This window comes from bacterium (genome assembly GCA_024226335.1).
Lineage (GTDB): Bacteria > Myxococcota_A > UBA9160 > SZUA-336 > SZUA-336 > JAAELY01.
The window spans coordinates 1-41,471 of the sequence record JAAELY010000183.1 but is presented as its reverse complement, the minus strand read 5'-3'; the positions used below and the strand labels follow the sequence as shown (position 1 = coordinate 41,471).

Genomic DNA, 41,471 nt, shown 5'->3' with positions numbered 1-41,471 from the left:
CGTCAGTAGGAGTGCAGCAAGAACGAACGTATTGGGTGGCCAGAACGTTGCGATGTGATCGGGCGGTAGACTCAGAGCCCATCCAAGCTTCGCCCCGCTATAGAAGGCGACCCCAATCAAGATGGCGATCGCCGCCGACTTGGATTTCACGGTCCTCGCCTCCAGCACTCCGGCATCCTCTCTTTGTTCGGCTCTTTCGAGAGGCTCACCGGTAGACACTGACACTCCGGTAGTTCAGCGACGCTCGGGCGGGGGGGGCGTCCCGGAGGTGGAAGCCGCCAGCTCGTGGCTGACCCCCGACGATCGCCTCGCGAAGGCGGGTCGAGCGCCCCGGCGTGAACGACTTGGCGACCACCGGCGTGTCGGACAAACAAGGAAGGGGGTTCTGGGAGCAGGGAAAAGTAAACTGCGTTCTGGCGCACGTCAGAAGATGGGCATCGCCAGAGAGAAAGGTGCCGCGCGCATCTCGAACAATTGGTGTGCCCGTCGCAATCCTGCTTCCAGTACTTGTTCTATCGAGGAGTGGGGGAGATTGCAGATTTCCGTCTCGCGCGTTTTGCCTACCTTAGACCCTTCAGACTCTCGGCTCCTTGAATTGGAGTTGAGATTCTTCTTAGGTAGGGCCCAGTTTCTGGCTGGCAGACGCGTTGGTGCATGAATACCTGTCCCTGGGGGTGTTTAGCCCCAGAGGCTCGCGAAAGGTGCGGGTAGTCGGCGATCCGGCGGAGGTTGCACTTGAAGTGGCCCACGTAGACCGCGTCGAATCGAACCAAGGTCGTAAAGAGCCGCCAATCCGCTTCGGTAATTCGGTCCCCGACGAGATATCGAGGGGTCGACGCTCGCGTTTCCGATCGCATCGAACTCACTGTTGGACATCCGGATGATCTCGCTCGACTCGTTGTTCACGATGGTCTCGTTCTTGCGGTCCCACAAAATGGGAACCGTGACCCGACCCGTATAGGTGGATAGGAAGAATCGCCCCCCTATCTACTTAGTAGGACCGCCCATTATCGGCCGGCACAGATTCGGCAGTCGGAGAATCCGGCGGCTCTCGAACGGGCGCGGGCGGCCGGGCACCTACAAAGGGCCTTCGGAGCGGCGGAAGGACAGCCCGCGAAATTTGTCGAAACACCCGCCTGGCCGTCTTGCGCGCTCTCCGAGTTGCCCGTTTGTCGGGTCTTCGTGCTGCGTATTCAGCGCGATCAGATGCGTCGGTTCTCGTCGCTCCAGTACTGGTCGCGGAGCTTGCGTTTGAAGATCTTCCCGGAGTCTTCCCGCGGAAGCTCCGTCGAAAACTCGATTCGGCGCGGGATCTTGTAGCGCGCGAGCCTTCCTTCCAACGCCAGCTTTATGGAATCGGCGCTCGGGGAGGTTCCCGGTTCAGGCTCGATGATTGCGATCAGTGATTCGCCAAACTCGTCGTCCGGGATGCCGAAGACCGCACAATCGGCGACGCTTTCCACTCCGATCAGGACGGATTCGATCTCCGCGGGGTAGATGTTGACACCGCCCGAGATGACCATGTCTCGCTTGCGATCGCACAGAAACAGGAAGCCGTCCCCGTCCAGGTACCCCATGTCTCCCAGAGTGATCAGACCGGTGCGTTCGATCGCGCGTCGTTCGTCTTCCCGTCCGTGGTAGGTGAACTCGGAGTTCGCTTCGCTGCGCATGAACACCTCGCCTACCTCACCCGATGGCAATTCCTTTCCATCGTCATCGAGGATGCGAATCGTCGAGCCGGGCAGGGCCTTTCCCACGCTACCCGGATGCGCAAGCCATTCTTCACTTCCGCAACCGGCCGCAGGTCCCGACTCGGTACCGCCGTAGAGTTCCCAGATGACCGGGCCCCACCATTCGATCATGGCGCGCTTGACCTCGGGGGCGCAGGGCGCGGCGTTGTGTACGACATTGGTCAGCGAGCTGAGGTCGTAGCGAGTTCGAACCGAATCGGGAAGTCGAAGCAGGCGGTTGAACATCGTGGGCACGAGATTGAGTGAACTGACCTCGTGCTGTTCGATCAATGCCAGTAGCTCTTCGGGGTCGAAGCGGGGCTGGAGTACGACGCGGTCGCCGAGGGCCGCAGCCACGATGGCAAAGGTGTTCGGTGCGATGTGATACATCGGTCCGGTTACCACTGCGCGCATCTGCGGACCGAAGCCGTACAGCTGGGCGCCGATCTTCCGGCCCAGCGACATCTGCTCCGCGTTTGCGGGCTTCCGGCGCACGCCCTTGGGCTGACCCGTTGTACCCGACGTGTAGATCATGGCACCGGGTGAATCGCGGGGCGGCTCTACCCAGTCGGGGAATCCGTCGATCCAGGCGTCCCAGCTCAGGCGGTCCGCTGGAACCTCCGCTCGTTCGGGATCGATACGGTAGGCCTCGCGGATCTCGGTCGGAGTCGGAACGACGAGTACGGTCACGTTTTCGGGAAGGGAGTCTTCGATCTGCGCAAGCAGATCTGCGTGCACGACCAGGGCCTTCGCCCCGGAATCGCGCAGGATGTGCTCGGTCTCCTCGCCCATGTAGTGCCAGTTGATCGGGACCGCGTGAGCGCCCAGGCGACCCGCTGCGAAAGTCGCTTCGAAGAACGGGAAGTCGTTGCGGAGCATGATGGCCACCGCATCGCCCGCGCCGATTCCCAAAGAGTTGAAACCACTCGACGCCTGGCCCGCGCGCTTGAACAAGCGTTCGCGCGTCAGGATCCTTTCCCCGCTGATGATTGAACCGGGCGTCATGATGTCTCGGAACGGATCTCGACAAGACCCTGAGAAACAACCGGGGCTTTGCGGGGGTCGACTGTTTCGAAGCTGAAGGTTCCCGGCGTGTCCGAAGACCAGATCGAAGTTTCGAGTGTTTCGCCCGGAATCACAGGCTGAGCGAAACGCAACGATAGGCGTGCAAGTCGGGTCGGATCGCCGTCGGCCAACTCGTCAATGAGGGCCCGTGAAACGAAGGCCATCGTGCACAGCCCGTGCCCGATGATGCCGGGAAGCCCGGCTCGTCGGGCCGCCCCTTCGTCCAGATGGATCTTCGTGCGATCTCCCGACGCCTCCGAGTAGCGGAACGTCTGGTCGTCGTCGAGTTGTTGCGCAACTCGCGCGATCGGATCGCTTGCCGGAGCCGGGCGCTCGGCGGCGCTCTTTTCGCGGTCGTTGCTCGGAGCGCCCGACGGTCCTCGTACGAATAGCGTGAAGAGCGTCGACTCCACCAACACGCCGTTCTGATTGTGCGAAACCAGGTCCAGCGTGATGGTCTCGCCCGTTCCCTTTGCGCGAATCGACTCAATGCGAGCTGCCGTGGTGATCTCGTCATCCGGGCGGATCGGCGCGTGAAAGCGCATGTCCTGCTCACCGTGGAGGGCGCGTTTGAAGTCGATGCCAAGCTCGGGGTCGCCGATCGCCTGTCCGAGTGCGCGCGGGTGATAGACGACTGGGAACACAGGGGGTGCGATCAGGTCGGGAGCGCCTTCGAAGAATCGAGGATTGAAATCGTTTGTCGCCAGCGCGTACTTCTGGGTCGCTTCGGTGCTGACTCGATAGCGGGTCTCGGGATACGATCGTCCTACGAGTTCGGTATTCATCGGCATGTCAGGAGACCTCACCTTCCGGGCGAAGCCCGTCCGGCGGCCACGGAGCTACGCCGTCTTCGAGCGGTACTTCCAGACTCTTGAGGATCTGCGAGATCATCCGCCAGGCGCCGATGGCGCAAACCAGTTCGAGTTGCTCGGCATCGCTGTGCAGGTGTTTCGCGCACTCGGTCCAGGTCTCTCCTGAGATGGCTCCGTTTTCGAGGGTCTCATCGGTCGCGCGCAGGATGGCTCGGTCGGCATCGGACCAGTGCGTGTGTTTCTGCCAGTCGCGTAGAGCCAGCAGATCGGATTCTTCCACACCGAGCTGTCGTGCGATTCGCCAGTGTTGGGTCCATTCGTAGACCGACCCGGTGGCCCAGCCGATGCGCATGATGATGAGTTCACGCAGGCGTCCATCGAGTGAGCCTTTGAAGAGCAAGGTCATCAAGAGATCGTTCACTCGTTTCGCCAGTTGGGGCTGGCGAAACAGGATGCGGAAGATGCTCAGGTCGGCGACGGCCTCGTGAACATTCATCTTGGAGGCCGCCTGCTTCGCTTCGTCGATCGGAAGCAGGGGAATTCGCGGTTCGCTCATGATTCTCTCCGTTCGGATAGGGGGTCTGAAATGGCTGCGGGTTATGAATCGAGTCGCGCGAGGAAACGATCGATTGCGTCGAGCACAGCTTCGGGTTCTTCCACGTGCACCCAGTGGCCGCAATCGGCAACCGTCACGAGTTCCGCGTCGGGAAATCGCGCCGCGATGATCGAGGATGCCTTGGGTCCCATCGGGTCCTTGTCGCCCACGATCAGCAGGACGGGACAGGTGATGGCCGAAAGCTTGGGTGTCAGCGGATCTTCGTAGAGGCTCTTGAGCGTTCGCGTCACATCGGCGATCCCCTGGGCGTCGCCCTCGATGACCTTATTGCCCCTTCCCCTGTAGATGGCCTGTGCGAGACCCGCGTTGCCGTCCTTCTCGCCGGCCTGCGCGATTCGCTCGTACCAGCCCGCGGTCTTCTCATTGCACTGGCTCGCCGTGCCGATCAGGACCAGGCCAGCGACCTGCTCGGGGTGGCTGAGGGCCGTGGTCATCGAGATGATCCCGCCCATCGAATGTCCGACCAGTACGACCTTCTCCGCTCCGAGTTCGCGAATCGTGGCGGATACGTCGGACGCGAGGTCCTCCCGTCGATAGGGTCCGGGAGGTGCCTCTGACTCTCCGTGTCCGCGCTGGTCGATACAGGCGACGCGTCCCCGCTCCGAGAGCGGTCCGACCAGGCGCTTCCAGATCTCGATGCGATCGACGAGGCCGTGAAGGCAGAGAAAATCCGGAGGACCATTTCCGGCGACGCTCAGGCGCAGCTTGTGGCCGCCGACGTCGATCTTCCGAGTCTCGCTTTCCAAAGGTTGTCCTCCTTGCCAGGTGATGGCGTCAGATTCCGACGAGCGACGCCAGGTGCTCGCGATGATGAAGTGGATCGCCGAACAGAAGCTGGGAACTTCGCGCTCGTTTCAGATAGAGGTGGCAGGAGTGCTCCCAGGTGAAGCCGATGCCGCCGTGGATCTGCAGGTTCTCCTCCGCCGCGCGGGTGTAGACATCGGAGCAGTACGCCTTTGCCATGCTCGCGGCGACGGCCCGTTCGTCGGGCCGATGAGCCGCACAGGCCGCTGCGTAGCGTGCCGCTGACTTCGCCGCTTCGACGCCGATGAGCAGGTCGGCGCACTTGTGCTTGATGGCCTGAAAGGAACCGATGGGTCGGCCGAATTGAATGCGCTCCTGTGCGTATTCGACGGCCATGTCGAGACAGTGCTGCGCTCCTCCAACCTGCTCACAGGCCATCGCGACGACGATTCGCTCGAGCGTGCTTTCGATCGCCGCGAAATCGGCAGCGATCGGCCTGGCCGGTGTCTTCGAGAAGTGCAGCCGCGCGAGCTTGCGCGTAGGGTCCAGCGTCGGGACCGGAGTGCGCTCGAGTCCTGTGGCCGCGCCATCGACATGGAAGAGACCGAGGCCATCGCGGCCGCGGGCGATGACCAGGATCGAGTCCGCCGTGGCACCGTCGACCACCGAGTCCTTCACGCCATTGAGAAGCACCCCATCCCCATCGTCCAGAGCGTCGCAGGCAAGGGTTTCCGGATCGAAGCCGGGCTGGCCCTGCTCCGCAAAGGCCAGTGTCATGCGCGTCTGCCCGGTTGCGATGTCCGGGAGGAGTTCCGCCTGAGCGGCGGAATCTCCGCTTTCGACCAGCGCGCTCGCGGCCATCACCGCAGTCGAAAGGAAGGGGCCGCAGTAGAGCGTGCGCCCCATCTCTTCCAGTACGATCCCGACTTCGACGGCTGTTAGGCCCGCTCCTCCGAACTGCTCGGGGATCAGGAGACCGGGAAGGCCCAGTTCTTCCGCCATCTGGCTCCAAACCTTCTCGTCGAAGCCTTCCTCCGTTTGCATGAGGGCGCGTACGTCTTCTTCGCTCGAGTTCGCGGCCAGGAAGCTGCGCACGAGCTCGCGAAGCTGTTCCTGTTCATCCGTGAATCCCAGTTCGAGCGGTTCGGAGGCGACGGGTTGCGCAGTGGCGGCCGTCATTCCGCATCCCCCTTGCGCAGCGCGGACCAGGCGCGGTCCTTGTCGACGCGGGGCTCACTCGGAAGTCCGAGGATCCGCTCGCCGAGAATATTCCGCATGATCTGTGAGGTTCCGCCCTCGATCGAGGCTGCGCGGCTGCGCAGATACCAATGCATGGCGGCGTCCTGGGGATCGCGCGAGATTCCGCTGGGGCGCCGTAGTTCGTAGCCGGGTGCGTAGGCGAGGCCGTCGCTTCCCAGTACGTCGAGGCAAGCCTCGTAGATCCGCTGGGTCAGCTCCGCAGATGTGAGCTTTCCAACGGCTCCTTCGGGTCCGGGATTTCCCTGTCGCCGCGCCGTTCGTGCTCGGCTCGATGTTATTTCGAGAAGACGGGATTCGATCCAAAGCTGAGTCACCCGATCGCGCTGCACCGCTGTGCGCGCGGCGGAACCCCGGGCGGCCGTTGGCGATTCAGTCCGCTGTTTCCAGATGTCGAGCAGGTGGTCGATCGGTTTTCGGCGGCCAACGCCTTCACCGCCGCCGATTGCAACACGCTCGTTCATCAAGGTCGTGATCGCGACTCGCCAGCCCTGTCCTTCGTTTCCCAGCATCCAATCGTCGGGAATTCGCACGTCGCTCAGGAAGACCTCGTTGAACTCGGCTTCACCCGTGATCTGATGCAGCGGCCGAACTTCGACGCCGGGAGCTTGCATGTCGAGGATGAAGTAGCTGAGGCCGTCGTGCTTGGGTCGTTCCGGGTCCGTGCGCGCAAGTAGCATTCCGAAGCGGGAGACATGCGCAAGCGTTGTCCAGACCTTCTGTCCGTTGACGAGCCACTCTTCGCCCGCGCGCTCGGCCCGCGTTCCGAGTGCGGCGAGGTCGGATCCCGCGCCGGGCTCGCTGAAAAGCTGACACCAGATCTCTTCACCGGTGAAGATCGGCCGCAAGAAGCGCTTTTGAAGCTCTTCGGATGCGTAGGTCAGCAGAGTGGGGGCCGCCATGCCAATGCCGATCAGATTGACGATGGAGTCCCGGTAACGGGTCTTTGTCCGCAGTCGCAGCTCGTCATTGACGACCTGTTGCTGCTTCGGCTGGAATCCGAGCCCCCCGCGCCCTTCCGGGAAATGCACCATACCCAGGCCGTGGTCGAACTGCGCACCTCGGAAGGTCACGCGATCCACGGCGGGATCGTCCGGATGGACCTCCTCGAGGAGAGCGCGGGTGCGTTCCCGCAGTTCTTCGTCGCGAATCTCAGCCATGGCCGGTGCTAGGCGAACTTCACGACGCCCTGGTCGATGACCACGTCGCCGTCCTGATTCTTTGTCTGAAACTGCGCTTCGTTTCCATTGGCCCAGATCGATACGACGAGGTCGTCACCGGGCATGACCGGCTTGGAGAAGCGCGCGTCCATTGCCTTGAAGCGCGCGGGGTCGCCGTCGCATAACGAGTGCAAGAGTGCACGGCCCGTGAAGCCGTAGCTGCAAAGACCGTGCAGGATGGGTCGCTCGAATCCGCCCAGCTTTGCAAACGAAGGATCTGAGTGGAGCGGGTTGCGATCACCCGACAGCCGGTAGATCAGCGGCTGATCTGCCCGGGTCGAGTAGCGAACCTCGTGGTCCGCCTTCTTGCTCGGCAACTCCCAGGTCGGCGAAGGGCCGCGCTCGCCACCCCAGCCCCCTTCTCCGCGCAGGAAGGCGGTCATCTTCGTGCGGAACAGCGGCTTGCCCGTGGCGACGTTGATCGACTCCGAGAGCATCTCCACCGAGGCGGCCTTGCCCTTGTCCCAGATCGCCCCAATCGATCCCGTGCTTTCGATCTCGCCTTCCGCGGGAATCTCGTCGAGCAACTCGATGCCCTGGGCACCGTGGAGCATCAACGCCGCGTTGAAGGACCCGAGCTTGTCGAACGGAACACCGCCTCCGCCCAGAACGACGGCCATGGTCGGCAACACGCGTTGGGGAGTGTCCTTGGTGTTCTCCGTGGTAAAGGCCAGCTCTTCAGTTCCGGCACCGACACCGAGCGCGTACAGGAGTGCGTCTTTGGACTTCCAGGAGCGTCGGACGGGCTCACCCTTTAGGCCGACTGAATCGGGATTGATAGGCATGGAGGGTCTCCTCGTGAAAAGGGGTCTATTTCCTGCGAGTGGAACGTTTCAGGTCACGATCCGGTAGAGGACGGTGCCGCGAGAAGCGATGCGACCGTCGACCGCGCTCGCCACCTCGACGTCGGTCCAGAAAATCGCACCGTCGCGTTGTGCGCAGCGACCATAGGCGACGAGATCGGCCTTCGGGGCGGGCGCGAGGTTCTGGAGCTGCATGGAAACGGTCGAAGCTTTATAACGGCCGGGACCCGATTCGGCCCACGATCCCATGGCGCCGGTCGTATCCAGGAGCGCCAACACGGCGCCTTCGTGCACTCCGCCGGCGAGGTCCGCGTTGTTCTCCGAATAGGGCATGACCAGTCGGGAAGTTCCGCCGGCCATGTGTTCAACAGCGATGCCGCGGTTGCCGATGAACGGAACCTTGCCGATATGCGGGCCCATCGGGCCGGGATCACTTTCCCCGTGATCGCCGCTGGATGCAGCGGTCTCGACGAGTTCCGCGCCCATGCGCCCGCGCACGGTGGTCGTGATGCTCGCGATCTGTTTCCCTTCCGCAGTCTTGACGCCGATTGAAACGAAGCAGAGTTCCTTGCCGCGTCGCAGCAACTCCGCTTCGGCGATCACGTCCTCGCCGATTGCGGCCGCGAGGTAGCTCACCTGCATCTGGGCCGTGTGCCAGGCGCCGGACTCGGGACCGAGCGCAGCGCGCGCCACGGCCTGGCCGCCGATCGCACCGAGTGAGGCGGCACAGCCACCGTGCAGAGCCTTGCCGGGGTTCGAGTTCTCGTCTTGATACGGCAGGATCAAACGCGCGCTCTTCTCGTCGATATGGTCGAGGCGAACGCCCAGAAACTTGCTGTACGGTGAGTTTTCGACCCAGCTGCGGATTTCTTCCATTTACGTGGTCCTTATGCTTCGGGAATCAAGCAGGAGTGAATCGATTCCTCGCCGGGGATCTCCCGGGCCAGGGTGCGAATGGCGAGCTCGGCCTCTCGCAGGTCGAAGTCGTGGGTGTGCATGCGCTCGACCGGGTACTTGCGCGATTCGAGCAGGCGGATCGCGTTGGCGTAGCCCGTACTCGTGACGCCGATCGCACCTTTGATGGTGATTTCCTTCATGACGACCTTGTCTGAAACAAAGCCCGGGACCTCTTTGAAGCCCTTCACCCCGGCGAGTACGACCGTGCCGCCCATGCGCACGTAGTCGAGGGACTGCGCGACGGGCTCGGTGGCGTAAGAAGAGACGTCGACGACCACATCGGCTCCGCGTCCATCGGTGAGTTCCTTGACGCGAGTGCGGACATTCTCGTTTTGGACGTCGATGGTGGCGTGCGCTCCGAACTCGCGCGCGAGCGCGAGCTTCTGGGCGTCGGCTTCGAGCCCGGTGACGATGATCTTCGCTGCACCGGCCTCGCGGCAGGCGAGCACGCTCGCCAGGCCTCGTTGCCCGGGACCCTGAATCAGAACGGTGTCACCCGGGCCGGTTCCCGGAATCTCGACGGCCCAGCGAAAGCCCGCACCCAAAGGATTGAACATCACGGCCGTCGACGCATCGAGGCTCGAGTCGACCTTGTGAACCACACAGTTCGGGTCGAGGTACATGTACTGGGCGTAGGACCCCCAGAGTCCGGGAGCGTCCGAGAGCGGGATGTAGGAGTAGATGCGTCGCGAGTTGCAGAGATGATAGGAACCACCGAGACAAGGGCCGCAGTGGTGGCACGAGAGCATGGTCTCTACGGCAACTCGATCGCCCACGTCCACACCCCAACGCTGCGCCGCACGATCGCCGATCTTGGCGACCACCCCGAGTGGTTCGTGGCCGGGCACGGCCGGCATGGGTGTGCGAAGGACTCCCTCGAACTGCTCGTAATCGCTGCCGCAGATGCCGCAGGCTTCGATTCGAACCAGACCGGAGTCGTCGTCGATCTCCGGTAGCGGAATATCCATGGGCTCGAGGGTGCGAGCGGCCGTCTGCACCATTGCAAGGCTGGTTTTCGGAAGCGTCATGGGGGCTCCATTTTGTTTTTGCGATCGCCTAGCGACCTTCGTAGTTGCCTTCGCGCTTCTGCATCCACGCGGCCATGGCCTCGCGGAAGTCATGTGTGCCGAGGCATTGAGACTGCGCCTCTACCTCGTACTCGAGAGCGGTTTCAAAGTCCCAGGCTGTGGCGCGATTCAAGCCGTTCTTGATCAGGCCGAGCGCGATCGGTGGTTTGGAGGCGAGAACCCGCGCGTAGTCCGCAACGCGAGCCGCGAGTGCGTGATCGGGAACGACCTCGAGCACCAGTCCCAACTCCAGGGCCTGGCGCGCGTCGATCAGAGCGCCATTGAAAGCCAGGTCCTTGGCTCGCTGCAGACCTACCAGGCGCGGTAGCAACCAGGTGCCCGCGTAGTCGAGTGCGAGTCCGCGATTCACGAAGATCTCGCTGAATCGCGCCGACTCCGCAGCAAAGACGATGTCGCAACCGAGCGCCAGGTTGCAGCCCCCGCCTGCGGCCGTGCCGTTTACCGCGGCGATCGTAGGCTTGCCGATCCGGTGAAGGGAGAGCGCGGCGGAAGTGGTCTGGCGCGTCCACTGGGCGCGAGAAACAGGTCCCCCTGCAAGGCGCTCGGCGGCGTCGCCGCCCCCGCTCAGATCCGCTCCCGTGCAAAAAGCCTCACCGGCTCCGGTCAAAATCAGGACCCGATCTTCGGGGTTGGCGGCCACGGCATCGAACTGGGCCCCCAGTGCCTCGAAAAGGGCCGGCGTCAACGAGTTCCGCTTCTCGGGGCGATCGAGCCTGATCGTCACGACCCCACCCTGGCGGCTGACGCGAATGGATGGATCGGGGGGAGAGGAACTCATCAAGTCCAACATAGAAGTTGGACTTACTAAATGCAACAATGGTGTAGGATTTAGCCCAGGAGGGCACAATGAGCGCCAATACGAACGAGCGACCGTTGCGAAGCGACGCCCGAGCCAGTCGCGCGAGTCTTCTGGCCGCTGCGAAGCAGCTCGTCGCAGAAGATGGACTCGATGCACTGACGGTCGTCGCGGTCGCTCAGAGAGCCGGCCTCAATCGGAGCACCGCCTATCAGCACTTCCGGCAACGCGAAGACCTGGTCCACGCGGTCGGGGCGCAATTCGCGCGCGAACTCCGCGAGACGTTCGGCCAGACCCGGGATCTGGGTGATCAGATCGACTTCTTTGCCCACCACTTCCGAGAGAATCCCGACATCGCGCGGATCTGGATGTTCCATCTCCTGAGAGACGACGAAACCGTGTCCAAGCCCGGCTGGGATGAATACGTGTCCGCTCTCGAACGGCTCGCCGATAGCCCGCGCAGCCAGGACGGCATCGACGCTGAGATGTTGTGCGTGATCGGAATGACGTCGGCCCTGGTATGGTCGTTGATGGTTCGTCAGCGATGCACGAGCGAAGATCAGGCCCGCAGCGAGACGAGCCGATTTGCTCGCGAACTCAAACGGCTGTTTCTCCACGGCGCACTGCGCCCCGAACGCTGGCCCGAACTCGCGAACGAGCTCGCGCAGTAGTATGAGGAACCTCTTGCGGCCATGACTTGCCGCGGACGATCTCATTAGAATCACGGAAGAAGGAGTCAACGATGGATTTCGATCTGATGACAGGCGGTCTGACTTGGAAAGAGAGTGCGGAACTCGCCGTCAATCTGGAGTCGGCCGACTTTTCCGGGATGTTGTTCACCGAGGCGGGCAGCGTTCCGTGGATGATGATCCAGGCCGCGGCGATGGCGGCTCCGAAGCTCTCCTTCAGCACCGGTATTGCGGTCGCGTTTCCCCGCAGCCCGATGATCTCGGCACAAGTGGCCTGGGAAATGGCCCAGAACACGGAGGGCCGTTTTCGTCTCGGACTCGGTAGCCAGGTCCGGGGCCACGTCGTGCGTCGTTATGGGGCGATCTTCGACAAACCCGCACCGCAGATGCGCGACTACGTCGGTGCTTTCAAGGCGTGCATTCGCGCGTTTCGAGGTGAGGAGAAGCTCGCGCACGAAGGGCCCTACTACTCGCTGAACCTGCTTCCAGCGCAATGGGCGCCACCGCGCCACGACTTCGAGGACGTGAAGATCGACATCTCCGCGGTAGGGCCGCTCATGTGCCGTGTGGCTGGCGAGCTGTGCGACGGTGTACACGTCCACCCGATGCACTCCGTGCACTACCTGCAGAACCGTCTGCTCCCGTCGGTGGCCGAAGGCGCCGCACGTGCGGGCCGTGGGGTGAACGAGATCGACCTGATCATTCCCGTCTTTGCGATCCCGGGCGATACGCCCGAGGAGCGCGAACGCGGAACTCAGGTTGCGCGCACTCAGATCGGGTTCTACGGCTCGACTCGAAACTACGCCTTCCAGTTCGATGATCTCGGTTTCCCGGGAACGACGGAGAAGCTCGGAAAGATGATGAAGACAGGGGACATCGGGGGCATGGCCAACACCATCACGGACGAGATGCTCTCTCACTTCTCGCTCGCCGCGCGCTGGGACGACATGGCCGACGCATTATTGGAGCGCTACGCGGGGATCGCCACGCGGGTCGTGACCTATCTTGCAATGGACGATCTGAGGCGCAACCCGAAGAACCTGGCGAAGTGGGGAGAGATCGCGAAGGCGCTTCGCAGTGCCTGAGTCGTGTGAGATGGGAGTTTGGGAATGAAGCGCGTTTTCATCGGTCTCGGAGTCGCTGCTCTGATCCTCGTGTGTGTCGTCGTGGTGCGTGCGCTCCCGCATGCGGACGACGCTTCGCAAGCGGCCACGAGCGCGTCGCTCTTCGACGAGCAATCGAGCGCCGCAGCCGTCGAACGCTTCGCCGCGTCGCTTCGATTCGAGACGATCTCACACGCTCGAGAGTCCGGGATCGCTCGCGATGACGCGGCCTTCACGGCGTTCCGCGATTTCCTCGAGCGAAGCTATCCGGGCGTTCACTCGACGCTCGAACGCGAGGTCGTCGGCGATCACGGGCTGTTGTTTCGCTGGAGGGGTACGAACGACGCTCTCGAACCGGCGCTCATGATGGGTCACTTCGACGTCGTACCGATCGATCCCGCGACGCTCGAAGGCTGGACGCACCCGCCGTTCGCAGGGACGGTGGACGCGGGCTATATCTGGGGACGCGGATCTTTCGACGACAAGCTCAGCGTCATCGGACCGCTCGAAGCTGCCGAGGTGTTGATTGCAGCGGGCTTCCGGCCGACTCGAACGCTCTACCTGTGGAGCGGTGCGGATGAAGAACTCGGGGGCCGAGAAGGCGCGGCCGTTCTGGCGGAGCGCTTTCGCGCCGCCGGTCAGCGTCTGGCGCTCGTACTCGACGAGGGAGGCGCCGTCATCTCGGGACTGGTTCCGGGAATGGAGCGCCCGATGGTGGCCGTTGGTGTGGCCGAGAAGGGCTCCCTGAGTGTGGAGCTGATCGTAGAAAGCGAAGGTGGACACTCGTCCATGCCAGTCGGCGATTCGACGATCGGCATCCTCGCCGCCGCGATTGGTCGACTCGAGCGCAATCCCATGCCGGCGCGCGTCGAGGGCTACCTCGGAGCGACTTTCGACGCAGTGACTCCGCACGTCTCCTTTCCCGCACGAGTCGTCCTGGCGAATCAGTGGTTGTTCGGTTGGCCTATCAAGGCCGTTCTCTCGAGACAGGACCGCTTCTCTGCGATGGTGCGAACGACGACCGCACCGACGATCTTTCAAGCCGGTGTGAAGCAGAACGTGTTGCCGACGCACGCTCGCGCGATCGTGAACTTCCGCATCTTTCCCGGCGATACGGGAGAGTCGGTGATCGAGCACGTGCGGCGCACGGTAGACGACGAGCGCGTCGCGATCGGGGCCCAGAGCATGCGCACCGAGCCTTCGCCCGTTTCGAAGCTCGATGGCCCGGGGGGGCGACTCTTCGCTGAGGCGATCCATCAGTCCTACGGTGATGTACCGATCGCTCCCATTCTGATTCCCGGTGGCACCGATGCTCGCTACTTCCGCGACCTCAGCGATGCCGTCTTCGGATTTTCCGGCGTTCGCGTGGGTCCCGAAGACGTCCGCCGAGCTCACGGTATCGACGAGCGGATCCGTCTCGACGGATTCGCGACCGGTCTCGATTTCTACGCGAAGCTGCTGCGGATTCTAGGCGAGGGAAACTAACCCGCTGCTCTGCTATGCGCGAAGCTTGCGCCAGGCTACGCTTGCGAGCAGGGCCCACAACGGCGCTATCCCGAATGGACCGGTGTCTGTAACTCCGAACCCCGAGGCCGCGGCGGGTGGGGTGAAGGCGGTGTTGTCATTCACCAGGGTGATCACTTCACTGATGGTGGCGAAGCGGTATCCCTCGAACTCCTGCCCCGCTCCAAACTTTCCCGAAATGTCTGTGTACGCTCGGCCTGTCGAGTACGGGACATCCAACCAGTCCAGGCCCGTGGCGGTATCACGCGTAAGTGAATTGGCGCCAAAGTTGATATCTGTTGCGGTTTCGAGAACGGCAAAGGCGGGGAGTGGTAAGAGCCCGGCCATCAATACCAAACAGGTCATCATGAAGCTCGGGAGGTTGCCGCCAAGCATCTCTGTCTCCTTTAGCCCGCCTATCGATTAAACGGAAGTCGTATCGCGAATTCTGTCCCATGGTCAATGCGATGACAACTTCTCCGAGTTCGACTCCAGGAGAACCACGCCATATTGCGTAACGCGATTCGCCTTTGTTTCGGTGACCGCTTGCAGATACGCCCCGGCGGTGGCAGAGCCGGCCCCGGGGTCGCGGACTCAGCTGCGAAACTCGCCCGGAGCCTTGCCTGTCCACCTGCGAAAGGCCTTGCGGAAGTTTGCGGCCTCGCCGTAGCCCACCAGTTGAGCGATCTGTTCGACGGTGAGGAACGAGTTTTTCAGGTAGTCCAGCGCCAGGTCTCTTCTCACCTGATCGAATAACTCCTGATAGGTCACGCCGTCTGCACTCAGGTGTCGGCGCAAGCTGCGTACGCTCATGCCCAGAGCGGCTGCGACATCCGCCATGGCCGGGAAGTGGCCCGGGGTTTCGAGCAGCTTTTCCCGAATCTGCAGGACCAGGTTGCCCTGGTCCTTTGCGGCGTGGAGTCGCTCGCATTGATGACGGCAGATCTCCGCCATCTCCTGGTTGGAGAACTTGAGCCTGGCCTCTAGATGGCGGGCCGCGAATTGAATGCTGGTGTGGGGTGCATCGAATTCCGGTCGGCAGCCGAATATGGCCGGGTAACGTTCGGAGTGCGGTGGCTCGTGGTAGCTCAGGCTCAATCGCGAAAGAGCCACCGGCTCTTCCAATACCACGCCTGCGATGGCAGCGGTGCAGGCGAGAGTGGCTTCATAGGCGAAGATCTCGAAGTTTCCCAAGGGAGCGGATTCGACCGCCCGCGCCTGGATGTACGGCGGCACGCTCTCGAACTCGAAGCTGATCACCGGGTCGAAGATCGCGTAGTAGCGGCTCACGAACTCGATCGCCTGGCCCAGATCCCGCGCGCTGAGCAGGGCGTATCCCAGGATGCCGAAATCAGAAATTCGCCCTCGAAGACCGTAGTCCAGGCCGAGACCGTGATCGCCCGTGACGCGCAGCGCCTCGGTCACCAATGCGGCGAACTGAGCCAGCGTCACGCGGCCTTCGCTCTTCTGCAAAAGACCGGGGTCGATCGCGCAGTGTCGGAGTATCGGATCGGACGAAAACCCTTTTTCGTCCAGTAGTTCCGCGAAGCGCAGGACCCAGCTACTGGGAACACTCGCCACGGCGGGGTCCGCCGATTCCCGGGTCCCATCGCCGGACCACTGCTCAGTTTTTCTGGTGTTGTTCCCTGCCACGGCGTCTCGGCGACTAGATTACCGCGAAATTGGCCGGATCGACCCCCTCGGCTGGCCGATTGCAACCTTTTCGGTCTCGGCTGGGGAGCATAGATTGAAGGCTCACCTGCCAATCGTGCCGGATCCGACCCACGGAAGACCCGGCGCGTGGCCAGAGCCATCATCGGAGTGAATCGTGGAATTCGGCATGCTTCATCTGTTCGAGAACCCCATCAACAAGACCGAACGGGAGATCATCAAAGAGCAGATGGAGTTGATGACCGTGGCCGAGAGCCTGGGCTTCGACTCGACCTGGCCTGCAGAGCATCACTTCTCGGAGTACGGTTTCTGCGGCTCTCCCCAACTCAGTCTGGCGGCGATTGCAGAACGAACCTCTCGCATCCGGCTGGGCACCGGCGTCGTGGTCCTGCCCTTCCATCACCCGCTTCGTGTCGCCGAGGACTTCGCGTTTCTCGACCAGTTGAGCGATGGCCGGGTCACTCTGGGTCTGGGACGTGGCTATCAGCCACTCGAGTACCGGGGCTTCCAGGTCGACCAGACCGCATCCAGGGAGATCTTCAGCGAGGGCGTCGAGATCATCCGCCAGGCGTGGACGCAGGAGAGAGTCAACTTCAAGGGGACTCACTACTGCATCGAGGATCTCGAGGTTCGGCCACATCCGTATCAGAAGCCGACGCCGCCCATGTATTCGGCGGTCCTGTCGCCGGAGTCCTTCCGCATGGCGGGGCGAACCGGAATGAACCTGATGATGTCCGCTGCATTCGGCGCGACTCCAAAACAGGCACAAACCGGTATTGCCGAGTACCGGGCCGGCCGCGAAGAAGCCGGCCTCGACCCCATGGGTGGCAAGGTCGCGTGTTTGTTGATGGTGTACGTGGCCGACTCGGTCGATCGCGCACACAAGGAATTCAAGGATCCCGTCGAGTGGTACTACAAGACGATCGCGAAGTACGTGGCCAACAAAGGCCAGGTCGTGAAGGGTTACGAGATGTACAGCAAGACCCAGGCGCTCGCGGGCAGTCTCACCTTCGAGTCCCTCCTGGGGGGCACTTCGATGGTGTGCGGTGATGTCGACCATTGCGCCGAGCGGTTGAGCACTCTCGCGGAGTCTTATGGATTCGACGAGCTGCTGATCTGGACGCGCCTGGGCGGGCTGGAGACGAAGAAGGTGTTGCGCTCCATGGAGCTGCTGTCGGATTCGGTCATGCCAAAGGTGCGCAAGATCCGGAATTCGTAGCTTGAGATCCCGGCGCGGGGTTGGATCAGTCGCCGAGGTTCTGCTTGATGCGTTCGATCGCCTCTTCGACCTGATCGCGCTTGCCGAAAGCCGATAGGCGCAGGAAACCCTCGCCCGAGGCGCCGAAACCGGCGCCCGGGGTTCCCACCACGTGCGCGTCGTTCAAAAGCCGGTCGAACAGATCCCAGGAACCCTGGCCTTCGGGAGTCTTGATCCAGGCGTAGGGTGCGTTCTCGGCTCCGTAAACCGTGAGCCCGATCGCCTCCATGCCTTCGCGAATCAACCGGGCGTTGCGCATGTAGTAGTCGATGTTCGCGCGCAGTTCCTTCTTGCCGTGATCGCTATAGCAAGCACTCGCTCCCACCTGAACCGGGTAGGACGCGCCATTGAATTTGGTCGCCTGGCGTCGGGCCCAGAGCGAGTGAAGTTCCACGTTCTCGCCCGAAGCCGAACGGCCGACCAGTTCGCGCGGTACCACGACGTAGCCGCAACGCACACCGGTAAAGCCGGCCATCTTCGAGTAGCTGCGGAACTCGATCGCGACTTCGCGCGCGCCCGGGATCTGGAAAATCGAGTGGGGAATTTCCGGGTCGCTGATGTAGGCCTCGTAGGCACCGTCGAAGAGGATCACCGCAGAATTCTCGCGCGCCCAATCGACCCAGCATTTCAGGGTCGCGCGATCGGCGCAGGTGCCGGTGGGATTGTTCGGGTAGCACAGGTAGACGATGTCGACTGGCCGTGAAGGCAGTTCGGGATTGAAGCCATTGGCCTCGGTGCAGGGAAGATAGAGGACCCCTGCGTAGGCTCCGTCGTCGTCGGCCGCTCCGGTGCGGCCCGCCATGACGTTGGTGTCGACGTAGACCGGGTAGACCGGGTCGGTGACCGCCAACGTCGCATCGCTGGCGAAAATCTCCTGGATGTTTCCGCTGTCGCACTTCGAGCCATCGGAAACGAAAATCTCGTCGACCGATACGTCTACACCCAGAGCCTTGTAGTCGTGCTCTACGATTGCTTCGCGCAGGAAATCGTAGCCCTGGTCGGGACCGTAGCCGCGGAAGCTCTCTTCGCTGCCCAGTTCGTCGACGGCGCGATGCATGGCGTCGCGCACCGCCAGCGGCAAGGGCAGCACCACATCGCCGATGCCCAGACGGATCAGTTTGGCTTGGGGGTTTCGGTCCTGCACTTCTTTCACGCGCCGCCCGATTTCCGGAAAGAGATAACCCGCGGCGAGTTTCAGGTAGTTGTCGTTGATGCGGGCCATGGCTTTCCTCTCGGGTAGGGATCTTCTCGCGCGGTCGTTCAGCGGCCGACAGTCTGCAGGATCAGGCGTGCAATGTCCGGTAACTGGCCAATCGGCTCGGTCACGTGTACCTCGATACCGGCGTGTCGGGTCGCGGCGCTTTCGACCAGGCGCGGTATGTCCTCGCTCAAATGCAGCCCCGGAACGAGAAAGAGCGGATGCACCCAGATTTCCGTGACTCCATCGGCAACCGCCCGATCCACGGCGGAATGGATCGAGGGCTCGGCCAGTTCCATGTGTGCGGCGTAGACGCGAATTCCGGGCTCGAGTTCGCGCACGAGGGCCGCGATTCCCTCCAGGTGCTCGTGCGCCTCGGGGCGGCGGCTTCCGTGATCCACGATCAATAACGCGCGCAAAACGACTCCCGCGGCCCCAGTATTCGGCCGTCACGTTGAGATCTTCGTGAATGCGCACGGCGCAGGCCAGAGCATAGAAGATATCCGCCGCTCGAACCGACCCGATCGGGGTCTTCTACGGAATCGAGTGAGTTTCTTCGCGGCCTGCTAGGATTCATTCGATGTCTACCGCCGGTATCATGATCATCGGAAACGAGATCCTCAGCGCCAAGGTAGAGGACGAGAACGCTCCCTATCTGCTGAAGGCCCTGCGCCAACAGGGGGTGGACGTCGAGCGCGTACTCGTGATCGCCGACGTAGTCGACACGATCGCCCGCGAAGTCCTCGCGTTTTCCGAGAACTACGACTACGTCCTGACATCGGGCGGTGTGGGGCCGACGCACGACGATGTGACCATGGAGTCGATCGCCAAGGCTTTCGGCACCAAGCTCGTGATCCACGAACGCATGGAAGTCCTTCTTCGCGATGCGCTCAAAGGCGCCGAACCGAACGAGAGCCAGTTGAAGATGTGTCAGATGCCCGAGGGATCGACACTGATCGAGAGCGGCGACCTCTGGTTTCCCCTGGTCTGCATGCGCAACGTTTACATCTTTCCGGGTATTCCGCGCTTGCTTCAGGCCAAGTTCGAATCGGCGCGCGATCGCTTCAAAGGCCGTCAGGTGTTCTTGCGCCGTGTGTTCGTCACTTGCATCGAGAGCGATATCGCCCAGGACCTGCACGATCTACTCGAGGACTTCCCGGAGTTGATGCTCGGCAGCTATCCGCGTGTGACCGACACCGACTACCGCACCATGTTGACGCTCGAATCGCGCGACAAGAGCTATCTGACGCGCGCCGTCGATGCGCTGGTCGAGAAAATTCCCGAAGGCGCTCTCCTACGCGTGGAGTAGCGACCGGTAGCGCGAGCAGTTCTGCGCCACGGCGATCGGGCTAGACCAAAGCCTTGGAGTTCTCGCGCACCGTGAAGATGGCGAGGCGCTTGCCGGCGATCATGTGGTTGGCGACTGCGACCTGGGCCGGTACGAAGTCGCCATTGGGCCGCGCGAAGATCAGTTCGAGGGGGGCCGATTCCTCACCCGCGTCGAGGCGCGATTCGAGTTGTTCGAAGCACTGCTGATCCTGGGGCGCGATGAACTGGGACAGCGTCGATTCGAGCAGTTTCTGGGCAGAGATTCCAAAAAGGGCCTCGGCTGCTGGATTGACGTCGAAAATTCTGCTCGTGTCGAGGTTGAGCGCGATGAACGAGTCGGAGATGCGATCGATCGCGCCGCGCACGCGCTTTCCCGCATTGGGCGTGCGGCGTTTGCGGCTTCGCTTGGGGCGATTGGACTCGCTGGGCTGCATGATGCGGCGCACACCCGTACGGAAACGCGATTCCATGTCGCGAAGCGCCTCGGCAACTTCGGGCGCTGGGTCGCACTCGCACGCGACCTCGACCGCCTTGCTCACGGCCAGTTCGAGCGAAGTCGATGAATTGCCACCCAGACCGTCGAGAGAAGGTCGGGCCGTGTCGAGGCTGATGCTGGCCAGACGGCAATACGTGCGAAAACGTCGCACGATCTCGCTGCGCGTTTCCGGCGGTGGCTCGGAACGACCCAGACGGCGATTCACTTCTGCTTCTATCGCCGAGCGATAGCGCTCCATATGGAGCACCGCCGCTCGCAATGCTGCTCTCTCACCCATCCCCATAGAGAGTAGTCGAATAACAGTTTCTCGTCGGGTGGACCAGTCGCATTTCTGTCTGTAGGCTCGTTTGCGGTGATCTGGCTGGCCTATGCACACCCCATCGCGATGCTCGCCGTCCTTGTGTTGGGGTTGTGGGTGCTGCGGGAAGGTCTGCGCATCCGCCGGGCAGGGCTCACCCACCGGAAGGTGGATTCCGGTCGCCACGCCCGTCGGGCGCGGCTGTTTGCGGCTCTTCTGATCCTGGGTTGCGCGGCGGGTCTGGCCTCGCAGGCCTGGCTGCGCGAGAAGCCGGTCCTGGAATCCGTCCATTCCTGGCTGGTCGGCGGGACGCTTCTGGCCATTTCGATCACAGCGACGCTGGGCCTGCGGCTGGAGGGGCAGCCGGAAAAGCGCGGTTTCCGCACGGTTCACGCGCTTCTGGGATCTCTCGGAATGCTCCTGGCGCTGGCTGCGGCCGTGGCGGGCTGGTCGATCCTGCCCTGAGCCAGGCGTTCAGTTGGCCTGCGGTGAGCCTTCGCGGGTGACCTTGGTGATGAACGCCCGCACCTCTGGATTCGTCAGCAGGCGCAGCGAATCGCCGCTGGCCAGCGCGGCCTGAATTTCCGGATTTGCGGCCAGTACCTGGAGCTCCGGGTCATTGCGCAGCGCTTCGAGTTTGGGGCCGATCTGCAGGAGGGCATCGCGACTGGTGGCCCGGAACGCGGCCGGATCCTCGCGCGCCTCCTCGCTGATCAGGCCCAGGTCGGCGAGCTTGCCGCGCAAGTTGGAATCGTGGGAGATCGAGCGAAAGCTACCGCGATTGAGCGCCTGGTCGACCGCGCCCGTCGACACGTACTGCCAGAAAAGCTCGTCGTTCTGGAGGCTTGCAACCTGGGGGCTCTCCACGAACTCCCGCAGACTCTCCATGGTCTCGGCGGGTCGCGCAGCTAGATTCGCGGTGATTCTCGCTTCGGGCGAATCGCCCATCGCGGCCGACGTCGCCGCTTCGACCACCTCGCTGGTGATTCCGGTCAGCACCGACTCGCGCGGCGACTCGAAGCCCGGACCGGCCGACGTCGGAGAAGTGGGATCGGCATTGAGTGTCTGGGCGACCTGCAACCAGTTGCCGAGTACGCCCAGGAGCAACACGAGCAGTGCGCCCTGAAATCCGCCGATCAGGCCGCCGCCCAGACGATCGATGGCACTGCGCCCTTCTTCGGCAACGCGTGCCCGATCGCCGCGCAGGATCATCGACGAGATCACGGAGAGTACGAGGCCGGCGATGACGAAGGAGCCGCAACCCGCAATGACAGACCCGATCCACCCGCTCATTCCCAGTTGCTGGCCGACCATATCGCCGAGCGACACGCTCGCGAAGTACGAAATGACGTAGGCCAGGATCAGGTTTGTCAGACGCAGCACGCCGGCAAGCGTGCCGCGGATCAGACCCAGGATCACGAAGATGACCAGGATTCCCAGTGCGATTGAGTCGATCAACATCGTTTCGGCCTATCGGTATGGCGGGATTGTCGCTTGAGTTCAGCGTCGCGGCACGGCCCGGCCTGCTAGGACGATTCGGGAGGTCCCGCCAGCGCGTGTTGGCGTAGCAGGTGATCACAGAGCACCAGCGCCACCATGGCTTCGACCATCGGAACCGCGCGCGGCAACACACAGGGATCGTGGCGGCCCTCGGCCTCGAGCTTCACCGCTTCGAGCTTCGAATTCACGGTGTCCTGCTGCTTGTGAATCGTGGCGGTCGGCTTGAAAGCGGCGCGCAAGACGATGGCCTCGCCATTAGAGATGCCGCCTTGTACGCCACCGCTGCGGTTCGATGTCGTGCGCACGCGACCGTCTTCGACCGTGAAGGGATCGTTGTGCTCGATGCCGGTCAGGGTTGTCCCCGAAAATCCCGAGCCGATCTCGAAACCCTTGCACGCCGGTAGTGAAAGCAGAGCCCCCGCGAGGTCGGCTTCCAGTTTGTCGAACACAGGCTCGCCAAGGCCGGGAGGTACGCCGTGAGCCACGCAGGTGACCACGCCGCCGAGGGAGTCGCCCGCTTTGCTCGCCTCGTCGATGCGCTGGATCATCTCGTCGGACGTTTCGGGATTCGGACAGCGCGTGATCGTCGCTTCGACCGCTTCGCGCGTCACGCTCATGGGGTCGGATTTGGCTTCGATCGTATGTACCTGACTGACGAAGGCGATCACCTCGCCCAGGCCGAACGCGCGCATCACCTGTCGCGCGACCGCACCTGCGGCTACACGTCCGATCGTCTCGCGCGCACTGGCGCGACCGCCGCCCTGCCAGTTGCGAATGCCGTATTTCGCTTCGTAGGTGTAGTCCGCGTGCGACGGTCGGTAGACATCGCGCATGTGCTCATAGGCCGACGGGCGAGCGTCCTTGTTGCGCACCAAGATGCCGATCGGAGTGCCGAGAGTTCTTCCTTCGAACACCCCCGAGAGGATTTCGGCCCTGTCCTCTTCCTGGCGGGGCGTCGTCAGGCGGCTCTGTCCGGGCCGGCGCCGATCGAGCTCGAGCTGGATGTCTTCCAGGTCCAGGGAGATGCGCGGCGGACAGCCGTCGATCATCACGCCGACCCCTCCGCCATGGGACTCGCCCCATGTGTGGATCTGAAACAGTTTTCCGAAGCTCGAACCCATACCGATGAGCTTAGCAACCCAACCTACGATTTGTTCTTGCGGAGTAGTACGTAGGTGGCTCCGGTGCCTCCGTCGCCGGGCAGGGCGCTCGTGTAGGCCAGGACCGTATTGCGGGCCGGGCCGCGTGCGAGCCAGCGTGGCAGGCTCGACTTGAGGACAGACTCGCCACCGGGGGAGTTGCGGCCCCGGCCGTGCACGATCCTGACGCAGCGCAATCCGCGCGCAAAGGCGCTGGCGACGAACTTCTCGACGCGCACGCGCGCGGTTTCGCGGTCGCTGCCGTGCAGATCCAGGTTCTCCTGGGCGGCGTATTCGCCTCGACGCAGGCGCCGCCGCACTTGTGGATCCAGGCCGGGTACGGCTCCCTCCAGGAACTCGTCGGACTGCTCCATTTCAAAAGGCAGCTCGCCCGAGACCAGCGCGTCGAGTTCTCGGATCACCTCGCGTTCCCGCTGTGACAGGGAAATCGGCGCGGGGGCCTGTACTGCCGGTGGCAGTTGCCCGTGCTCCAGTGGCTGAATGTCCGAGACTTCCTCGGCGAACAGACCGGCGTCTTCGTCCGCGCCGCTCTTGCGCTTGCCCTCTGACATGCCAAAAGATTAGCAAAAATGGGGGCTTACCCGTCGGGCTCTGGGCCGGTGCCGGTGCTGCAGGCGAGTGCTTTGCGCGTCAGTTTCGACAGCGGCAGCTGGGAGAGTTCCGCGCGGCTACACCAGCGCGCCCGGTCGGAGAGCGCGCTTCGCAGGCGGCCCGAGACGCGTCGCAGTTCCAGAACGCTCAGAGTCAGGGCGCGATGGCTGAAAACGTGGCGAACCCCGCCGAGCTTCGGTCCGGCCTGGCTGTTGAGCCCCGTGGCGAGGGCGATCTGCTCGACGAGTGCGCGTGGGTCCTCGCCGAGTACGGAGGGCATCTCCCACAGGCCGCCCAGCAATCCGCGTGCGGGTCGGCGCATCATCAGCAGGGCGCCGTCGCGCCGCCGCAACAATCCGCAGATCGCGTTCACTTCGGGAACCCGAGGTTTTGTTCGCGGCGCGGGGAATTTCTCGGGCGTGCCGAGAGCGCCCGCTTCGCAGTCGTCCCGCAACGGACAGGAGCTGCAACGGGCTTGGCGCGGGGTGCACAGCGTCGCCCCGAGTTCCATGAGCCCCTGGTTGAACAGACCCGGCTCTCTTCCCGGAACCAGTTGGGCTGCGATCTTCCAGACGCTTGCCGTCGGGAGATGTGGCTCGGCGAAGAGCCGCGAAATCACGCGCGTAACATTGCCGTCGACGATGGCGGCCGGTTGAGCGAAGGCGATGCTGCGCAGTGCACCCACGGTGTAGGGTCCTACACCGGGAAGGGCGGAGAGGGCATCTGCGTCGCTGGGGACGCGTCCGCCATGCTCGGCAACCACGATCTGGGCGGCGCGCCGCAAATTGCGCGCGCGCGCGTAGTAGCCCAGACCGGCCCACTCGCGCAGTACGTCCTGTTCATCTGCAGCGGCCAAGGCCTCGACCGTTGGGAAGCGCTCGCAGAAGCGTTCGTAGTAGGGGATGACCGTCTCGACGCGGGTCTGCTGCAGCATGGCTTCAGAAAGCCAGATGCGATACGGATCGTCGGTTCGTCGCCACGGGAGGTCGCGTCGCGAGCGTTTGTACCAACTCAGCAGGCGCCGTCGGATGCGATTGCGTGTGCTCGCCTCGAGCGAGCTCACGGGTTCAGTTCTCCTTGGTCGGGCGTCGCAGCTTCGGTTCGATGTGCTCGTTGATCCAGCGCTCATCAAACCACTCCAGCGGGTCCACGAACAGGCCGCTCACGATCATGGAGAAGTGCAGATGGTCGCCCCCGGCCAGTCCGGTTGCGCCGGTCTTGCCGAGTTCTTCCCTGAGAGAAACGACCTGTCCCTTCTCGACCGCGATCTCCGAGAGGTGTCCGTACAGACTGAAGAGTCCGAGACCGTGGTCGAGGATCACGCAATTGCCGTAGATCCCGAGATCGTCGGCGAACACCACCACACCGTCGTTGGCGGCCGGAACCTTCGCGTGCGATGTCGAGGCCAGATCGAGTCCCAGATGCGTCTGTTTGTCGACCGGCTTGCCGTTGTGCATGTACGTTCGACGCTCGGCGAAACCCGCGCGACGCTGTGAGCTGGGTAGCTGAAGAAAGCGCCCGCTCCAGATCCGGTCGCCACTCGATTGGCTTGTGATCTCGCGAATCGTGGCCGCGTTCTCGTTTCGCATATCGCGATTGATCTTCAGATAGTTCTCGACCGGAGACGATCCATTGGCCGAACCGAGCAGTTCGCCGATCTTCCGGTTGATGAACGAATCCGAGAGCCGGATCGTGTCATTGGCAAAGCTGCGATCGATCAGTTCGACCGTCAGACCCACGGACGATTCATTGCCCGCGAGGTCGGTTGCGATGACTTTCGGGCGAGTGGAGTCTTCCAGATCGGGCGGCAACGCGTAGAGCGCCAAGAAAACGGAGGGATCCTCCGGGTGAGGAAACCCCGGGAAGAACAGATCGCCGAGGGCGACGCCGTGCTTCTTCACTTTTTCCCGGAGCGAGTACACGACCATCTCGGAACCGCCGCGTCGCACGTAGGTGAGCCCGGTGGCCAGGGAAACGCGCGGCGCTTTGGTGTCGATGTGAATTTCGATCTCGACCTCTTGGGTATTCCCGCTCCACGACCAGTCGCGCACCCAGGCGTGCAGGGTCGCGGGTCCGTCCCCCAGGCCCAGTTCCTTCGGCTTGATGCTCGCAGTCGCGGCGCGCTCGACCCGCATATCTGCCCCTGTGAACACATTGCCGGGGTAGGTCTCGTTCAGGAGTTCGTACTCCTGATCACCGGTCGAAAGCCAGACACGCATCGCCTCGAGTCCGGTGCCTTCATCGGATAGGCGAAACTCGTGCTCGTATTCCTGGCCAACCCAGACAGGCGCAACCAGCGTTCGAATTTGCGGCTCGGCCTGCTCGAAGCGGGTCATCAGATAACCCGCACCGAGTCCCAGCAGTCCGATCAACAGCAGCCAGAGAACACGCAAATCAGATCCCCCTTCGGGCCGCGTCATGCGGCACAGAGCGACTACTCGTCGTCATCGCGGAGTTTCGCAAGAACGGAATAGTCCTCTAGAGTGGTCGTGTCACCCGCCGTCTCTCGACCGGCGGCAATATCGCGCAGCAGGCGGCGCATGATCTTGCCGGAGCGCGTCTTCGGCAGAGCGTCGGTAAAGCGGATCTCGTCGGGTCGTGCGACCGGACCGATCTCCTTGGCCACGTGTTTCTTCAGCAGGTCTTCGAGTCCCTCGGCCTCCTTGAAGGAGCCATCGAGGGAAACAAAGCACACGACGGCCGTTCCCTTCAGATCGTCGGGTCGGCCGACGACTGCAGCCTCGGCCACAGCGTTATGGGAAACCAATGCGCTCTCGATCTCCATTGTGGAAAGCCGGTGGCCTGCGACGTTCATCACGTCATCGACGCGTCCCATCACCCAGAAATTTCCGTTTTTGTCTCTGCGCGCGCCGTCACCGGCGAAGTACAGGTTCTTGAACTTGGACCAGTACTGTTCCTTGTAGCGCTTGGGATCGCCGTAGATGCCGCGCAGCATGCCGGGCCAGGGTTTGGTCAGCACCAGGAATCCGCCTTCATTGGGTCCGACCGACTCGCCCGCTTCATTGACGATATCCGGGAAGATCCCGGGGAAGGGTCGGGTTGCGGAACCCGGTGTGGTCGCCACAGCACCGGGAATCGGCGAAATCAGGATTCCTCCGGTCTCCGTCTGCCACCAGGTATCGACGATCGGACACTTATTCTTGCCGATCATCTTGCGGTACCACATCCACGCTTCCGGATTGATCGGTTCCCCGACCGTGCCGAGCAGGCGCAGTGACTTGAGCGAGTACTTCTTGACATGCTCGTCGCCCCACTTCATGAAGGAGCGAATTGCCGTGGGTGCGGTGTAGAAGATGGTGACCTTGTATTTGTCGACCAGCTGCCAGAAACGATCGACCCCGGGATAGTTGGGTGCACCTTCGTACATGACGGTAGTCGCCCCGTGGGCGAGTATCCCGTACACGACATAGGAATGGCCCGTGATCCAGCCGATATCGGCTGTGCACCAGTAGGTGTCGTCCTCTTTCAGGTCGAAGATGTACTTCGCCGTCGTGGCCACGTGCGTCAGGTAGCCACCAGTCGTGTGCAGGATTCCCTTGGGTTTTCCCGTCGAACCCGAGGTGTACAGAATGAAGAGGGGATGTTCGGAATCGAGCTTCACCGGCTTGCACTCGGCCGAAGCGTCTTCCATCAGGTCGTGCCACCAATGGTCGCGGCCATCCTTCATGAGGATGTTCTGGCGAGTTCGCTTGTAGACGATCACATCGCTGACCGAAGGCGCGCCGTCGAGTGCTTCGTCGACGATCTTCTTCAATTCCACGATCGAACCGCGCCGCCAGCCGCCATCGGCCGTCACCACGAGCTTCGCTTGCGCGTCGATGACGCGATCGCGGATCGAGTCAGCCGAGAATCCGCCGAAGATGATCGAGTGCACTGCGCCGATCCGCGTGCACGCGAGCATGGCGATCGCGAGCTCGGGAACCAGTGGCATGTACAGGATGACTCGATCGCCCTTCTTGATGCCACGCTCCAGTAGTACATTGGAGAACTTGTTGACCTCTCGAGACAGATCCCCGTAGGTCAGTACGCGCTCATCTCCGGGCTCGCCTTCCCAGATGATCGCCGCCTTGTTGCGGCGCCAGGAGTTATCGCCCTCGAGGTGCCGATCGATGCAGTTGTAGCTGACGTTCGTCTTGGCGCCTACGAACCATTTCGCAAAGGGTGGCTTCCAGTTCAGGGTCTTCTTCCAGGGAGTGAACCAGCTGACGTTCTCCTTGGCCATTCGCGCCCAGAATCGCTCGGGACTCTTTTCGGCTTCCTTGACCATGCGGTTGTAGGCCGCCTGTCCGGGAATATTCGCTTTCCTGGAGAAGTCCTTGTCGGGCTTGAAAATCCGCTTTTCCTTGAGCGCCGATTCGATTGCGATGTCTTTGGCCATGCGTCTCCCCTATTCGCGCATCCACGCAACGAGCTCGTCGATGCGTTTTGGAATGCCGGCAGTCAGAATTTCAAACCCGTCGTTGCCGATAACGATGTTGTCTTCGATGCGTACGCCGATCCCGCGCAGGTGCTCCGGCGTTTCCTTGGAGGTCGCGCTGAAGTACAGGCCGGGCTCGACCGTGAAGCACATTCCGGGCTCGAGCGGACGAGGCTTGCCTTCGACGTGGTAGTTGCCCACATCGTGTACGTCCATGCCCAGTAGATGTCCGGTGCCGTGCATGTAGAAGGGCTTGTAGGCTTCCTTCTCGATCAGTTCGTCGAGTTCACCTTCCAGAGCCTTCAAATCGACCAGTGAACCGACCAGGCTTCGCACTGCGGCTTCGTGAATCTGCGGCAGCTTCACACCCGGTCGGATTGCGTCGATGGCCGCGGTCTGGGCGTTGAGCACGGCCTGGTAGACGTCGCGCCCCGCGCCCGTGAATTCGCCGTCGACCGGATAGGTGCGTGTGACGTCCGAGGCGTAACCCTGAAGTTCAGCACCTGCGTCGATTAGAACGAGCTTTCCCGCGGACAGCGGGTCGCGGTTTTCCGTGTAGTGCAGGATCGTTCCGTTTTCGCCGCAGCCGACGATCGAGCTGTACGCGGGACCCGAACCCCCACGCCGCCGAAACACGTGAAGCAGTGCCGCTTCCAGCTCATACTCCCAGGCTCCCGCACGACATAGTTTCGCCGCCGCCTGATGAGCTTCGAGTGAGATGTCGGCGGCTTCTCGCATCAACGCGAGTTCGGCTTCGGACTTGCGAATTCGCATTTCGTGCAAAACGTCATGCGGAGAAAAGATCGCGCCCGGAGCGATGACGCCGCGACGTACGCGCCCGCGAACATCGGCCAGAGCCGCCACTACTTTGGCGTCGAGTCCCTGATCCAATCCGAACGTGTGGAACAGGCGCGAGCGATTCTCGATCAGGCCGGGGAGTCTTTCAGAGAGCCGTCCGATATCGAACGACTCGTCTGCTCCGTAGAGTTCGCGGGCACCCTCGACGCCGGGCCGGCGGCCGTTCCAGGTCTCCATCTCCGGATTGCGCGGCTGGACGAAGAATTCGAAACGAGTGGCGCTGAACACGGCCACGGCTTCGGGCTGGTCGAAGCCAGTCAAATAGAACAGGTCGGAGTTCTGGCGGAACGGGAAATCGGTGTCGTTCGAGCGGCGCCGCAGGGTCTCGCCAGCGATCAGAGCCACTCCATCGCCCAGCCGGGCCTGGAACTCGGTACGGCGCTGCGCAAATTCGTCGCTGGAAATCGGAACGATCAAATCGGACTCCCCGAGGGGCTCCCCGGAGCCGGATGGCTCCCGCGAAAATACCTCAGTGCGCCCCGAGAGTGCATATCTCCGCCAGTGGAATCACCAGCCTGCCTGTATCCCCGCCCGCCCACAGACCTGTCGCAAGCGTGTTCAGCGGAGCGGAACCGCGCTTCTGCGAGGTTCGTCAATCCTTCGAGGAACTGTCGCGCGAGCCGCGTCGACGTCCGCGCCGGTTCCGCCTGGCACCACCATCGTTGGACTGCGGCAGATTGGCAGCGTGTTCCTGCGCGTTGGCTGAAACCTCCAGGACCTCCGCGCCAAACGCGTCGACCCACCAGCCCTTCATCGGCCCGAGAGCGCGTAGCGCCTCCAGGTCTTTGGGCATGGCCCATGCGATCTCCTCCAGCCCGGCGTTCGGACAGAAGACGCCCGGATCGAGTTCCAGTTCCTTCGAGCGTCGGGCTCGCCACTTCTTGAGCTGCGCCAGGCGCTCATCGCCTCGGCGATCCAGGCGGCGCCGGCCGTTGTTTACCGGCGGTTTCTTGGTCAGCGGCGGATGCTCTGGGCCTTCCACGCCCCGTTGGACCGCTTCCAGCAAGTCCTGGCCCATGCGCCGCAGCACGAGTTCGGTGATGCCCTTGCGATTGCCGAGTGCGCGCCGGGTGGCGGGTGGATTCTGTGCCAGATCCAATAATGTGCCGTTGCCCAGGACTTTGAACGGTGGCCGGTCGAGCATGCGCGCGCGCTTGTCGCGCATCATGAAGACTTCGCGCATGATGGCGAGTTCGCGTGGATCGAGTTTACGCGCACCCTTGATGCGCATATAGCCCTGCTTGTCGAACTCGCGCTCGGGCCAGACACGTTCTTCCAGAGTCGTGAACTCGGCCTGGGCCCAGGCCAGGCGCTTCTTTTCCTTGAGTTCCTTTTCGAGCCTCGCCGTGATCTCGATCAGGTAGATGACGTCGGAAGCGGCGTACTCTGTCTGGGCTTCACGTAGCGGGCGCCGCGACCAGTCCGTGCGCTGCTGATCCTTGGACAGCTTCACATCGAAGTGACGTTCGACTAACGCGCCCAGGCCGACGGCGTTATACCCGAGCAATTGCGCAGAGACCATCGTGTCGAAGATGTTGCGAACGCGGATGCCGGCGCTGCGGAAGAGCATGTACAGGTCGTACTCCGCGGCGTGGAATATCTTGCGCACGCCGGGATCTTCGAGCACGGGCTTCAGCGGATCGAGCCCGTTCTCGCCCAGCGCGAGCGGGTCGATCAGGAAGATGCCCGCACGCGCGCCGACCTGCAGAAGACAGAGCTTGTCGTAGTAATGAAAAAAGGAGTCCGCCTCGGTATCGACGGCGATCACCTTCTCTTTACCCAGCTTCTTCGCGAGATCTTCGAGCTTTTCGGGTGTATCAATGAACCCGTAATCGGACATGGGGCCTTGCAGGATTCCTTCTTTAGCTGACGCCTGAAGCGCGACGCGGGAGGGAGATCCAGCGACCCAGGCAAGGGACGTGGATTCTAACGGCCCCCTCGGTTCTGGCCAAGCAGAGAAGACGTCTACGAGATGTGTGAAAGGGGACACACCCCGGCCCAAATCGATTGTTGGGTGCCGGTTTGCCCTCTATCGATCTCAGGGTGTAATTCCCCGCGCACGAGTGATTCGGGCCGGTCTGGGCACGAGTGGGCGTTGCAATCAAGCACCGGCGCAGGAAGCGGCGAGTGCCAGGATGCCGATTGCCAGACCCAGGGCGAAGCCGATCATGACGATCGTGATCTGCACTCCGATCGCCTTGCCCAGGGAGTCCGTCACCATCCCGCGCAAGACCGCGATGTTGAGTGCAAAGCCGACTCCCGCATTCAGGCTGAGGAGTCCCAAGGCCCCGGATGCACTGATGGATTGCGGATCGGGGACCAGTGCGACCTGCAGGGTCATCTGGGCCAGTCCGCTGAGCAGGCCCTGGAGAAGGGTCACGCCCATGGCCTTGGGCATGGAAGGAGCCTCTTCCACGCCCACCATCTGGCAGGCGATCTTGAGAAAGAAGGCGGCAATGACCAGACCCACAATCACGAAGAGCAGAAGGGCTCCGGCGATGCCCGCCATGGCGGCTACCGAGAGCGGACCCATGGCGTCCATGATCGCGTCGAAGTCCGGCCCGTCAGGGCCCATGAATTTCTCTGGATCGAACTGGGCCTTTGTCGGGGTGCTCTCGGCCTGTCCTTCGGGGGTCTTTGGAGCGTAGCGCTCGTCCAGCCCGTCGATCACCGACAGGTCGGCTCCCTGGTCGAAGCTGTCGCGCAGATCGTCGATCTGATCGCGGTACTTCTCGGGTACGCCGTAGACGGAGTCGGCAAAGTGTTTCTGGCCCTTGTCGTCCACCCAGCGGTAGAACTCGTCGGCTCCGGCCGAGCTCGCGGCCGCGCTGATCAACAGCACGGAAAACAGTGCGCAGAAGAGGCTTCGAACTCGAGTGTTCTGAGTCATAGGGATCCACTCCTGATCGGTTGCGGACGGCGGCGCCAGACTCCTTCACCACGATCGACATCTGAAACATCGACCCGGCGAGCCCGCAGATGAAACGGGTATGCGGCGAGAGTCTCGCCGGATCTCTGGGCTATCCTCCCGCCCCGGTCCCGAGGCATCGAGCCCGGCTCCGACAGTGAGGAACCCATGAGCTGCGCACTTACGCTTCTGAGTGATGAAGAACAGATCTTTCGCGAGACGATTCGCGAGTTTTCCGAGCGCGAGCTGGCACCGCGCGCTGCGAAGATGGACGAGCAGGGCCACTACGATCCCGAGGTCGTGGAGATGCTCTTCGAACTCGGTGTCATGGCAATCGAGACACCCGAGGAATGGGGAGGGGCGGGCGGGAGCTTTTTCTTGTCGGCGCTCGCCGTCGAAGGGATCTCACAGGCCGATGCCTCGGTCGGTGTGCTCGTGGACGTGCAGAACACGCTCGTGGCAAACGCGTTACTGCGTTGGGGCAGTGATTTGCTCAAGGAGAGATTTCTGGGCGCGATGGCCGGGGGCACGGTTGCTTCGTACGCGTTGTCAGAGGCGGCCTCGGGTAGCGACGCTTTTGCGCTCCAGACCCGCGCGGTCGAAGACGGCGATGCCTACGTACTGACCGGGCGCAAGCTCTGGATTACCAACGCGGCCGAGGCCGGGATCTTTCTGGTCATGGCGAACGCGGATCCGGAATCCGGTTATCGCGGCATCACTACCTTCGTAGTCGAGCGCGACATGCCCGGCTTCACGATCGGCAAGAAGGAAGACAAGCTCGGCATCCGCGCGAGTTCGACGTGCGAGCTGATCCTGGAAGAGGTGCGTGTTCCGAAGGACAGTATCGTTGGCAAGGTCGGACAGGGTTACAAGATCGCAATCGAGACGCTCAACGAGGGTCGTATCGGAATCGGTGCGCAGATGGTCGGAATTGCGCAGGGAGCGCTCGACGACTCGCTGGCCTACACCGCGGAGCGCAAACAGTTCGGTCGACCGATCGGAGATTTCCAGGCCGTGCAGTTCGACCTCGCGCGCATGGCGACCGACATCGAGGCGGCGCGACTCATGGTCTACAACGCGGCCCGGCTCAAGGACGCGGGGGAGCCATTTCTTACCCAGGCGGCGATGACCAAGCTTTTCTGTTCCGAGGTTGCGGCGCGGGTCACGTCCATGGCGGTCGAGATGTTTGGCGGAGCTGGTTATACCCGGGAGTACCCGGTCGAGAAGCGTTTCCGCGACGCGAAGATCGGCAAGATCTACGAGGGAACGAGCAACATGCAGCTCCAGACGATCGCCAAGCAGTTGCAGAGAGGTTCATGAGCCGACGTCCCCTCGTCTGGATACTCGACGCGCACTATCAGATCTTTCGCGCGTACTACAGCATGCCGGACCTGCGCACGCCCGATGGTGCAGCGATCGGCGCATTCCGAGGTTATACCTCGGCGCTCGTCAAGTTTCTGACGAAACAGGCGCCCACTCACGTGGTTGCGGCTTATGATCACGCGATGACCAGCTTTCGCAACGAGCTGTACGAGTCCTATAAGGAAGGTCGTACCGAAGCACCTGAAGAGCTCGAACCGCAGTTCGAGCTCTGCGCTCAGGTCACGCAGGCCCTGGGAATTCCGGTGCGCCAGCTGGAGAGATACGAAGCGGATGACGTGATCGCCACTCTGGTCGGGGCGCTCGTCGATCAGGGCGCTGACGTCATGATCATTACTGCGGACAAAGATCTGGGTGCGCTGGTCTGCGATCGCGTCGCGCTCTTCGATTTGAAGAAGGAAGAAGCCTCGGGGGTGAAGGAGATGGAGGCGCGCATGGGTGTGCCGCCCGAACTGATCCCGGACTTTCTGACACTGGTCGGCGACTCAGTCGACAGTATCCCCGGGGTAAAAGGAATCGGTGCCAAGACCGCTGCCGCGTTGCTCAATCACTTCGGATCGATCGAAGAGATCCCTCGCGACGCTGCGGAATGGGTCGGAGTGGATCTGCGCGGTGCCAAGAGCATTGCCCGGAAACTGGCCGGAGCCGACGAAGCCATCGCACTGTCGCGCGAACTGGTGCGCATGCGCGACGATCTGCCCATCGACTCCTCGCTGGAGAACTTTCGCTACCTGGGTGCCGAGAAGGCACAGCTCTCCGCGCTATTCGGGAGGCTGGGAGTGAACAAGGTGCTCGATCGCGTGCCGCGGTTTCGCGAATGATCGCCAACGTGCTTTCCGCATCGCGGCTGGCGATGGTGATGCCATTTGCATTGCTCATCTCGCGCGGAGATCGTCTGTCGATGCGCATCGCCGCCGTGGTCTTCGCACTGGCGATCATCACCGATCTGCTCGACGGCCCGATTGCGCGACGCACGGGCAGCGAGAGTTCCTTTGGCCGCGCACTCGATCACATTGCGGACTTCCTGTTCGTGATGAGTGGGCTCGTGGCCGCCGCCGCGCGCGGACTTCTTCCCTGGGCGCTGCCGATTCTGGTGGCCATCGCGTTTCTTCAGTACGTGATCGACTCGATCTGGGGGCACGGCAAGCGCGAACTGCGCATGAGCCAGTTAGGTCGTTGGAACGGTGTGCTCTACTTCGTTCCGATCGGCGGGATCATCCTCTTCGGGATGGGGAACGACTATCTACTGGCGCCGACCATCTGGGTTGCGCGGCTGCTGGTGATTACGACCGTGCTGTCTATTGTGGATCGAGCTGTGGCTCTTCTGAAATCTCGCCGAAAAGCTCGCGATTCGCGCGACGCAAGAAGATGAGTCCGATGGCGGCGTTGAAGAAGATGAAGAAGTTATGCTGAACCACGCCGAACGCCGCTGCTTCGCCTTTCTGCTCGGGGAAGACCACTTCCGCCCAGAGCGTGATTGCGACCGAGCGCATGGGAAGGGGCATCGCCGCGCCGAAAAAGATCATCGGCAGAAAGCCCAGCATCTGCAGTAGCGTCGTCTCGAGCCCGAACAATCCCGCTGCAGATTTGTAGATGAACACGGCCGCGATCAGCGCGGGAGAGCGCAGCAGGATCACGACCAGGTAGTACCATGGCCTGGCCTGACGGAACGCGCGAAACAGCGGTCGATCGCGCAGTTTGCCGGCCTTCAGAAGTGCGCCACTGAAAAACGCCGTGAAGACCACGAATACAGCCACGGCCGCGCCCGCAATCCAGGGGATGGCGGAGAACTCCTCGGGCAGTTGATCGCTGCTGATCCCGTAGCCAATCGTCGCCCACATGAGCAGGTAGTAGAACTCGCAGAACATGATGAACAGCATGCTCGAGCCGACTTCCCAGCCCGGTACCCCGTAGCGCCGGTTCAGGTAGAGGCCCATCGCGCCTTTGCCGACCTGCTCGTTGACGATCGACAAGATGTAGCTGCTTCCGCGGATCGGCAGGATTTCGCCGTAGCTGACGCGGGTGTTGAACCAGTTGATGACCCGCCAGACGATCAACGAGTCGACCAGGAAGAACAGCAGCGAGTAGGGAACCATCAGCGCCAGCCAATTCGGCCAGTCGACGCTCGCGAACGCTCTTGTCAGATAGGCAAACACACTCAAGCCTTCTCGGGCGGCCGGCCCCGCGAGCCGGCTGTACAGGAACCCGAAGCAGGCAATCGTGATCAGCCACGGCAGAGTCTGCAGGATGAGCGATCGGCGCCCGCTTTTTCGGCCACCCTCTGCCTGGCTCATCATTCCTCCCAGAGCGCGAAGCTCTCGCGCAGAGTTTCATCCAGCGGGCGCAGTTCGATTCCCAAGGCCTGTGCGGCGCGTTTGGCGTCGAGGTTGACGTCCAACTCCATGACCTCCATCACTTCAGGAGTCATCCCGCCTTTTGCAAGACGCTGCTTCAGAGCGAGCGCGAGCTTGATTGGACCGGTCGGGATCGGAACGATGCGTTGACTGACGTTGCGCAAGCGAGCGCCGCACGAGATCACGGCGTGGACCGGCATGGATTCCGGACCGACGGTATCGAGTACCTGATTACAGGCACAGCCCGTATCAGACGCTGCATTGAGCGCACCATCGGCGAGATCGCGCGCGTCGATGGGTTGATCCCGATGGCGTCCACCGTTGTTGAGCAGGAGCAGCTTCTGACCGGTTTCACGGACGAGCGCGCGAACGCCGTGCGAACGACAGGCCAGCACCATCGGACAGCGCAAAATGGTGTACGGCATGCCGGATTGGGCCACCATCTGCTCGGCTTTGGCCTTGCTGTGGAAGTAGCGATTCCGCGAGGTGATATCCGCACCCACCGCACTGACCAGCACGAGTTTCGCAAGCCCCGCAGCTTTCGCCGCATTGACTGCAGCGCGCGTCGTCTCGACGTTGGCGGTTTCGTAGCTCGAAGTCGCGCTCTCGATCAATAAACCGGGCAGGTGGATCAGCGCGCTCGCGTCCGCGAAGGCCTTCGCGAGCGTCTCGGGCGAGGCGTAGTCGATCAGTGCAATGCGTCCGCGATCTTCGGGAATCACGGGCAGTTCCCCTGCGGCCCGCTCCGATCGCACGGCCGCAATGACCTCGAGATCGTCGCGCAACAAAGCCCGTTCGAGCACGACTTGACCGACGGCGCTATTCGCACCCGTGATGACGACGCGCGGACTCACTTCAAACGAACTTCCCGCGTCCGATGATCGGCCAGACCGCCTCGACATCGTCACCGCGCAGGGCGTAGTAGCGTTCGTGCAAATTGATCGTGGTATCGCTGTGACTCGGCAGTAGCTCGATGCGATCACCGGGCTGTAGATCGAGTTCCTCTCCCTCGTCGATCAGGATGTGTCCGTGCTCTTCGGATAGCCCTACACAGCGCAGTGGTAGAGTCGCTCCCTCGGGCATACCGAAGTCCTGACTGAGTGCCTTCACGCCACAATCGGTGACCAGAAGACGGCCTCGCCGGTGAATGATGGTAGTGACGATGGTCAGCGCGGGTTCGAACTCTTTGCGAACCTTGCCGTACGCCCCGTCCATGAACACATAGCTACCCGCCTGGATTTCGGTTACGCCGGGGCTGCTTCCGGTCAGATCGTGTGTTCCGGTACCCCCCGCGCTGACGATCTCGGGTTCCAGACCGGCCTCGACCAGTGCCTGTCGGTGTTCCAGGAGTGAGGTCGTGGCCGCTTCGGCCAGTTCCTTGCGCTTGGCGGCGTCGGGAATCAGGACAGCATGACCTTCGTAGCCCATGATTCCGCGGTACTCCAGAGCGCTCGCCACGATCCGCCGGGCCAGTTCCACCGTCTGCTCCGCTGTTTCGGTACCGCAGCGATGCATACCAGAGTCGACTTCGATCAGTGCTCCCAGACGCACCTCGCCGCCCGCATCCTTCAGAGCCGCATCGAGTGCTTCGACCTGCTGCGCGCTGTCGACCGCGACGATCAGTTCGGGTACGCGCGCAGCCAGCGTGACGGCGCGCTTGGATTTGATCGGCCCGACGATCTGATTGGCGATCAGGATCGAAGTCCGGATGCCCGCATCCGCGATCGACTCCGCTTCCCCGAGCTTCGCGCAGGTGATGCCGATCGCACCGGCCTCGAGCTGTAGCTTGACCACCTCGGCGCACTTCGGCGATTTGAAGTGTGGGCGAAGCGACGCGTCGCGCCCCGCGAAAAAGCTCGCCATGGATTTGATGTTCCGGCCGACGCGATCCAGGTCGAGCAGCAAGGCCGGCGTATCGATGTCTTCCCGCTTCATGAAGGAATGCTAGCATGGCCGCGTGATCCGACGTCTCCCATACTGGGTGGCGGCCGTCGCCCTGCTGGCCGCGCTCATCGGCCTGAGTTTCGAGTCGCGCAGGGTCGCCCACGGCTTCCAGATGCTTCCCGGCCAGGTTCCTGTGGCGATCTGGGAGCCGGGACCCGCTCGCGGGCACCACGCCGCTTCGGATTTCGATCGCCCGATTCCGGTGGTCATTCTGTGCCACGGCTTTTCCGGGAATATCCAGATGATGAGCACCCTCGCTCGGCGTCTCGCGGGCGCCGGCTATGCGGTCATCACGCCGGATTTTCGCGGCCACGGCCAGAACGCCAATCCGTTTGCAGGGACTGCATCGGCCGGAGGGTTGCTGGCCGATATCGATGCCGCGCTGCTCTACGCGCGCATGCAACCGCACTACGATGGGCAGCGCATTGTCCTGGCCGGTCACTCGATGGGTGCGTCGGCCGTACTCGAGCACGCCCAACGCGATACGGGAGTGGCGGGTGTGATCGCGATCTCGGGGGGGGCGAATGCCGACCGGTCCCTATCCGCCTCCGAACGTGTTGCTGATCTGGGGATCCGGGGACCCGGCGCGCATCGCCTCGCGAAGCCGTGCCGTGGGTGCCAGGCTCACCGGACAGGCCCAACTCGTGGCCAACCGTACCTACGGTGACTTTGAACGCGGTACGGCAGTACGCGTCAGCGAGGTCGACGGCGCGGATCACCTGACCATCTTGACTGCACAGGAAGCGGCGGATCGCATCGCGTCCTGGATCGCGAAGTCGGTCGGTCCGGGCGTCTCGGCGCGCCCGGAGTTGAGCGGAAGCGATCCCCGCGCGAGCTGGGCCTTGCTCGGGCTGCTCGCGAGCGTGGTGCTCCTCTGGGGTCTGCCCGAGGCAATCGCTCCACTGGGCCGGCGAGTGGTGCAGACCGCTCCCCAACGGCCTCTTGTCTGGCTGGTTTCGCTGCTCGCCGTACTGCTCTTCGTGAGCGCACTGATTGGTGCGACCGATGCGCGCATCTCCGGAGGCATCCTGCAGTTCATGCCCATGCTCGTGGTGCGCGAACTATTCGCGTTCCTGGGTCTGGCGGGTGTGCTGCTGCTGGTCATCGCCGGGCGCTACGGCCGCGCGCGAGCCGAGGGTCTGGGCGACTATCGCACCTGGATCGCGGGCGGGCTGTTGTTCGCGTTCGCGTACGTCGCGATCGGAACCCTGGCAAACTCGTACAACAATCTCTTCCCCGCATCCCACCGTCTGGTCTGGTGCGCACTCGGCACGCTGATCCTCCTGCCCTATTTTGGTGTACTGGAATGGGTGCTGCGCGGACCCGGCCGAACCGGGGTCTGGCTGCCGATCGTCGGAAAGCTGCTCACACTCGCCGCCCTATTCGGCGGTGCGCTCAGCGGTCTCCTCCCCGGTGTGGTTCTGCTGGGTGTTGCGCCGATTGCGCTCTTCTTCGCGCTCTTCGAACTGGTCGCCTATCGGCTATCGCGAGTCAGCCCCAATCCCTGGACAGCGGCGCTGTTCCAGGCGGCGTTCACGTCCGTCGCCTTCGGGGCGATCATGCCCTTCACCGGTTAGGCGTCGAGATCACGCGGGCAGATGAGCTGTCAGTTCGAGAACTCGCAGGTATTGCCGCTCGGAAATGGGCTCGGGATAGGGGAGCGCCGGCTCGATCGGCGGGGGAGCGGATCGGAGCCCAAGTAGAAAATGGCCGCAGAATTGTGTTTCGTTAGTAATCATCCTTTTCCAACCAACCTTCAGTCTGTGGAGGCGAGCTGACTGTGGCCGTTTCAGATCATGTAAACCTGGAAAGCTTCATTTCGGGCGTCGAGCGCCGCAATCCCGGTGAAACCGAATTTCATCAAGCCGTTTTCGAAGTAGCGTCAAATGTCTTTGAGTTCATCAGCGACAAAGAGATCTACCACCAGACCCAAATTCTGCGCCGCATCGCCGAGCCGGATCGCATAATCATTTTTCGTGTTTGCTGGGAAGATGATAGCGGCAACATCCGGGTCAATCGGGGCTATCGGGTTCAGAATAACAATGCCATTGGTCCCTATAAGGGCGGAATACGTTTCCATCCTTCTGTAAATCTCAGCATCTTGAAATTCCTGGCCTTTGAGCAAACCTTCAAGAACAGTCTGACCGGCCTGCCGATGGGCGGTGGCAAGGGGGGAGCGGATTTCAATCCCAAGGACAAATCGAACAATGAGGTCATGCGCTTCTGTCAGTCATTCATGACCGAGTTGCATCGACATATCGGTGTGGAAATCGATGTTCCCGCCGGTGACATCGGGGTTGGCGCCCGTGAGATCGGCTTTCTGTTCGGTCAGTACAAACGCCTGAGCAATCGTTTCACTGGGGTATTGACTGGCAAAGGCATGGAATTCGGCGGCAGCCCGATTCGTACCGAGGCCACCGGCTATGGCACCGTTTACATGATGGAAGACATGCTCAAGCATCGCGGCGAAAGCATGGACGGGCGAGTATGCCTGGTGTCGGGAGCCGGTAACGTAGCTACCTATGCCGTGGAAAAGCTCAACCAGCTCGGTGCAAAAGTCGTCACCATGTCTGATTCGTCAGGTTTTGTTTACGACAAGGATGGCATCGATGCCGATAAGCTCGCCTATATCATCGATCTGAAGACTAGTCGCCGCGCAGGATTGTCTGAGTACGCCGCTGAATATCAAGTCGAATTCTTTGCCGGTGAACGCCCCTGGCGGATTCCCTGCGATCTGGCATTTCCCTGCGCAACCCAGAATGAGATCAGCGCAGATGAATCCTTGCTGTTGATCAACAATGGTTGCATTGGCGTTTCCGAAGGCGCCAACATGCCCACCGATCAGAGGGGGATTGAAAATTTCATCGCAGCAAGATTATTGTTCGCGCCTAGCAAAGCAGCCAATGCTGGTGGTGTAGCCATCTCCGGACTCGAAATGAGTCAGAACAGCGCCAGAATCACCTGGAAGGAAGCTGAGCTGCAGAACCTGCTGCGCGAAATCATGACAAATATTCACGAACAGTGTGTAACGTACGGGCAACAACCCGGCTCCGACTACATCAACTATGTGAAAGGCGCCAATATCGCCGGGTTCATCAAGGTTGCCGACGCAATGGTCGCGTATGGAGTCGTGTAACGACTCTCGCAATGGGGGATTTGGAAACGGCCTGCGTTCCTGGACGAACGTTCGGTAAGCAGTGTTCTGTCAACTCGGAGCGGGATCTGCCGGGGGACTTTGCGGTTTGCACCATTGAGTACATACGCAAATAGCGTCCCCGCGCACCGAGCGGCATGCGGCTCTATGCTCGTCCCGCCTGGCGCAGTCGTTGGACGCAGCAAGCCAGCAAGATCCCGACCAGGGTGGGCGTCCACACCCTTCCCAGAGCGGGAACGGGCGTGCAGCCGCCGCTTCCGCACGCCGCTTCGACGATCGGATCAATGAATGGCGCGAGTACCGAGTAGTCTGCATTCCAAGTCCCACCCGGAGTCCAGCCAGCTCCGGCCCGTGCGATGACGAGATCGAGGCTCGGAATCACGATGATGAAACTCTCGTACAGGCCCCAGCTCCAATAGGCATCCAGGGGCACGCCCGGCAGAGTGCCATCCGCGTTGTTCCACCACAGCAGGCCGTAATGGTTGTTCGCATCCGGATAGTTCACCGGATCGTAGAGGCTCACGGAGGCGAGGCTCGGGTCTGCCACGCGG

At 62.3% G+C, this 41,471-nt stretch carries 40 protein-coding genes and 1 pseudogene; 12 read left to right on the top strand and 29 right to left on the bottom strand.

The genetic code is table 11. The features are described from left to right. Positions 1-560 precede the first annotated feature (560 nt). The 11 genes and pseudogenes from GY725_09240 to GY725_09190 all read right to left on the bottom strand — a co-directional run bounded on the left by GY725_09240 (position 561) and on the right by GY725_09190 (position 11,070). Positions 561-960: pseudogene (locus GY725_09240) on the bottom strand (hypothetical protein). A 242-nt stretch (positions 961-1,202) separates the two neighbouring features. Then, a complete protein-coding gene (locus GY725_09235; protein ID MCP4004366.1) occupies positions 1,203-2,735 on the bottom strand; it encodes an AMP-binding protein in 1,533 nt (510 codons plus the stop codon). Next, entirely contained in the window at positions 2,732-3,586 is an 855-nt protein-coding gene (locus GY725_09230; GenBank protein MCP4004365.1) for a dehydratase, read from the bottom strand. The genes GY725_09235 and GY725_09230 overlap by 4 nt, the downstream gene beginning before the upstream one ends. A 1-nt stretch (position 3,587) precedes the next feature. Next, the gene (locus GY725_09225; GenBank protein ID MCP4004364.1) at positions 3,588-4,163 is read right to left on the bottom strand and encodes a carboxymuconolactone decarboxylase family protein; all 576 of its coding nucleotides are present in this window, start codon (positions 4,161-4,163) and stop codon (positions 3,588-3,590) included. A 41-nt stretch (positions 4,164-4,204) separates the two neighbouring features. After that, positions 4,205-4,969 carry an alpha/beta hydrolase gene (locus GY725_09220; protein MCP4004363.1) on the bottom strand — a complete coding sequence of 255 codons (765 nt, stop codon included), beginning with the start codon at positions 4,967-4,969 and terminating at the stop codon, positions 4,205-4,207. A gap of 28 nt (positions 4,970-4,997) precedes the next feature. After that, positions 4,998-6,146: an acyl-CoA/acyl-ACP dehydrogenase gene (locus GY725_09215; protein MCP4004362.1), complete on the bottom strand. Its 1,149-nt coding sequence runs from the start codon at positions 6,144-6,146 to the stop codon at positions 4,998-5,000. Continuing rightward, positions 6,143-7,384, bottom strand: coding sequence for an acyl-CoA dehydrogenase (locus GY725_09210; GenBank protein MCP4004361.1), 1,242 nt, complete (start codon positions 7,382-7,384; stop codon positions 6,143-6,145). The genes GY725_09215 and GY725_09210 overlap by 4 nt, the downstream gene beginning before the upstream one ends. An 8-nt stretch (positions 7,385-7,392) precedes the next feature. Further along, on the bottom strand, positions 7,393-8,229 hold the full coding sequence (locus tag GY725_09205) for an enoyl-CoA hydratase (protein ID MCP4004360.1): 837 nt from the start codon (positions 8,227-8,229) through the stop codon (positions 7,393-7,395). A 48-nt stretch (positions 8,230-8,277) separates the two neighbouring features. Continuing rightward, positions 8,278-9,123: a PaaI family thioesterase gene (locus tag GY725_09200; GenBank protein MCP4004359.1), complete on the bottom strand. Its 846-nt coding sequence runs from the start codon at positions 9,121-9,123 to the stop codon at positions 8,278-8,280. Positions 9,124-9,134: 11 nt separating this feature from the next. Then, positions 9,135-10,232 (bottom strand): alcohol dehydrogenase catalytic domain-containing protein, encoded by a 1,098-nt coding sequence (locus GY725_09195; protein MCP4004358.1) that lies wholly within the window; start codon positions 10,230-10,232, stop codon positions 9,135-9,137. A 28-nt stretch (positions 10,233-10,260) separates the two neighbouring features. After that, positions 10,261-11,070: a hypothetical protein gene (locus GY725_09190; protein MCP4004357.1), complete on the bottom strand. Its 810-nt coding sequence runs from the start codon at positions 11,068-11,070 to the stop codon at positions 10,261-10,263. 68 nt (positions 11,071-11,138) lie between these two features. Between GY725_09190 and GY725_09185 the strand changes: the two genes are divergently transcribed. The 3 genes from GY725_09185 to GY725_09175 all read left to right on the top strand — a co-directional run bounded on the left by GY725_09185 (position 11,139) and on the right by GY725_09175 (position 14,365). Next, the gene (locus GY725_09185; GenBank protein MCP4004356.1) at positions 11,139-11,759 is read left to right on the top strand and encodes a helix-turn-helix transcriptional regulator; all 621 of its coding nucleotides are present in this window, start codon (positions 11,139-11,141) and stop codon (positions 11,757-11,759) included. A 71-nt stretch (positions 11,760-11,830) separates the two neighbouring features. Beyond that, positions 11,831-12,862, top strand: coding sequence for a TIGR03617 family F420-dependent LLM class oxidoreductase (locus tag GY725_09180; protein MCP4004355.1), 1,032 nt, complete (start codon positions 11,831-11,833; stop codon positions 12,860-12,862). Between the two features lie 24 nt (positions 12,863-12,886). Then, positions 12,887-14,365, top strand: a complete 1,479-nt coding sequence (locus GY725_09175; protein MCP4004354.1) for a M20/M25/M40 family metallo-hydrolase — start codon at positions 12,887-12,889, stop codon at positions 14,363-14,365. A gap of 12 nt (positions 14,366-14,377) precedes the next feature. Here GY725_09175 and GY725_09170 read toward each other — a convergent pair whose 3' ends face one another. Both GY725_09170 and GY725_09165 read right to left on the bottom strand, forming a co-directional pair. Further along, the gene (locus GY725_09170; GenBank protein ID MCP4004353.1) at positions 14,378-14,779 is read right to left on the bottom strand and encodes a hypothetical protein; all 402 of its coding nucleotides are present in this window, start codon (positions 14,777-14,779) and stop codon (positions 14,378-14,380) included. Between the two features lie 198 nt (positions 14,780-14,977). Next, positions 14,978-15,964, bottom strand: coding sequence for an AraC family transcriptional regulator (locus GY725_09165; protein ID MCP4004352.1), 987 nt, complete (start codon positions 15,962-15,964; stop codon positions 14,978-14,980). 247 nt (positions 15,965-16,211) lie between these two features. On the opposite strand from GY725_09165, the gene GY725_09160 reads away from it, so the two are divergent. Further along, complete coding sequence (locus GY725_09160; GenBank protein ID MCP4004351.1) at positions 16,212-17,273, top strand: LLM class flavin-dependent oxidoreductase; 1,062 nt, start codon at positions 16,212-16,214, stop codon at positions 17,271-17,273. Positions 17,274-17,298: 25 nt separating this feature from the next. On the opposite strand, the gene GY725_09155 is transcribed toward GY725_09160, so the two are convergent. Then, a complete protein-coding gene (locus GY725_09155; GenBank protein MCP4004350.1) occupies positions 17,299-18,534 on the bottom strand; it encodes an LL-diaminopimelate aminotransferase in 1,236 nt (411 codons plus the stop codon). A gap of 38 nt (positions 18,535-18,572) precedes the next feature. Further along, the gene (locus GY725_09150; protein MCP4004349.1) at positions 18,573-18,929 is read right to left on the bottom strand and encodes a hypothetical protein; all 357 of its coding nucleotides are present in this window, start codon (positions 18,927-18,929) and stop codon (positions 18,573-18,575) included. A 161-nt stretch (positions 18,930-19,090) separates the two neighbouring features. On the opposite strand from GY725_09150, the gene GY725_09145 reads away from it, so the two are divergent. Beyond that, positions 19,091-19,819, top strand: a complete 729-nt coding sequence (locus GY725_09145; protein MCP4004348.1) for a competence/damage-inducible protein A — start codon at positions 19,091-19,093, stop codon at positions 19,817-19,819. Between the two features lie 40 nt (positions 19,820-19,859). Here GY725_09145 and GY725_09140 read toward each other — a convergent pair whose 3' ends face one another. Continuing rightward, positions 19,860-20,612 carry a PAS domain S-box protein gene (locus GY725_09140; GenBank protein ID MCP4004347.1) on the bottom strand — a complete coding sequence of 251 codons (753 nt, stop codon included), beginning with the start codon at positions 20,610-20,612 and terminating at the stop codon, positions 19,860-19,862. 75 nt (positions 20,613-20,687) lie between these two features. On the opposite strand from GY725_09140, the gene GY725_09135 reads away from it, so the two are divergent. Continuing rightward, complete coding sequence (locus GY725_09135; protein ID MCP4004346.1) at positions 20,688-21,098, top strand: DUF4079 family protein; 411 nt, start codon at positions 20,688-20,690, stop codon at positions 21,096-21,098. Between the two features lie 9 nt (positions 21,099-21,107). Here GY725_09135 and GY725_09130 read toward each other — a convergent pair whose 3' ends face one another. The 9 genes from GY725_09130 to GY725_09090 form a co-directional block, all read right to left on the bottom strand. Next, entirely contained in the window at positions 21,108-22,094 is a 987-nt protein-coding gene (locus tag GY725_09130; protein MCP4004345.1) for a CvpA family protein, read from the bottom strand. 65 nt (positions 22,095-22,159) lie between these two features. Then, entirely contained in the window at positions 22,160-23,254 is a 1,095-nt protein-coding gene (gene aroC, locus GY725_09125) for a chorismate synthase (protein MCP4004344.1), read from the bottom strand. Positions 23,255-23,277: 23 nt separating this feature from the next. Further along, positions 23,278-23,844, bottom strand: coding sequence for a DNA mismatch repair protein MutS (locus GY725_09120; GenBank protein MCP4004343.1), 567 nt, complete (start codon positions 23,842-23,844; stop codon positions 23,278-23,280). A gap of 26 nt (positions 23,845-23,870) precedes the next feature. Next, positions 23,871-25,013 carry an A/G-specific adenine glycosylase gene (gene mutY / locus GY725_09115; protein ID MCP4004342.1) on the bottom strand — a complete coding sequence of 381 codons (1,143 nt, stop codon included), beginning with the start codon at positions 25,011-25,013 and terminating at the stop codon, positions 23,871-23,873. Next, positions 24,952-26,277: a M23 family metallopeptidase gene (locus GY725_09110; GenBank protein MCP4004341.1), complete on the bottom strand. Its 1,326-nt coding sequence runs from the start codon at positions 26,275-26,277 to the stop codon at positions 24,952-24,954. The genes mutY and GY725_09110 overlap by 62 nt, the downstream gene beginning before the upstream one ends. A gap of 41 nt (positions 26,278-26,318) precedes the next feature. Next, positions 26,319-28,283: an acetate--CoA ligase gene (gene acs, locus GY725_09105; protein MCP4004340.1), complete on the bottom strand. Its 1,965-nt coding sequence runs from the start codon at positions 28,281-28,283 to the stop codon at positions 26,319-26,321. Positions 28,284-28,292: 9 nt separating this feature from the next. Then, positions 28,293-29,585, bottom strand: a complete 1,293-nt coding sequence (locus GY725_09100) for a M24 family metallopeptidase (protein MCP4004339.1) — start codon at positions 29,583-29,585, stop codon at positions 28,293-28,295. 187 nt (positions 29,586-29,772) lie between these two features. Continuing rightward, positions 29,773-31,020 carry a ribonuclease D gene (locus tag GY725_09095; protein ID MCP4004338.1) on the bottom strand — a complete coding sequence of 416 codons (1,248 nt, stop codon included), beginning with the start codon at positions 31,018-31,020 and terminating at the stop codon, positions 29,773-29,775. Positions 31,021-31,281: 261 nt separating this feature from the next. Beyond that, entirely contained in the window at positions 31,282-32,070 is a 789-nt protein-coding gene (locus GY725_09090) for a DUF4124 domain-containing protein (protein ID MCP4004337.1), read from the bottom strand. Between the two features lie 186 nt (positions 32,071-32,256). Between GY725_09090 and GY725_09085 the strand changes: the two genes are divergently transcribed. Genes GY725_09085 through GY725_09075 form a run of 3 tightly spaced genes read left to right on the top strand, consistent with a single transcriptional unit; the run spans position 32,257 to position 34,840 of the window. After that, positions 32,257-33,408, top strand: coding sequence for an acyl-CoA dehydrogenase (locus GY725_09085; GenBank protein ID MCP4004336.1), 1,152 nt, complete (start codon positions 32,257-32,259; stop codon positions 33,406-33,408). Beyond that, complete coding sequence (locus GY725_09080; GenBank protein MCP4004335.1) at positions 33,405-34,289, top strand: exodeoxyribonuclease IX; 885 nt, start codon at positions 33,405-33,407, stop codon at positions 34,287-34,289. The genes GY725_09085 and GY725_09080 overlap by 4 nt, the downstream gene beginning before the upstream one ends. Then, positions 34,286-34,840 (top strand): CDP-alcohol phosphatidyltransferase family protein, encoded by a 555-nt coding sequence (locus GY725_09075; protein MCP4004334.1) that lies wholly within the window; start codon positions 34,286-34,288, stop codon positions 34,838-34,840. The genes GY725_09080 and GY725_09075 overlap by 4 nt, the downstream gene beginning before the upstream one ends. On the opposite strand, the gene GY725_09070 is transcribed toward GY725_09075, so the two are convergent. Genes GY725_09070 through GY725_09060 form a run of 3 tightly spaced genes read right to left on the bottom strand, consistent with a single transcriptional unit; the run spans position 34,767 to position 37,757 of the window. Beyond that, complete coding sequence (locus GY725_09070) at positions 34,767-35,762, bottom strand: hypothetical protein (protein ID MCP4004333.1); 996 nt, start codon at positions 35,760-35,762, stop codon at positions 34,767-34,769. The genes GY725_09075 and GY725_09070 overlap by 74 nt on opposite strands. Further along, entirely contained in the window at positions 35,762-36,676 is a 915-nt protein-coding gene (locus GY725_09065) for an NAD(P)H-binding protein (GenBank protein ID MCP4004332.1), read from the bottom strand. Before GY725_09065 ends, GY725_09070 begins: the two co-directional genes overlap by 1 nt. A gap of 1 nt (position 36,677) precedes the next feature. Further along, on the bottom strand, positions 36,678-37,757 hold the full coding sequence (locus tag GY725_09060; protein ID MCP4004331.1) for a DSD1 family PLP-dependent enzyme: 1,080 nt from the start codon (positions 37,755-37,757) through the stop codon (positions 36,678-36,680). A 22-nt stretch (positions 37,758-37,779) separates the two neighbouring features. Here GY725_09060 and GY725_09055 point away from each other — a divergent pair, with 22 nt between their 5' ends. The 3 genes from GY725_09055 to gdhA all read left to right on the top strand — a co-directional run bounded on the left by GY725_09055 (position 37,780) and on the right by gdhA (position 40,902). Further along, a complete protein-coding gene (locus GY725_09055) occupies positions 37,780-38,433 on the top strand; it encodes an alpha/beta fold hydrolase (protein ID MCP4004330.1) in 654 nt (217 codons plus the stop codon). Beyond that, the gene (locus GY725_09050; GenBank protein MCP4004329.1) at positions 38,378-39,343 is read left to right on the top strand and encodes a hypothetical protein; all 966 of its coding nucleotides are present in this window, start codon (positions 38,378-38,380) and stop codon (positions 39,341-39,343) included. Before GY725_09055 ends, GY725_09050 begins: the two co-directional genes overlap by 56 nt. 203 nt (positions 39,344-39,546) lie before the next feature. Then, the gene (gene gdhA, locus GY725_09045) at positions 39,547-40,902 is read left to right on the top strand and encodes an NADP-specific glutamate dehydrogenase (GenBank protein ID MCP4004328.1); all 1,356 of its coding nucleotides are present in this window, start codon (positions 39,547-39,549) and stop codon (positions 40,900-40,902) included. 163 nt (positions 40,903-41,065) lie between these two features. Here gdhA and GY725_09040 read toward each other — a convergent pair whose 3' ends face one another. Next, complete coding sequence (locus tag GY725_09040; protein ID MCP4004327.1) at positions 41,066-41,443, bottom strand: hypothetical protein; 378 nt, start codon at positions 41,441-41,443, stop codon at positions 41,066-41,068. Positions 41,444-41,471 lie beyond the last annotated feature (28 nt).

What these genes read in the sequence shown, in the direction of transcription:
- GY725_09235 (MCP4004366.1), bottom strand. Translation starts at nt 2,735, where the DNA reads ATGACGCCCGGTTCAATCATCAGCGGGGAAAGGATCCTGACGCGCGAA.
- GY725_09230 (MCP4004365.1), bottom strand. Translation starts at nt 3,586, where the DNA reads ATGCCGATGAATACCGAACTCGTAGGACGATCGTATCCCGAGACCCGC.
- GY725_09225 (MCP4004364.1), bottom strand. Translation starts at nt 4,163, where the DNA reads ATGAGCGAACCGCGAATTCCCCTGCTTCCGATCGACGAAGCGAAGCAG.
- GY725_09215 (MCP4004362.1), bottom strand. Translation starts at nt 6,146, where the DNA reads ATGACGGCCGCCACTGCGCAACCCGTCGCCTCCGAACCGCTCGAACTG.
- GY725_09210 (MCP4004361.1), bottom strand. Translation starts at nt 7,384, where the DNA reads ATGGCTGAGATTCGCGACGAAGAACTGCGGGAACGCACCCGCGCTCTC.
- GY725_09205 (MCP4004360.1), bottom strand. Translation starts at nt 8,229, where the DNA reads ATGCCTATCAATCCCGATTCAGTCGGCCTAAAGGGTGAGCCCGTCCGA.
- GY725_09200 (MCP4004359.1), bottom strand. Translation starts at nt 9,123, where the DNA reads ATGGAAGAAATCCGCAGCTGGGTCGAAAACTCACCGTACAGCAAGTTT.
- GY725_09195 (MCP4004358.1), bottom strand. Translation starts at nt 10,232, where the DNA reads ATGACGCTTCCGAAAACCAGCCTTGCAATGGTGCAGACGGCCGCTCGC.
- GY725_09190 (MCP4004357.1), bottom strand. Translation starts at nt 11,070, where the DNA reads ATGAGTTCCTCTCCCCCCGATCCATCCATTCGCGTCAGCCGCCAGGGT.
- GY725_09185 (MCP4004356.1), top strand. Translation starts at nt 11,139, where the DNA reads ATGAGCGCCAATACGAACGAGCGACCGTTGCGAAGCGACGCCCGAGCC.
- GY725_09180 (MCP4004355.1), top strand. Translation starts at nt 11,831, where the DNA reads ATGGATTTCGATCTGATGACAGGCGGTCTGACTTGGAAAGAGAGTGCG.
- GY725_09175 (MCP4004354.1), top strand. Translation starts at nt 12,887, where the DNA reads ATGAAGCGCGTTTTCATCGGTCTCGGAGTCGCTGCTCTGATCCTCGTG.
- GY725_09170 (MCP4004353.1), bottom strand. Translation starts at nt 14,779, where the DNA reads ATGCTTGGCGGCAACCTCCCGAGCTTCATGATGACCTGTTTGGTATTG.
- GY725_09155 (MCP4004350.1), bottom strand. Translation starts at nt 18,534, where the DNA reads ATGGCCCGCATCAACGACAACTACCTGAAACTCGCCGCGGGTTATCTC.
- GY725_09145 (MCP4004348.1), top strand. Translation starts at nt 19,091, where the DNA reads ATGTCTACCGCCGGTATCATGATCATCGGAAACGAGATCCTCAGCGCC.
- GY725_09140 (MCP4004347.1), bottom strand. Translation starts at nt 20,612, where the DNA reads ATGGGTGAGAGAGCAGCATTGCGAGCGGCGGTGCTCCATATGGAGCGC.
- GY725_09130 (MCP4004345.1), bottom strand. Translation starts at nt 22,094, where the DNA reads ATGTTGATCGACTCAATCGCACTGGGAATCCTGGTCATCTTCGTGATC.
- aroC (MCP4004344.1), bottom strand. Translation starts at nt 23,254, where the DNA reads ATGGGTTCGAGCTTCGGAAAACTGTTTCAGATCCACACATGGGGCGAG.
- GY725_09120 (MCP4004343.1), bottom strand. Translation starts at nt 23,844, where the DNA reads ATGTCAGAGGGCAAGCGCAAGAGCGGCGCGGACGAAGACGCCGGTCTG.
- mutY (MCP4004342.1), bottom strand. Translation starts at nt 25,013, where the DNA reads ATGAGCGCTGGATCAACGAGCACATCGAACCGAAGCTGCGACGCCCGA.
- acs (MCP4004340.1), bottom strand. Translation starts at nt 28,283, where the DNA reads ATGGCCAAAGACATCGCAATCGAATCGGCGCTCAAGGAAAAGCGGATT.
- GY725_09095 (MCP4004338.1), bottom strand. Translation starts at nt 31,020, where the DNA reads ATGTCCGATTACGGGTTCATTGATACACCCGAAAAGCTCGAAGATCTC.
- GY725_09090 (MCP4004337.1), bottom strand. Translation starts at nt 32,070, where the DNA reads ATGACTCAGAACACTCGAGTTCGAAGCCTCTTCTGCGCACTGTTTTCC.
- GY725_09085 (MCP4004336.1), top strand. Translation starts at nt 32,257, where the DNA reads ATGAGCTGCGCACTTACGCTTCTGAGTGATGAAGAACAGATCTTTCGC.
- GY725_09080 (MCP4004335.1), top strand. Translation starts at nt 33,405, where the DNA reads ATGAGCCGACGTCCCCTCGTCTGGATACTCGACGCGCACTATCAGATC.
- GY725_09075 (MCP4004334.1), top strand. Translation starts at nt 34,286, where the DNA reads ATGATCGCCAACGTGCTTTCCGCATCGCGGCTGGCGATGGTGATGCCA.
- GY725_09070 (MCP4004333.1), bottom strand. Translation starts at nt 35,762, where the DNA reads ATGAGCCAGGCAGAGGGTGGCCGAAAAAGCGGGCGCCGATCGCTCATC.
- GY725_09060 (MCP4004331.1), bottom strand. Translation starts at nt 37,757, where the DNA reads ATGAAGCGGGAAGACATCGATACGCCGGCCTTGCTGCTCGACCTGGAT.